Source organism: Synechococcus sp. H55.11, assembly GCF_047462475.1.
In the GTDB taxonomy this organism is placed as follows: domain Bacteria; phylum Cyanobacteriota; class Cyanobacteriia; order Thermostichales; family Thermostichaceae; genus Thermostichus.
This window is the reverse complement of record NZ_JANSJI010000026.1, coordinates 1-42,131: the sequence shown is the minus strand read 5'-3', so window position 1 is coordinate 42,131 and position 42,131 is coordinate 1. Positions and strand designations below refer to the sequence as shown.

General features: G+C 60.6%; 42 protein-coding genes, 1 tRNA gene and 1 other RNA gene. 23 read left to right on the top strand and 21 right to left on the bottom strand.

Annotated features, from left to right (window positions below):
• The first annotated feature begins 106 nt into the window (after positions 1-106).
• A complete protein-coding gene (locus NW853_RS01055) occupies positions 107-1,012 on the top strand; it encodes a hypothetical protein (RefSeq protein ID WP_414347196.1) in 906 nt (301 codons plus the stop codon).
• A 5-nt stretch (positions 1,013-1,017) separates the two neighbouring features.
• Here the strand turns inward: NW853_RS01055 and NW853_RS01050 are convergent, their stop codons facing one another.
• The 4 genes from NW853_RS01050 to obgE form a co-directional block, all read right to left on the bottom strand.
• Complete coding sequence (locus NW853_RS01050) at positions 1,018-1,623, bottom strand: PAP/fibrillin family protein (RefSeq protein ID WP_414347194.1); 606 nt, start codon at positions 1,621-1,623, stop codon at positions 1,018-1,020.
• A 73-nt stretch (positions 1,624-1,696) separates the two neighbouring features.
• Positions 1,697-2,392, bottom strand: a complete 696-nt coding sequence (locus NW853_RS01045) for an L-threonylcarbamoyladenylate synthase (RefSeq protein WP_414333157.1) — start codon at positions 2,390-2,392, stop codon at positions 1,697-1,699.
• A gap of 21 nt (positions 2,393-2,413) precedes the next feature.
• Positions 2,414-2,782 (bottom strand): hypothetical protein, encoded by a 369-nt coding sequence (locus tag NW853_RS01040; protein ID WP_414333159.1) that lies wholly within the window; start codon positions 2,780-2,782, stop codon positions 2,414-2,416.
• Positions 2,783-2,842: 60 nt separating this feature from the next.
• Positions 2,843-3,880, bottom strand: coding sequence for a GTPase ObgE (obgE, locus tag NW853_RS01035; RefSeq protein WP_414347203.1), 1,038 nt, complete (start codon positions 3,878-3,880; stop codon positions 2,843-2,845).
• 217 nt (positions 3,881-4,097) lie between these two features.
• Here obgE and NW853_RS01030 point away from each other — a divergent pair, with 217 nt between their 5' ends.
• Entirely contained in the window at positions 4,098-5,066 is a 969-nt protein-coding gene (locus NW853_RS01030; protein ID WP_414333161.1) for a 30S ribosomal protein S1, read from the top strand.
• A 13-nt stretch (positions 5,067-5,079) separates the two neighbouring features.
• On the opposite strand, the gene NW853_RS01025 is transcribed toward NW853_RS01030, so the two are convergent.
• From NW853_RS01025 to NW853_RS01015, 3 genes are all read right to left on the bottom strand, one after another.
• Positions 5,080-6,633, bottom strand: a complete 1,554-nt coding sequence (locus NW853_RS01025; protein ID WP_414347201.1) for an AAA family ATPase — start codon at positions 6,631-6,633, stop codon at positions 5,080-5,082.
• 163 nt (positions 6,634-6,796) lie between these two features.
• A complete protein-coding gene (locus NW853_RS01020) occupies positions 6,797-7,843 on the bottom strand; it encodes a thiamine phosphate synthase (RefSeq protein WP_414333163.1) in 1,047 nt (348 codons plus the stop codon).
• 48 nt (positions 7,844-7,891) lie between these two features.
• A complete protein-coding gene (locus tag NW853_RS01015; RefSeq protein ID WP_414333165.1) occupies positions 7,892-8,227 on the bottom strand; it encodes a hypothetical protein in 336 nt (111 codons plus the stop codon).
• A 60-nt stretch (positions 8,228-8,287) separates the two neighbouring features.
• Between NW853_RS01015 and NW853_RS01010 the strand changes: the two genes are divergently transcribed.
• The 7 genes from NW853_RS01010 to NW853_RS00980 all read left to right on the top strand — a co-directional run bounded on the left by NW853_RS01010 (position 8,288) and on the right by NW853_RS00980 (position 16,417).
• Positions 8,288-9,505, top strand: a complete 1,218-nt coding sequence (locus NW853_RS01010) for a lipid-A-disaccharide synthase-related protein (RefSeq protein WP_414347192.1) — start codon at positions 8,288-8,290, stop codon at positions 9,503-9,505.
• A gap of 92 nt (positions 9,506-9,597) precedes the next feature.
• Complete coding sequence (locus NW853_RS01005) at positions 9,598-11,433, top strand: NAD(P)H-quinone oxidoreductase subunit F (protein ID WP_414347190.1); 1,836 nt, start codon at positions 9,598-9,600, stop codon at positions 11,431-11,433.
• 13 nt (positions 11,434-11,446) lie between these two features.
• The gene (locus NW853_RS01000; protein WP_414347188.1) at positions 11,447-12,964 is read left to right on the top strand and encodes an NADH-quinone oxidoreductase subunit M; all 1,518 of its coding nucleotides are present in this window, start codon (positions 11,447-11,449) and stop codon (positions 12,962-12,964) included.
• Between the two features lie 54 nt (positions 12,965-13,018).
• A complete protein-coding gene (locus NW853_RS00995) occupies positions 13,019-14,185 on the top strand; it encodes a CO2 hydration protein (protein WP_414347186.1) in 1,167 nt (388 codons plus the stop codon).
• 157 nt (positions 14,186-14,342) lie between these two features.
• Positions 14,343-14,414, top strand: a tRNA-Cys gene (locus NW853_RS00990).
• Between the two features lie 30 nt (positions 14,415-14,444).
• On the top strand, positions 14,445-15,605 hold the full coding sequence (locus tag NW853_RS00985; protein ID WP_414347185.1) for a pyridoxal-phosphate-dependent aminotransferase family protein: 1,161 nt from the start codon (positions 14,445-14,447) through the stop codon (positions 15,603-15,605).
• Between the two features lie 143 nt (positions 15,606-15,748).
• Positions 15,749-16,417 carry a PHP domain-containing protein gene (locus tag NW853_RS00980; protein ID WP_414347183.1) on the top strand — a complete coding sequence of 223 codons (669 nt, stop codon included), beginning with the start codon at positions 15,749-15,751 and terminating at the stop codon, positions 16,415-16,417.
• A 26-nt stretch (positions 16,418-16,443) separates the two neighbouring features.
• On the opposite strand, the gene NW853_RS00975 is transcribed toward NW853_RS00980, so the two are convergent.
• On the bottom strand, positions 16,444-17,493 hold the full coding sequence (locus NW853_RS00975) for a potassium channel family protein (RefSeq protein WP_414347181.1): 1,050 nt from the start codon (positions 17,491-17,493) through the stop codon (positions 16,444-16,446).
• An 89-nt stretch (positions 17,494-17,582) separates the two neighbouring features.
• On the opposite strand from NW853_RS00975, the gene NW853_RS00970 reads away from it, so the two are divergent.
• Positions 17,583-17,795 carry a DUF2997 domain-containing protein gene (locus tag NW853_RS00970; protein ID WP_414333176.1) on the top strand — a complete coding sequence of 71 codons (213 nt, stop codon included), beginning with the start codon at positions 17,583-17,585 and terminating at the stop codon, positions 17,793-17,795.
• A 39-nt stretch (positions 17,796-17,834) separates the two neighbouring features.
• On the opposite strand, the gene NW853_RS00965 is transcribed toward NW853_RS00970, so the two are convergent.
• Together NW853_RS00965 and petE are read right to left on the bottom strand one after the other, a co-directional pair.
• Complete coding sequence (locus NW853_RS00965) at positions 17,835-18,065, bottom strand: hypothetical protein (RefSeq protein WP_414333177.1); 231 nt, start codon at positions 18,063-18,065, stop codon at positions 17,835-17,837.
• Positions 18,066-18,264: 199 nt separating this feature from the next.
• On the bottom strand, positions 18,265-18,657 hold the full coding sequence (petE, locus tag NW853_RS00960) for a plastocyanin (RefSeq protein WP_414333219.1): 393 nt from the start codon (positions 18,655-18,657) through the stop codon (positions 18,265-18,267).
• A gap of 1,589 nt (positions 18,658-20,246) precedes the next feature.
• On the opposite strand from petE, the gene NW853_RS00955 reads away from it, so the two are divergent.
• The 12 genes from NW853_RS00955 to NW853_RS00900 all read left to right on the top strand — a co-directional run bounded on the left by NW853_RS00955 (position 20,247) and on the right by NW853_RS00900 (position 28,308).
• Entirely contained in the window at positions 20,247-20,651 is a 405-nt protein-coding gene (locus NW853_RS00955) for a hypothetical protein (RefSeq protein ID WP_414333179.1), read from the top strand.
• Between the two features lie 94 nt (positions 20,652-20,745).
• Complete coding sequence (gene ndhO / locus NW853_RS00950; RefSeq protein WP_414333180.1) at positions 20,746-20,964, top strand: NAD(P)H-quinone oxidoreductase subunit O; 219 nt, start codon at positions 20,746-20,748, stop codon at positions 20,962-20,964.
• A 49-nt stretch (positions 20,965-21,013) separates the two neighbouring features.
• Positions 21,014-21,859, top strand: coding sequence for a cell division protein FtsQ/DivIB (locus NW853_RS00945; RefSeq protein ID WP_414333181.1), 846 nt, complete (start codon positions 21,014-21,016; stop codon positions 21,857-21,859).
• Between the two features lie 7 nt (positions 21,860-21,866).
• Positions 21,867-22,592 carry an energy-coupling factor ABC transporter ATP-binding protein gene (locus NW853_RS00940; RefSeq protein ID WP_414333183.1) on the top strand — a complete coding sequence of 242 codons (726 nt, stop codon included), beginning with the start codon at positions 21,867-21,869 and terminating at the stop codon, positions 22,590-22,592.
• Between the two features lie 528 nt (positions 22,593-23,120).
• Complete coding sequence (locus tag NW853_RS00935) at positions 23,121-23,429, top strand: carbon dioxide-concentrating mechanism protein CcmK (RefSeq protein ID WP_011430450.1); 309 nt, start codon at positions 23,121-23,123, stop codon at positions 23,427-23,429.
• A gap of 74 nt (positions 23,430-23,503) precedes the next feature.
• Positions 23,504-23,845, top strand: a complete 342-nt coding sequence (locus tag NW853_RS00930; protein WP_011433395.1) for a carbon dioxide-concentrating mechanism protein CcmK — start codon at positions 23,504-23,506, stop codon at positions 23,843-23,845.
• Positions 23,845-24,144, top strand: a complete 300-nt coding sequence (locus tag NW853_RS00925; protein ID WP_414333186.1) for a EutN/CcmL family microcompartment protein — start codon at positions 23,845-23,847, stop codon at positions 24,142-24,144. Before NW853_RS00930 ends, NW853_RS00925 begins: the two co-directional genes overlap by 1 nt.
• Positions 24,145-24,207: 63 nt before the next feature.
• The gene (locus NW853_RS00920; protein ID WP_414347179.1) at positions 24,208-26,190 is read left to right on the top strand and encodes a ribulose bisphosphate carboxylase small subunit; all 1,983 of its coding nucleotides are present in this window, start codon (positions 24,208-24,210) and stop codon (positions 26,188-26,190) included.
• Between the two features lie 63 nt (positions 26,191-26,253).
• Positions 26,254-26,895, top strand: coding sequence for a hypothetical protein (locus tag NW853_RS00915; protein WP_414333190.1), 642 nt, complete (start codon positions 26,254-26,256; stop codon positions 26,893-26,895).
• Positions 26,896-26,927: 32 nt separating this feature from the next.
• Positions 26,928-27,644: a carbon dioxide-concentrating mechanism protein CcmK gene (locus tag NW853_RS00910; protein WP_414333192.1), complete on the top strand. Its 717-nt coding sequence runs from the start codon at positions 26,928-26,930 to the stop codon at positions 27,642-27,644.
• A gap of 72 nt (positions 27,645-27,716) precedes the next feature.
• Positions 27,717-27,814, top strand: an RNA gene (gene ffs, locus NW853_RS00905) — signal recognition particle sRNA small type.
• Positions 27,815-27,894: 80 nt separating this feature from the next.
• The gene (locus NW853_RS00900; protein WP_414347178.1) at positions 27,895-28,308 is read left to right on the top strand and encodes a hypothetical protein; all 414 of its coding nucleotides are present in this window, start codon (positions 27,895-27,897) and stop codon (positions 28,306-28,308) included.
• A gap of 19 nt (positions 28,309-28,327) precedes the next feature.
• On the opposite strand, the gene serS is transcribed toward NW853_RS00900, so the two are convergent.
• The 4 genes from serS to NW853_RS00880 form a co-directional block, all read right to left on the bottom strand.
• A complete protein-coding gene (serS, locus tag NW853_RS00895; protein WP_414333195.1) occupies positions 28,328-29,650 on the bottom strand; it encodes a serine--tRNA ligase in 1,323 nt (440 codons plus the stop codon).
• Between the two features lie 34 nt (positions 29,651-29,684).
• Positions 29,685-30,677, bottom strand: coding sequence for a ketol-acid reductoisomerase (ilvC, locus tag NW853_RS00890; protein WP_414333196.1), 993 nt, complete (start codon positions 30,675-30,677; stop codon positions 29,685-29,687).
• Positions 30,678-30,767: 90 nt separating this feature from the next.
• A complete protein-coding gene (locus NW853_RS00885) occupies positions 30,768-32,225 on the bottom strand; it encodes a glycosyltransferase (RefSeq protein ID WP_414333198.1) in 1,458 nt (485 codons plus the stop codon).
• A gap of 186 nt (positions 32,226-32,411) precedes the next feature.
• On the bottom strand, positions 32,412-32,873 hold the full coding sequence (locus tag NW853_RS00880) for a YlqD family protein (protein ID WP_414333200.1): 462 nt from the start codon (positions 32,871-32,873) through the stop codon (positions 32,412-32,414).
• A 270-nt stretch (positions 32,874-33,143) separates the two neighbouring features.
• Between NW853_RS00880 and hemC the strand changes: the two genes are divergently transcribed.
• Positions 33,144-34,130: a hydroxymethylbilane synthase gene (gene hemC / locus NW853_RS00875; RefSeq protein ID WP_414333202.1), complete on the top strand. Its 987-nt coding sequence runs from the start codon at positions 33,144-33,146 to the stop codon at positions 34,128-34,130.
• Positions 34,131-34,142: 12 nt separating this feature from the next.
• On the opposite strand, the gene NW853_RS00870 is transcribed toward hemC, so the two are convergent.
• From NW853_RS00870 to NW853_RS00840, 7 genes are all read right to left on the bottom strand, one after another.
• Positions 34,143-35,576: a DUF2157 domain-containing protein gene (locus NW853_RS00870; protein WP_414347177.1), complete on the bottom strand. Its 1,434-nt coding sequence runs from the start codon at positions 35,574-35,576 to the stop codon at positions 34,143-34,145.
• 7 nt (positions 35,577-35,583) lie between these two features.
• Positions 35,584-36,381: a phosphoribosylaminoimidazolesuccinocarboxamide synthase gene (purC, locus tag NW853_RS00865; RefSeq protein WP_414347175.1), complete on the bottom strand. Its 798-nt coding sequence runs from the start codon at positions 36,379-36,381 to the stop codon at positions 35,584-35,586.
• Positions 36,382-36,390: 9 nt separating this feature from the next.
• Entirely contained in the window at positions 36,391-37,827 is a 1,437-nt protein-coding gene (locus NW853_RS00860; protein WP_414347173.1) for a sugar transferase, read from the bottom strand.
• Positions 37,828-37,982: 155 nt separating this feature from the next.
• Positions 37,983-38,732: a class I SAM-dependent methyltransferase gene (locus NW853_RS00855; protein ID WP_414347171.1), complete on the bottom strand. Its 750-nt coding sequence runs from the start codon at positions 38,730-38,732 to the stop codon at positions 37,983-37,985.
• Positions 38,733-38,890: 158 nt separating this feature from the next.
• Positions 38,891-39,691, bottom strand: a complete 801-nt coding sequence (gene thyX / locus NW853_RS00850) for an FAD-dependent thymidylate synthase (protein ID WP_414347198.1) — start codon at positions 39,689-39,691, stop codon at positions 38,891-38,893.
• 45 nt (positions 39,692-39,736) lie between these two features.
• Complete coding sequence (locus NW853_RS00845; protein ID WP_414333210.1) at positions 39,737-40,519, bottom strand: DUF4397 domain-containing protein; 783 nt, start codon at positions 40,517-40,519, stop codon at positions 39,737-39,739.
• A 185-nt stretch (positions 40,520-40,704) separates the two neighbouring features.
• Positions 40,705-41,973 carry a bifunctional sterol desaturase/short chain dehydrogenase gene (locus NW853_RS00840; protein WP_414333212.1) on the bottom strand — a complete coding sequence of 423 codons (1,269 nt, stop codon included), beginning with the start codon at positions 41,971-41,973 and terminating at the stop codon, positions 40,705-40,707.
• Positions 41,974-42,131: the final 158 nt, after the last annotated feature.

The window sequence follows — 42,131 nt, the reverse complement described above, 5'->3', positions numbered from 1 at the left end:
AGAGACAGAGGTTGCCGGTGGGATAAACTGAGATGCAGACAGGTGATTTTTGAACCTGACCTCTGCCCTGGTTCTCCCGCTCTGGTGGTTCTGATAAACAAAAACGATGATGTCCTCCCGCTCCTCTTGGGTCCCAGGTGCCGCTGCCGCGGGGAGCGGGATCTTTGTCTTCGCATTGGTGGTGGGCCTGCTGGATCAGATCCTGCCGACCCTGCCCAAGGTTTCCCTGTCCTTGGCCGGGATCCCTGGCCTGGTAGCGGCAATTGGGGCCTCCTACGGGGTTTGGCGGCTGGTTCAGATGGGTCTGCAGTCGCATTCCTGGCCTGACTTTCGAGCCTCGCTGCTGGCGGCTGTGTCCCCCTTCGATCCCGCCGATCACGGTGGCAGGCCGCGGCGACCTGAGGTGGATCCGCGTCCTCTGCAAGTGGCTGAGGAGATCCGCCAAACCCAGCTCCGCCACCAAAAGATCCTCGACCGCATCAAGCAGCAGGTGAAAGCCGAAATCCAAACCTGCGAACGCGCCCAAGCGCAACTGCGCAGCGAGCAGCAGCGGTGCCGAGTTCTGCAGGCCCAAGCCCAACAGTTGCAACGGCATCTGCAAAATCTCCAAACATCACCCCCGCCCTCTTCCCCAAACTCCAAACCGGCCAAACCCACACCAGGGCGGGAACTGCACCAAAAGCTCCGCCAGCTTCAATCGCAAGTTACCGCCCTAAAAATAGAGCTGGAACGCCAAGGGATCCAACTGCAGCAGTCGGAAGCCGAGCGGGCCCAGCTCCAGCAGCAGCAGCAAAAGCTCAAGCGCCTCCTGCAGCGCACAAAATGCGAGAATCGGCAGTTGCGCTCTCAACATGACCAATGGGCTCGGCAACTGGAGCAAACTCAACAGGAGCTGCAGGTTTTACGGCAGTCCTACCGTGCCTTGCAGGTTCTCCAAGAAATAGGCGCTACCTTAGCCCAGAAGCCACTCCCTGAGATCCCAGAAAAGGAGCCTTCTGGAACCTCCAGCTAGCAGCCTCAACTCACCCGCTTGAGCACGAACACACTCCCCTCGCTGCCCCGACCCATCCGTAAGTCTTCATCCAAATAGGTAATGTCCAGCCAGCCTGTTGGCTCGCGGCGGCGAAGGTCGATCTGGACAGCCGGGATCCGCTCTGGAGCCCGTTCAAGCAAATGGAGAAAACTCTCGATCTCGTAGCTCATCAACGCTTGGGAGCCGAGCACAAAGCGCTCGAAAATGACCCTGACCCGGCGTTCCGACTCCGGGTAGAAGCGGGCCGCCACCGCCAAAACTCCCCGTGGCAGCCAACCGGATCCCTGGATCTCCGCCACGTTGAAGACCCGTCCAGCTTTGGCCCGAATGCACTGGTAGATCTCGCCGGTGGTCAGAAAGGGCAACTTGGCCAGCCGCAGCAGGTCTGTGCTGGTGGTAAATAGGGTGAGCCAGTTCCCCTCCAACTTTTCAGGGGCAGAGGTTGGCCTGGGGGTGGGGTTGAGCACTTCCAGGGCAGCAATGTGAGACAAGATTTGGGCTTTCTGGTCAGGGGAAACCTTCCGGCCTCGGTCGGCCACCTCCAGCAGGCGCAACAGGGCCAGTTTTTGCTCAGCCAAAGACCCAGGCATGGGCTTACCGCAGCAGCACGACCCTATTTTAGGAGTTGGTGGCAGCCGAGTAGGGAAAGGGGGATCCCGGCCCTCAGCCAGTCAGCTCTTCCACCCGCCTGAGCTCTGCCACCTGCTCGTACCCCAGGCCTGCCCGCACCAACAGGGGCTCCGGCCCCGTGAGATCGATGACCGTCGAGACCTGGGCCCGATAGGGAGCCTCGTCATCCAGCACCAGATCCACCTGTTTCTCCAACTGTCGCATTTCTTCGGCGGTAAAGATTCCCCCCTCTTCCCAATCCCCAACAGAGTCAAAACCCACCTCCAAAGAGCCGACGGGATCCCCGCCCAGCTTGGCCGAGGTGGAGACGATGGGGTTGCCTAACTCGGCCAACAGCGCCTGACAGATGGCCGAATCGGGCACGCGGATGCCAGTGGTTTTCCGCTTGGGATCCATCACCAACCGGGGCACCAGCTTGGTGGCCGGCAACAGAAACGTAAACGGGCCTGGGATCAGCCGCCGCATCAGTCGATAGGCGGGATCGCTCACCTGGGCGTACTGGGCAATTTGGGAAAGCGAAGGGCACAAAAAGGTGAGGGGCTTGTCGTTGGAAAGCCGCTTGAGACGCCTTACCCGCTCTACCGCTTGCTTGTGGGTCACATCGCAGCCAATGGCATAGACCGTATCAGTGGGGTAGAGCATGACCGCCCCTTCCCGCAGAGCGGCTGCAATCCGTTGGATGGAGCGGGCCTGGGGATGCTGCGGATGGAGCTTAAAATACTCGGCCATTCGGGAGAAAAAAGCAAAATCTCAAGATTCGGGGCAGCTAGGGCTTTCCGCCACTTCCACAACCCCTGCAGAACGGGGAGTGGGCGGCACCGGCAGGGATCCCTGCGGCCAGTCCTTCAGTTGTTGCATCAGGGCTTGGATATGCAGACGTGGCAGGTAGGGCCAGTCGCCCGCCTCCTCTAGATCCTGCAGCACCCGATACAGAGCTTGACGGGTGTTGGGCAAAGCCTCCCGAAAGGCACCCTCCAGGATTGCGCGGTGCATCTCCTCCAGCAGCCGCAGGAGCAGCAACAGCTCCACACACGCTCCTGCCCTCGCCTGGGCTGCCTGTTCAACAGCCAACATGATCTGACGCAAATCCGGTGGCAGATCCTCCGCCGAGATATACATAGCCACTTATCTCTGGAGCTTGGCAAGGCATGGGCTCTCCCATTCTAGGATGCTTCCGCCTCAGGACTGGATGGATTTTGCCCCCACGAGATCCAGCTCCGCAGGGGATCCCCGACCCAGGCACTGCCACACCCGCTGCAAGAGCGGATCCAGCCCCTGCCTGGCAATCGCAGAAATGGCCACCACCGAAGTGCCGGCGGCAGCCGATAGCCTCTGGGTGCACTCGGCAACCTGCTGAGGATCCAGAACGTCGATCTTGTTCAAAACCAAAATTTGCGGCTTATCGATCAACCCGTGGCCGTAGGCGCGCAGCTCCTGCTGAATGGTCTGATAATCTCTGACGGGATCCGCCGCTGTGCCATCCACCAAATGGATCAGCACCCTGGTGCGCTCCACATGGCGCAAAAACTCGTGGCCCAGCCCCACCCCCAAGTGGGCCCCCTCGATCAGCCCCGGAATATCGGCAAACACCACCCCATCTCCGGAAGGATGAGGCACTACCCCCAAATTGGGCTGCAGGGTGGTGAAGGGGTAGTCGGCAATCTTAGGCCGGGCAGAAGAGACCACCGAAATCAGGGTGGACTTGCCCGCATTGGGCAGGCCGACAATGCCTACCTCGGCAATCAACTTCAGCTCCAGGCGCAGGCGCACCCGCTCTCCGGGTTCGCCCTTGGTAAATCGGCGGGGGGCACGATTGTGGTTGCTTAAAAAATGGGCGTTGCCCAGGCCGCCTCTGCCCCCGCGGGCCACCAACACTCGATCCCCCTCACACACTAGATCCCCCAGCAGCTCGCCGGTTTGAGCGTTGAACACCATCGTGCCACAGGGCACCCGCACCAGCCGATCCGCACCACCAGCCCCGCTGCGATGGTTGGGCCCCCCTTTGGCCCCATGTTCTGCCTTGATCACCGGCTGAAAGCGAAAATCCAGCAAGGTCTGCAGGCCGGGATCTGCTACCAGGATCACCGAGCCGCCCCGCCCACCATTGCCACCGGATGGCCCCCCAGCCGGCACATACTTTTCGCGGCGGAAGGCCACGATGCCATCTCCGCCATTTCCCCCTTGCACTTCAATTTCGGCTTGGTCAATAAAGTGCAATCGTTCTTCTCCCAAATCTTCTATGCTCTAGCTTGGCAAGATCGCCGGGAAACTTGCCACAAAAGACGCCCCGCTGAGCTACTATGGTATTTCCCCAGCCACATCCGCCGCAGGTGGGAAAGTGGGAGAGTAAACATACTCTCATCTGGGGCTTTGCCAAACTCGACTGGCCTTCTACCCATTGATTCCGCGCAACTGATTCTGTTACTGCACCCCTATGAGTCGATTCACCGCTGCCGATGTAGGTTTTACCACTGAAGACTTTGCCGCTCTCCTGGATAAGTATGACTATCACTTTAGCCCCGGTGAAATTGTGGCGGGTACGGTCTTCTCGGTGGAGCCGCGCGGTGCTTTGATCGATATCGGGGCCAAAACGGCTGCCTTTCTGCCGCTCCAGGAGATGTCGATTAGCCGCCTGGAAGATCCACACGAGATGCTGCAGCCCGGAGAAACCCGCGAATTTTTTATCCTCACCGAAGAGAACGAGGAGGGGCAACTGACCCTCTCTATCCGCCGCATCGAGTACATGCGGGCCTGGGAACGGGTACGACAGCTCCAGAAAGAAGATGCCACCGTCCGCTCAACCATTTTTGCCACCAACCGAGGTGGGGCTCTGGTGCGGATCGAAGGGCTGCGGGGCTTTATTCCCGGATCCCACATCAGCACCCGCAAGCCGAAAGAAGAGCTGGTGGGTGAAGAGCTGCCCCTGAAGTTTCTGGAGGTGGACGAAGACCGCAACCGTTTGGTGCTGAGCCATCGCCGCGCCTTGGTGGAGCGGAAGATGAACAAGCTGGAAGTGGGCGAGGTGGTAGTCGGCACGGTGCGAGGCATCAAGCCCTACGGCGCCTTTATCGATATTGGTGGCGTCTCCGGCCTGCTGCACATTTCCGAGATCTCCCACGATCATGTCGACACGCCCCACAGTGTCTTCAACGTCAACGACGAAGTGAAGGTGATGATCATCGATCTGGATGCGGAGCGGGGGCGGATCTCGCTGTCCACCAAGCAACTGGAGCCCAATCCCGGCGACATGATTCGGGATCCCAAGCTGGTGTACGAGAAAGCCGAGGAAATGGCAGCCAAGTACCGCGAGCAAATGCTGGCTGCCAAGCAAGGACAGGCGGAGAAAGCCCCAGCGGAAGTGGCGGAGGAAGAGCTGGAATACGCAGCGACGGCTGTGGAATAAGGTGGTTTCGGGATCAAGGGCTGGTGGGCAACGGTGAAGCTGGATGCTGGGAAGCAAAGCACTGCTTCATTTCCTGTAGCACCTGGGCATCTTGAGAAGCTGTCCTGGCACCCGCTTGGGCAGCCCAGCACTTGAGGCTTTCGATCTGGTCGCGGGCGATGGCGGCCAGGGGTACAGTTTCCCGGATGGACTGCAGGATGTCTTCTTGGGTGAAATCGCGCCGAGCGCCGCTGCCGCCGCCCCCAAAGGCGTTGTACATCGCATCCACGATCGCCTGCTCGATCTCGGCGCCGCTGAAGTCTTGAGCGGCTGCCGCCAGGGCATCCAGGTCGAACTCCCGCAGGCGGCTGGGGCGCAGCCGCTGCAGGTGCACCCGGAAGATCTCCTTGCGCTCGGCTTGGGTGGGCAGGTTGAGGAAAAAGATCTCGTCAAAGCGGCCCTTGCGCAACAGCTCCGGCGGCAGCAGGGGCACGTTGTTGGCGGTGGCCACGATGAAGACCGGGCTGGTTTTCTCCTGCATCCAGGTAATCAGGCTGCCAAACACCCGGCGGCTGGTGCCCGAATCCCCGTCGGCGCTGCTGGTGATGTTGCCAAAGGCCTTGTCAATTTCGTCGATCCAGAGCACACAGGGGGCCATGGCTTCTGACAGTTGGATCATCTGCCGCACGCGGCTTTCTGATTCCCCCACAATGCCGGCAAAGAGCCGCCCGGCATCCAATCTCAGCAGGGGCAGCCGCCACTCGTTGGCGATGGTTTTGGCGGAGAGGGACTTGCCGGTGCCCTGGATCCCCACCAGCAGCACGCCCTTGGGGTTGGGCAGGCCGTAGCGCCGCGCCTCTTCGGTAAAGGCTTCCTGGCGCACCCGCACCCAGGCCTTGAGGTTGTCCAGCCCGCCCACGCTTTTCAGGGTCTCGCGGGCGGTGAAAAACTCCAGGATGCCCGTCTGGCGGATGGCCTGTTTTTTCTCCTCCAACACCAGGTCGATGTCGGCCTCGTTCACCTCCTGCTTGGCGGCCAAGGCGCGGGCCAAGACGCGGCGGATGCGCTCCCGGCTCAGCCCCTGACAGGCTTTGACCAGTTGCTCGCGGGCCAGGGGGCTGAGCTTGAGTTTTTCCGGGGCCACGTAGAGCTGGATGAGGCGGCTGATCTCTTCGCTGTTGGGCAGGGGAATATCGACGACGGTGATCTCCTCGGCCAGGTCGCTGGGCACCTCCAGAGTGTGGCTGAGCAGGATCAGCATTTTGCGGGTGCGCTTGAGCTCGCGGCTGAGGTTTTTCAGCTCCCGCAGGATGGGGGCATTTTTGTCGCTGCTGGCGTTGCGCAGCACAAAGTGCAGATCCCGCAGCACAAACAGGGTGTCTTCCTGGGGGGCCGAGCGCCACACCCGCCCTAGAGCGGCCATGATGGAGCCGCGGTCTTCGCCGGTATCTTGCCAGCCCCGCACCACGTCCCAGAACAGCAGCCGCCGCGGCGGATCGGTTCTCTTGGCTACTTGCACGAGCACGGCGTCCGCCGGCTCCTCTTCGGGGGAAACCAGGTAGATCAGGGGGTAGCGGGCCCGGATCATCAAGTCCAGCTCCCGCACCAGCTCCCCTTGCACTTCGGTGGCAATCCCGCTCAAGCCGGGATCCCCGCTGCTTTGCCGATTGCGATCGGGGAGCTCTTTGAGATCTTTTGCGGCCTCTGCCATCGGGAGTTAGAAGGGTCTTGAGAAGATTCGGGGTCTATCTTCAGGATAGAGCAGGGATCCCTTGCAGTTCGGCCAACATGGCGCGGGCGGTCTGGGTGGGATCCGCCGCTTCCATCAGGGCCCGCACCACGGCTACGCGGCTGGCGCCTGCCTGGCGCACCTCGGCCAGGTTGTGGAGATCGATGCCGCCGATGGCAAACCAGGGCAGATGGGCCTTTTCGGCGGCCAGGCGCACGTACTCCAGGCCGGCAGGGGGTTTTTCCGCTTTGGTGGGAGTGGCATAGACGGGGCCGACGCCGATATAGTCCACGCCGCTATTGAGGGCTTGGGCCAGCTCTTCAGCGTTGGTGGTCGACAGGCCAATCAGCCGCTGCGCTCCCAGCAGTTGCCGGGCTTGGGCAACCGGCAGATCCGTCTGCCCCAGATGTACCCCATCCGCTTGGCTGACCAAAGCCAAGTCCACCCGGTCGTTGACGATCATCAACGCCTGATAGCGGTCGCACAGTTGCCGCAGCTGCCTGAGATCCCAGAGCATCTCTCTGTCGGGAAGGTTTTTGCGGCGGTACTGCACCAGTGTTACCCCCCCGCGTAGGGACTTTTCCACCACTTCCAGCCAGTGGGGCACCGGGCTGGTAACCAAATAAAGATGGGCTGCCAGGAGACGCTGCCGCAGGGATCCCCCCAGCAGCTCACTTTCCAGAACATAGAGCCGATAGCGCATGTCTTTGGCCAGCTTGGCCAGGCCGGGCGCTACCCAACGACTGGACTCGGCCAACTTGCCGTATTCTTCCAGCACCCGCAGCGCTTCTTGCACACGGCTGCAATTGGCCTGCAACAGGTGGCCGAGATCCCGCCGTTGCTCCTCTTGCGGGTGGGAGATCTGGGTGCCTGGGTCGGCAGGGGTATCGCGGGCCAGCCGCAGCGGGTCGCTGTGCCAGCGGGCCAGGGCTTGGCGCATGGCCTTGCATTCCGCAGAGAGCTTTTCCTCTTCCAGGCCGAAACGAAACCACTCCTCCAGCACCCGTAGCCCTTCGCGAGCGCGGTCGAGGTTGGCATCCAGAATACGGGCGACGGCCTGCGGTTTCATGTTCCCTGCACGCGGGAAGAAGAGGGAAGTTTAAGAGAATCTTGATCTCTACTGTAAATCGGAATGGTTTTTCCGCAGCTGTTCTTGGCTTTCGGCAGAAAGGGGTTGATGCCACAAGGCGTTGAGAAAAGCTTGCTGCAGCGTGTGGCCCCAGGCAAACTCCCGCGGGCCGGCCCCTTCCGGCAGGTAGGCCCAAGCGTAGCACTCACAGGCGGGAAAATAACGGATCTCCCACCAAGTTCCGCCTACGGGCACATCTTTCACTGCCCGTAAGAAAGGGCCACGATGGCGGGTGAGGCGCTCTTCTACGAAATAGGGGCCTTCGAGCTGGAGGGCCTCTACTGCCGCAATGAACTCGGCTCGTTGTCGCTCATTTCGCATCATCTCCCGGCTTCCCCTCTCGGATTGGCTCTATTGTAGGAGGAGATTTCTGGAGGATCCCGCTTGATTCAGCCCAGACCGGGAACCCAATTGCGCCTGGCGCCGCCGGTGCTGTGTCTGAGCAATGGACACGGGGAAGATGAGGTGGGCAGCCGCCTTGCCCTGGCCCTGATCCAACTGGGGATCCCGGTGCAAGCCCTGCCAATTGTGGGAGAAGGGACAGCCTACCAACGCCAAGGGATCCCCCTTCTGCCCGTTGCTCAAGTGATGCCGTCGGGGGGGTTTATCTATCAAGATTGGCGGCAGTTGTGGCGGGATCTGCGGGCCGGCCTGTTGGGGCTGACGGGGCGGCAACTGGCTCTGGTGCGGCGGGCGGCGGCTCAGATGAAGCTGGTGCTGGCGGTGGGAGACATTGTGCCCCTGGCGATGGCCTGGTGGAGCGGGATCCCCTATGTTTTCGTGGGCACGGCCAAGTCGGATTATTACTGGCGGGACGAACGGGGGCCGTACCGCCGCGCTTGGATGGGGCAGCCGGTTTCCGATTACCTGCCCTGGGAACGCTGGCTGATGGCCCACCGGCGCTGCCTGGGTTCTTTTTTGCGGGATGAGCTGACGGCAACCGCTTTGCAAAAACGGGGCCTGAGGGCCTTCTACCTGGGCAACCCGATGATGGACGGCCTGGAGCCGCGCGGGGCATTACCTTTAGATCCGCACCGACCGGCCTTGCTGCTCTTGCCGGGATCCCGTCCGCCGGAAGCCTACCGCAACTGGGCCCTGATGATGCAGGTGGTGGAGCGGATCCCAAGGGAGGTTCAAGTTTATGCTGCCCTCAGCCCCAACCTGGAACCAGACCAGCTTCAGGCTCGGATCCCACCTCAGCGCAGCGATGTACTTCTGGTTTGGGGGAACTTCGGCGCCTGTGCCCACCGGGCCACGGTGGTGCTGGCCATGGCGGGAACGGCCACCGAGCAATGTGTGGGCTTGGGAAAGCCGGTGGTCACTTTGCCGGGCGGGGGGCCACAGTTTACGCTCCGCTTTGCCGAAGCCCAAACCCGTCTGCTGGGATCCGCCGTCCACTTGACCTCGGTGGAGCAGGCCCCCGCTGTGGTTGGCCGGATTCTGGAGCGTCTGGCCGTCGATCCCAACTACACGGCTGAGTTGCAGGCCCACGGACGCCGCCGCATGGGATCTCCAGGCGCTGCCCGGCGGATTGCCGCCCAGGTTCGAGATTGGCTCAAGCCACCCGACCCGGTTTTGGAACCGTCCGAGCCGGGTATATAGTGATCTCAAATCCTTAACCAGAGAACGAGTTAAAAATCCTGACTGATCTCCGTTGGTTTTCTGTTCGTTGTCATTGTTCAATTTATTGGGTAATGTCAAACCTTTTGGGGTTGGAGAGCAGTTGGTGGATCCCTTGCTACGGGTGGGCGGGAACGGCGCTGGCTCTCCCTTGGGCCAGTGGCTGGATCAAGCGCAGTGGCCCGCGCCCGGCAGCTTACCTCAATATCCTACTGACCTTTGTGGCCCTTGCTCATGGCCTTTGGCTGTTGCGGCAGGTTTGGGGTCGGGATCCCCAGATCCTGAACTACCTCTGGTTTCGGGTGGCCGATCTGGATTTGACCCTGTCTTTGGAGGTTTCGTCTCTGACGCTGGGAACCGTTGTCTGGTTCAGCGGCTTGAGCCTGCTGGCCCAGATCTATGCCTTGGGGTATTTGGATAAGGACTGGGGCCTGGGTCGCTTTGCCGCCCTGATGGGCTTTTTCGAGGGCGGGATGACGGGGATCGCCCTCAGCGATTCGCTGTTTTTCAGCTACGCGCTGCTGGAGATGCTGACGCTTTCCACCTATCTGTTGGTGGGCTTCTGGTACGCCCAGCCGCTGGTGGTCACTGCAGCGCGGGATGCTTTTCTCACCAAACGGGTGGGAGACCTGTTGCTGTTGATGGGGGTGGTGGCGGTTTCCAACTTCTCCGGCTCTTTGACCTTTTCCGGCCTGCGGGATTGGGCGGCTACGACCAGCTTGGATCCGACTTGGGCGGCCTTGATGGGGTTGGCTTTGATTGCAGGGCCGCTGGGCAAGTGCGCCCAGTTCCCGCTACACCTGTGGCTGGATGAGGCCATGGAGGGGCCCAACCCGGCTTCGATCCTGCGCAACTCGGCGGTGGTAGCCTGCGGCGCTTTTGTCTTGATCAAGCTGCAGCCCCTTTTGGCTCTCTCTCCCCTCACCGATGGGGTGCTGGTGGCCATCGGCACGATTACGGCTATAGGGGGATCCCTAGTGGCCTTGGCGCAAATCGACCTCAAGCGCACCTTCTCCTACTCCACCAGTGCCTACCTAGGCTTGGTGTTTGTGGCGGTGGGGACGGGGCAGCCGGATTTGGCCCTGGAGCTGCTGCTCACGCACGGCCTGGCCAAGGCGCTGCTGTTTATGGGGGTGGGATCCCTCATCTACACCACTGCTACCCAGGATCTGACGGAGCTGGGGGGCCTAGGGAGCCGCATGCCGGCTACCCTAGCCGCCTTTGCCGTGGGATCCCTGGGGATGGTGGCCCCACTGGGGTGCTTTTGGACTCTCATTCGCCTGGCGCTGGTGTACAGCGAGCCGGCCCTGATGGGGGTGTTGCTGCTGGTTAACGGGCTGACGGCTTTGAACCTGGCGCGGGTGTTTGGTCTGGTCTTTTTGGGATCCCCGCAGCCCAAGACGCGCCGCGCGCCTGAGGTGGGCTGGCTGATGGCCCTGCCCATGGTTATCCTGACGGTGCAGAACTTGCTCATGCCCTGGCTGCTTTGGCGCTGGGGGCTTTATCCCGCTTGGATCCCGGAGCTGCAGCAGATGGCTGTCTTGCTGGGGACCGCAGGGTTGCTGGGAGGCGGTGTTGGTGCCTGGCTGTACTGGGGAGGCCGGCGGCGGCTGCGCCTGCCCTGGCCGGAGCTGCAGGATCTCTTGGCCCAGGATTTCTACACCGGGCAGCTCTACCAGGCGCTGCTGGTGCAGCCGGTCAGCGCCCTCTCCCGCGGACTGGAATGGCTGGATCGCAACGGGGTGGATGGCCTGGTGAACGGGGTGAGCCTGGCTTTTTGGTTTAGCGGCGAAGCCCTCAAGTACACCCTGTCGGGGCGGATGCAGCTTTACGTGCTGCTCATTGTCATTGGGGTCGTGGTGGTTACCGCTTGGCTGCTGCGTTCGCCCCATTTGGGATTGGCCTATTGAGTGGGAGAAAGCGATGCTCAGCCTTTTGGTCGGGATCCCGTTGTTGGGCAGCATCTTGGTGGGGCTGATCCCCGAGCGAGCGGGGAAGGGCCTGCACCGGACTTTGGCTTTGGGGTTTGGCCTGGCTTTGTTGGGGCTGAGCTTGGGATTGCTGCTGCTTTTGGATCCTCAAGAGCAAGGGATCCAGATGGCCGAACGAGTGGCCTGGATCCCGCAGTTGGGCTTGGTTTATGAGCTGGGGGTGGACGGGATCTCCCTGCCGCTAGTGGTGATGACTGGCTTGCTGGTGTTGATTGCCCTTTGGGCCAGCGGCCAGGTGGAGCGGCCTCGCCTCTACTACAGCTTGGTGTTGCTGCTGGCAGCCGCCATTGCGGGGGCTTTTCTGGCCCAGAACTTGCTGCTATTCTTCCTGTTCTACGAAGTTGAGCTGATCCCGCTTTATCTGCTGATTGCCATCTGGGGCGGGCCGCGGCGCACCTATGCTGCCACCAAGTTTTTGGTCTACACCGCTGTCTCTGGTATTCTGCTGCTGATTGGCTTTTTCGGCCTCAGTTGGCTGAGCGAGGTTCACAGCTTTAGTTACACCGTTCTGCAGGCCCACCCCTTGCCCCTGCTGCAGCAGCTTTTGTTGCTTGTTCCCATCCTGCTGGGGCTGGCCATCAAGATCCCCTTGGTGCCCTTCCACACCTGGCTGCCGGATGCCCACGTGGAGGCTTCCACCCCCATTTCGGTGCTCTTGGCGGGGCTCTTGCTCAAGTTGGGCACCTATGGCCTGGTGCGTTTTGGCCTACAGCTTTTGCCGGCTGCCTGGGAGCAAGCCGGGCCCTGGCTGGCCAGTTGGGCGGTGGCCAATGTGCTGTATGGATCCCTGAACGCCTTGGTGCAGCAAGATATGAAAAAGCTGGTGGCCTACAGCTCCATTGCCCATATGGGCTACATTCTCCTGGCCACGGCGGCGGCCACCCCCCTCTCCTTGGTGGGATCCCTATTCCAGATGGTGAGCCACGGCCTGATTTCCTCGCTGCTGTTTCTGCTGGTGGGTGCCGTCTACGCCAATACCGGCACGCGGGATCTCAGGTTGCTGCGGGGATTGCTCAACCCGGAGCGGGGCTTGCCGCTTATTGGCAGCTTGACGGTGTTGGGGGTGATGGCCAGCGGCGGCACGCCCGGCCTGGTGGGCTTTATTGCCGAGTTCACCCTCTTTCGGGGCAGCTTTCCCGTCTTCCCCCTGCAGACGCTGCTGTGCATGGTGGGGACAGGATTGACGGCGGCCTACTTTCTGCTAATGGTGAACCGTGTCTTTTTCGGGCGCCTCTCGGAGGTGGCCATTGCCATGCAACGACATGCCGCCGGAGAACGCCTGCCTGCTGTAGTTCTAGCAGTGCTGGTGGTGTGGCTCGGCCTCCAGCCTGCCTGGGCAACCCATTGGGTGGAGTCCACCGCCGCTCACTGGGCCAGGCCGGTGGCCCTCAATCTTGCTGAAGCAGGCAGGCCGATCACTGCTTTCGGGCCTGGGTCATCTTCGTTGTGACGATTTGGTGAGATCAACTGGGTTTTTGTTGTTGTCTCAACCGCTGCTTCTCCCATGACTGCTACCCTGGTTCCCGCTCCTTCCTGTTTCTTTCTGGCCGGCTTAGATCCTCTAGAGCAATGGCGACTGGCTCCTATTGTCCAACGCCTAGAGGCAGGGGGAGCCCTTGTGCCGGATTCCCCCAGCAACCGGCTGGAGGTGATCGGCATCCTCCATAGCTACGGCCAGGTGCTGGATGCCTACTCCCAGAATTTAATCTTCATTGCCGACCACCAATTTTTGGAGCTGTTCCCCGCTTTTAAGTACTTTAACGGCGAAATTACGCCGGGCAAATGGCTGCGCTACCTCTGGCACGATCGCATCAACTACGAGTTTGCCGAATACTGCATGAAAGCCATGCTCTGGCATGGGGGGGGCGGTCTGGATCGCTATCTGGATACTCCCGAATTTGTCGAGCGAGCCAAGGTGGCCATTCGGGCCAAGTTCCGCTTCAACCCCCTTCTGCAGGGCCTTAACTTCCTCTGCCCCGACTTTGCGCTGGAACAGGTGCGCATGCTGGCCATGTACAGCGGCCTGGGCCAGTTTTGGCGGGTGATGAGCGATCTCTTCCTGACCCTGGCCAAGCGTCACGAGAGCGAACCCCAGCTCACCCTTGCCGACGTGGTGGCCCACATCCAGCAGGGGTTGGTGGCAGCCGCCAACAAGCCCATCACCTACGCTCCCTGCATCTGGGGCCACCGCTACGAGATCATCCCCCTGTCGGCGGGGCTGACCTTCTTGCCCGACACGGCCCTGCCCTACGTGGAAGCCGTGTTTTTCCGCTCTTTCCCCTTCATGGGCACAGTCTCCTACAACGCCCAGGCGCACCAGATCCCGGTCGAGCAGGCGGACTTCGCCTATGGAGCCCTCTATGCCGATCCGCTGCCGGTGGGGAGCGCCGGGATCCCACCCACCCTCTTGATTCAGGATATGATGCGCCACCTGCCTGAGTCTTTGCGGGAGCACTACCGCCGCCAGCCGCGCGGGGAAGATGACCTCAGGGTGAAAATCTGCCTCAGCTTCCAAAAGGCCATGTTCTGCGTTACCACTGCCGCCCTGCGGGCCCTTGCCCCCTTTCCTCTGGAAACCCAGGATCCAGAGCAGCAGTCGGCTAACCGCGAGTTCCTTGCCCCTTGGCTGCAACGCCTGCTGGGATCCCGTCTGTTAAGTGTGCAAGACTAATGTTGGTTCTGTCGTTTTTCCAGGGACGCTTGGAGCGATATCTGGCTCGCCAGAAGAGCAGGGGCTGCTTTGTAACATCCTACGTCTGTAGCTCCCGCGCAGCGGTGGCTAGGGGATCCCATTTTCGGATACAATGTCTTGTCTGATTGAGGAGTAGGGTGGCGTAGCCAAGTGGTAAGGCAGAGGTCTGCAAAACCTCTATGCGCCAGTTCGAATCTGGCCGCCACCTCTTAAACCTGACCTCCCTGGCGGGACACGCATGAAAGACAAGTTGATGTTGATGATCCCCGGCCCCACTCCCGTTCCCGAGAGTGCGCTGCTGGCCATGGCGCGGGGGCCTATCGAGCACCGCAGCAAAGAGTTCACCGCCATCCTGGAAGAGGTGACGGAGGGGCTGCGTTGGCTGCACCAGACTACTTCCGATGTGTTTGTCTTTGCCTCCAGCGGCACCGGGGCCATGGAAGCCGGGATCCTCAACACCCTCAGCCCAGGGGAACGGGTTTTGGTGGGGGTCAACGGCAAGTTTGGCGAGCGCTGGGCCGAGATGTCGGAGCAATTTGGCCTGCAGTGCGAGCGGATAGAAACCCCCTGGGGCGTGCCCTATCCCGTCGAGGTCTTCCAAGAAAAGCTGGCCGCCGACCGGGAGAAGACCATCAAGGCGGTCATTCTCACCCATTCGGAAACCTCTAGCGGCGTGGCCAACGACGTGCAGGCCATTGCGGCTGCCGCCTGCGAGCATGGGGAAGCGCTGGTGATTGTGGATGCGGTCACCAGTTTGGGGGCGATGCCAGTGCCCATGGACGAGTGGGGCTTGGATGTGGTGGCCTCTGGATCCCAGAAGGGCTACATGATCCCGCCGGGGCTGGGGTTTGTGGCCGTCAGCCCGCGGGCCATGGCTGCTGCCGAGCGCTCTCGCTTTCCCAAGTACTACTGGAGCTTCAAGCTGGCCCAAAAAGCCCTACGCCAGGGCACCACTCCCTTTACCCCGGCAGTAAATCTGTTTTACGCCTTGCAAGTTACCCTGCGCCTGATGCGGGCGGAAGGGTTGGAGGCCATCTACCGTCGCCACGACCGCTTGGCCCAGGCCACCCGCGCCGGTGTCAAGGCGCTGGGGCTGAGGCTTTTGGTCAACCCAGAGTCGGCGGCCAGCCCCTCGGTAACAGCCGTGCTGGCTCCCGAAGGGATCAACGCCGACACTATCCGCAGCACCCTGAAGAAGCATTTCGACATTGCCCTTGCCGCCGGCCAAGACCACCTCAAGGGCAAGATCTTTCGCATCGGCCACCTGGGCTTTGTGAGCGACCGAGACATTCTCACCACGCTGGCTGCTCTCGAGTCAACCCTGCACACACTGGGCTACAGCGACTTCTCTCCTGGAGCAGCCCTCAAGGCTGCTGAAGAGATCTTGACCAACCCTTAGGGATCCCTGGCCACTACTGTAGTTCTCCACACCTGGCACCCCTCCTGCACCCCGGCTAGAATGGGTGGACATCCTTAACAAAACATAAAACTTCGGAGCTTAGCTTCTCTGGAGCAGCGCCTGTTGGGGAGGCAAGGGTAGCCATGCTGGTTGGTTTGCAATGGGATCCCTGTAGAGTGGCTTCTGCGGTGGAGCTGCGACGGGTGCTGCAAGGGATCGGCCCTCTTTCTTGTCCCTTGCAGTACAACTTTCATCTGCACACCTGCTGCTCCGATGGGCGCATGGATCCGGCAGACTTGGCAGAGCAGGCGCGCCGGCACGGCCTCAAGGGCCTGGCCATCACCGATCACCACACCCTGAAGGGCTACGAACAGGCCCGCGCCCACCTGGATCGCGCCGAGGATCCCATTCTGTGGCCGGGGATCGAGATTACAGCCAACCTGCTGGGCTGCGAGGTGCATATTCTCGGCTACGGGTTTGATCCTGCCGACCCTGTTTTGGATCCCTACATCCAAGGGGAGCAAGTTCCCGGCCTGGCCGCTGCTGAGGCCATCAGGGCTATTCAAGCAGCAGGCGGCCTGGCGGTGTTGGCCCATCCTTTTCGCTACGGGTTGCCTGCGGAAGAGCTGGTTCCGGCAGCCGTGGAGTTGGGCCTAGATGGCCTTGAGGTCTACTACGCCTACAAAAACCCCGAAATTTGGGCTCCTAGCCCAGAAGAGACGGCGATCGGGGAAAAGCTGGCCGAGACCTACGGACTTTTGAAAACCTGCGGCACCGACTCCCACGGCCCCAGCATCCTCAGGCGAATCTAGCTAGGCTATCCCTGATGAGAAACCCTCTAGAGACGGGGATAGAGCAACTGGCCCAGGCGGCGCAACTGCTCGGCCGTGCCCATACACAGCAATAGATCCCCCGGCTGCAGCAGGGTGTCTCCACTGGGGCCACCGATTAGCTGGCCATCTGCCCGCCGAATCGCCACCACCAAAGCGCCAGAGCGGGTTCGCAAATTGGCTTTCCCCAAGGTTTGGCCGACATAGGGGCATTCTTGGGCCGCCAGTTCGTACTCCTCCAGGTAAAAAGTGCGATCCCGACCCGACAGGATCCCATCGACAAAGTCCACCACGCGGGGGCGCAAGGCAGCCGCCGCCATCCGCTTGCCGCCTGTGATATAGGGAGAAATGGCGTGGGCAACGCCCGCTCGCTGCAGCTTTTGCAAAGCCTCTTCCGTGTTGGCGCGGGCAATGGTGCGGATGCGAGGGTTCAAGGTGCGGGCCGACAGCACCACATAGAGGTTTTCGGCATCGCTGGAGAGGGCGGCGATCAACCCCTCGGCCTGCTGCACCCGCGCCGCCAACAAGGTGGCATCCAGGGTGCTGTCCCCATGAAGAGCGACGTATCCCAGCTCTTGCGCCACCTGAATTGCCTCAGCAGATTGATCGATCACCAAAAACGGCACTCCCTCTGCCTGAAACTCTTGCGCCACCTGCCGCCCAATGCGTCCAAAACCGCAAACGATGTAGTGGTTGTTCAGCGCTTCCATCTGTTTCTTCCACTTCCGCTGCCGGATCCCTTCCTGAAAATGCCCTTGGATGAGGGCCTCCGTAAAGCGATTCACCATGAACCCAATGCTCAGAACCCCCATCAGGATCAAGGCCACCGTGAACAAACGCCCCCGCTCCCCCAGCGGCCTCACCTCCATGAAGCCCACCGAGGTCAAGGTGATAACGGTCATGTAAAAAGCTTCCACCCAAGGCCACTGCTCCACCCCGTGGTACCAGAGGGTGCCGATCAGGACAACGCCCAGCAGCGCCCCCACACCCAATCCCAGATCGCGACGGATGCCGGGATCCCTTTTGGCAGGGGGAAAAGGGTGACGAGCAGAAGCCATACGGCCCAGCCAGATCGAGTCGGGGAAAAAGTGGGAACTACAATGGGTAGGAGAAAGTTAGTTGTTGAGCAGCAGCGAGTGGAGTGCCGATGCCTGAGTACATCAAGGTGGAATATCGGATCGACAAAAACGGACAGGTTACCGAGACCGTACTGAACGGATCTGGCTCCAGTTGTACTCTAGCCACGGCAGAGCTAGAAGCAGCCCTTGGAACTGTGCAAGAACGAAAGCTGTTGCCGGAGTTTCATCAGCCAGCAGAAGCCGAGATAGAATCGCAAGTCTCTTTACCGCAAACCTGCTGACTCCGTCTCCTTGCCCCCAGTTTTCCCCTATCTACCTGCCTACTTTCGCTTCTTGCCCCCCCTGCCAGCAGCGCCGCTGGACCGCGCCGCCCCAACTGCCGACTGAAACAGCCAAACCGCCAACGGAGCAGCAACAACCAAGATGATACTGGTGGGGCCGACGCCAAAATCCGGCTCGCCAGAAGCCAGCTCGAAAATCGAGCCAACAGCAGCAATGGCGCTGAGGCAGGAAACGGCCAAGAGCAGGTAACCTTTAACGCTGGTGGTCATACAGAACTCGTTTGTGGACTATTTTTGTGGACTGTAGCTGCGCAGCAGCAAGGCAAGCCGGTCGAATGCGTGTCCATTCGCCAAAAAGCCCTCCCACTCCTGAGAGGGCTGTCTTTACATGCTAAAAGCAGGGATCCCTGGCCAGCAAGGCCAAATCAAAATGCGGATCCCTGAGGCTTCTGGGGGCTAGGGTGCCGATCTAGCCGTTTACGATGATCTTGCCGACCATTCCGGCCCCACGGTGGGGCGTGCAGTAGTAGGTGTACTCACCCGGAGGGACATCCACAAAGGCCGATTCTACTGCTTGGTTGGGAGCGGTGAGCAGGGCTTTGTGGGAGAGCTTGGCCGCCAAAGCGGCATCCCCACCGGGCACCTTGTCAAAGACGACGTTGTGGGGATAGACCTTGTTGTTCACCCACCGAACGGTATCCCCTTGGTTGATGGTCAGAGAGGGCGGATCGTAGACCAACTGGGCTTTGTCGGATCCCATCTTGACGGTGTAGGTTTCGGCAGCCGCAGGGCTGGACAAGAACGCTACAGCCACCACCCCAACCACAAGGCTGAGCAGGATGAGCTGCAAACGCTTCACCAGGTTGAAAACTAGAAACATGGATTCCTCTCAAAACGTGACAGCAGTTATCCCAAACTCTGCAGTTTAGTTGCCACTTTCCAAGTTTTGACGTACCTACCCCAACTCTAGCTTGCTTCCGCAAGCGATAGCCGGAGGACTCTTGGAGCTTCAGCGACCGTCGCTGGCAAGCCAGCCCTACACGATCTCCACATCGATCTTGGAGTCGGGCGTTCGGCTTTGCTGGCGCGCGGCGCTTTGCCCCACCGCGACTTTGGGTTGGAAAGCTGGAAACTTAGCTTTTGTTTCCAACTTTAGTTTGGCACAAAGCCGCTATGAACGGTGGGGTTTTAGACCCAGGTTCTTTGATAACTAGGCTCATCGCAAAGTAGAGCATGCCCAACCGGGGGGCAGCAACGTTACCTCCTTGACAGGGAGCGGCAGCAGACCGAACCCGTGAACAGCACAACCCTTCCACAGGTGGATGCCGCGTTGGGTCAGTTGCTTTCCCCGCCGGCGTGGGTTGGGTGCAGGTTCAACAAACGGTTGTTGGGCCGGGGACATCGTGGCCCTGGCTGGCACGGGCGGCGGCTCAAATGGTGGGATTGGGCGGGTTGGGAAGTGCCCCAAGATCTGGGGAAGGGAAACTCCAGATCCCATCTTTAGGCCCCGCAAAGAGCAAGTTTTCCAGGTTGCGCTCACGCCTACTCGAAAACCCTTGGAGATAGAGATTCTTTCTCCGTGGGATCCCTGAAAGCCCAAGGCTACTTTGCTCGATGCAATCAGTGGGGCTGCCGATGCAAAAGAAGGCCAGACCGTCATAGCCTTAAAGAGCAGGTTGTTGAATGCTGCTGGTTATATCCCTTCGATATTCTTTGCTGGCCCTCTTAAGATCATCTGAAAGCAGTCGGTTACTGAGTCCTCACCCAATCGCGAGCTTGTTGAGATGAATGTACAGCGTTCACCCATAGTTAGCTCAGCCAAGAGCCACCTTATAAAAAGCCTAGAATCGACCGAGCAGCGGCTTAACATTCAAATCTTGGCTCGCTGTATCGGCACTGCCTTGAACCTGGGCGCTCCCCTTAGGGTTGAGGTGCACTACACTCCACAAGCACATGAATAAGCTCTGAATAAGTTTTGCTCAACCCAGTTGTTTCTCTGCTTTGTTGGCTTGCTGAGGGTGGCTTGGCGAGGAAACTCAAACTGCTCGGAGTGGCCACTTGGCCGAGAAAACCGTCTGCCCAGGCAAGCATAACGCTCTAAGTTAGCTTAACATCAATGAAGTAGACAGGCTAAAACCCCTCTGCTTCAGCGAGGGGATACAGCCAACCCAAGGGGCTTTAGCCCCTAGCAAGGTCGAATTAGCAACAATGCTTGGACTAGATCCAAGCAGAGTTGGTAGGGGGCTTTTGACTGCTCCCACCCACCTTAATCCGTGGGTGACAGCTCAAAGGGCAAGCAAAGCGATGTGGCTTCAGCCTGTTGCCTAGCGTCCTTTGGGAATCCTCTCTCTTTCAAGGAGGGGAGAAGTCAAGACTGGGCTTGGCCTTACCCGGCCAACTCAGTGCCCAGGGATCCGGATCAACTTCCTTCGCGTTGCAGGCAAAACAACCATGGTAGGCATCTTCAAGCGCTTGTTTGGCTCTCGTGGCCAAGCAGATTCCCCACCCTCAACGAAAACTGTTGCCAAGCCAACCCCCAAGAAAGAGAAGAACGACAATACCTTTTTTCTCGATCCAGACGAGGCCAAAACCCTTGGCAACATCGAGTACATGCGCACCCCCAGGATTGTGAAGCACACCTTCCAGGATTTCGGCAGCAAGGAGAAGGTGGAGGTGGTGGAGCAGGTCTCCTCTCTTGGCAAAGTTAAGCTGTCTACAGAGCCAGCCAAAACTCCTGAAGCCGCTTCTGAGCAGGGATCCGCGACTTCGAGCAGCAGCGAAGCCGGCCCGCGGCGCCAGGGCGGATCAGACATGGATCTGTTCCGCAACATGGCCCGCAGCCTGAAACGAAAATAGGCGAATTCAGATTGATCCCGGTCAAAGCCAATTTGCGGCAGCGACAGGCGTGATACAACTGCTATCGAATCCACACTGAACTGGAGAAGGAGCAATGGCGATTAAGCGAGGCACCCTGGTGCGGGCCATCCGCGAGAAACTGGAGGGCAGCCTAGAAGCCCAGGCAAGCGATTCTTTGATCCCCAACTACGTTTTCGAGACCGCCGGAGAAGTGGTGGATATCAAAGATGACTACCTGCAGATTAAGTTTGGGTCTGTTCCCACTCCTACCATTTGGCTGCGGGCGGATCAGGTTCAGGAGATTGCAGGTTGAATAGAAGCAGGGAATGCTCCACACCCTGTAATGGGGTGAAGAGGGTTCAATGGCACTTTTGGCTGCTCCTACCCGTGAGCAACTTTTGCAGCGCAGGCGACTTTTGCGTCGGCAGCGGCGCAGCCAATTCTGGCAGGGATCCTGGCGCTTGACCAGTTCGATGGCCGTCTTGACGCTGCTGGTGCTGGGCCTGCGGCAGCCCTACTGGCAAATTCGTCGTCCGGAACAAATTCAGGTCGAAGGTGCCCACTGGGTCGATTCCACCTGGATCCGGGCGCAATTGCCCCTGCGGTATCCCCTCAACATTTGGCAGGTGCAGCCGGCTGTTTTGGAGAGAGCCCTGCTGGGATCCCCGGCCCGGCCTTCTCCCATCGAAAGCGTCCAGGTGCGGCGGCGGCTGCTGCCGGTGGGGGTGATCGTCCAAGTGCGGGAACGGCAACCGGTTGCACGCGCGCGATGGGGCGACCGGATGGGCTGGGTGGATCGGCAGGGCAACTGGCTGCCTCCCGATCCGTTTCGGCCCCCTGGCCCCAGCGGATCTCACTCTTCTTGGCCGGAGCTGGAGTTGCTGGGGTGGGAGAACCAGGCCCCGGAGCAATGGGCGCGGTTGCTCCAGGCCCTGCAGCAGTCGGAAATTGAGATCCAGGCAGTGGATTGGCAGTCTGGAGAGGGGATTACCCTCCATACCGAGCTGGGCAAGGTCTACCTGGGGCCGATTTCCGACCGCTTGCCTTTGCAAATTCAGACCCTTAACCAAATGCGGGATCTGCGCCGCTACTGCGAGTGTACACCCGACGACATTCTCCAGATCGACCTGACCAGCCCCAGCGTGCCCACCCTGCAGCTCACCCCTGCCGCCACCCAGGAGCGCTGGAAACACCTGCAGAGGCCCTAGCCTTGCCATGAACCCGGTGCCGGCGGTGGAGGTCAACCAATTGTGGATAGCTTATCCCGGCCATCCGCCGGTGCTGCAAGGGCTGGATCTGCGGGTCGAGGTTGGGCAGCATCTGGGGGTGATCGGCCCCAATGGCGCCGGCAAAACCACTCTGTTCCTCACCCTCTGTGGCCTGTTGCCCCTCTGCTCTGGCCAGGTGAGCTTGTTTGGCCAGCCGCTGCAGCCCGGCCAGTTTCGCCCCGAGGTGGGCTTGGTGTTTCAAGATCCCAATGACCAATTGTTTGCCCCATCGGTGGCCGAAGATGTGGCCTTTGGGCCGCGCAACCTGGGACGTTCTGAGGCGGAGATCGCGACTGCAGTTGAGGCCGCCCTGCAGATGACCGGCACCCTGCACCTGGCCGCTCGCCCACCCCATCATCTCTCCGGTGGGGAAAAGCGCATGGTCGCCATTGCCGGGATCCTGGCGATGCAACCCCGGTTGGTGCTCTACGACGAGCCAACGGCCAACCTCGATTTGCGAGCTCGGCGACGGTTGATGACCTTTTTGCAACAGGCTGCCCACACTTTTCTGCTGGCTTCCCACGATCTGGAGCTGATCCTGGCGGTGTGCGATCAGGTGATTCTCCTAGATCAAGGCCGCATCTGGGCCCAGGGATCCCCGGCCCACCTGATGAGCCAAGCCGACCTCATGGAAGCCCATGGCTTGGAAGTGCCCCCCTCGCTGCGCCGATAACGGCAAAAATTGAACAGATGTCAAGAATTATTTTTGAATTGATAACAATTTTGCCTCTCTTAATCAAAAGCTATCGCGCTAATTAAAAATATTGATTTTCGTCCAGGATTAAATGGGGATATCATTTTGTTAAGTCGGGGGATCCCTTCTCTGGGCCGTCCTCATCGATTTTGTATGATCGATTTTGTGCAAGAAAGATGGGGACTTAGCTTAGAGTTGGCAGCTTTGCCCGCCGGAGTGACAGTTGCGGTTAACGCTGATGGCTCCTACGACCTTTTCTGGCTTCAGTCTGATTGGGTCTGAGGTCGGCGGCTGGGCAGGGCCTTCCCTGTGGGGAGGTCTGTGTCGGCGGGGGTAGGTGTTCTGGGAAAAGCTGTCCATCGAGGTTTGGGCAGAGGATCTCTCAGATGAGTCCGAGGGAGAGTGCAGGATCGAACCCAATAAGCCAAATCAATTTGCAGATCGATTGGCCTTATTGCCGGGTTCGGCAACGTTCAGGAACTGAGTGTTCAAAAGTGGAGAGTTGATATGCCTATTGCAGTTGGAATGATCGAAACCCGCGGGTTCCCGGCAGTGGTGGAAGCTGCCGACGCTATGGTCAAAGCAGCCCGCGTTACCCTGGTGGGTTATGAAAAAATCGGCAGCGGTCGGGTCACCGTGATCGTGCGGGGGGATGTCTCGGAGGTGCAGGCCTCGGTGGCTGCCGGTTTGGAGTCTGCCAAGCGGGTGAGTGGCGGTGAGATTCTCTCCCACCACATCATCGCCCGGCCCCACGAGAACCTGGAGTTTGTGCTGCCCATCCGCTACACCGAGGCGGTGGAGCAGTTCCGCACCTAGTTCCTCTGAAGAGGATTCAGAAGCTGCCCCCGATCCCTAGAGTTCGCACCCCATTTTCAGCGTAAGGAGTACCTATGGCTATTGCAGTTGGAATGATCGAAACCCTGGGCTTCCCGGCAGTGGTGGAAGCTGCCGACGCCATGGTCAAAGCAGCCCGCGTTACCCTGGTGGGCTACGAAAAAATCAGCAGCGGTCGGGTCACCGTGATCGTGCGGGGGGATGTCTCTGAGGTGCAAGCTTCGGTGGCTGCCGGCATTGACTCGGTGAAGCGGGTAAACGGCGGCCAGTTGTTGTCTTGGCACATTATCGCCCGTCCTCACGAAAACCTCGAGTACGTGTTGCCCATTCGCTACACCGAGGATGTGGCCCAGTTCCGCGAAGGGGTGAATGCCATCCGTCCCTTCACCCGTCCCTGATGCGTATCGCCATTGTGCGGGGCACCGTCACCAGCACCCAAAAGGATCCCAGCCTGACGGGCGTGAAGTTTTTGTTGGTGCAGTATGTCGATCTCGAGGGTCAGCCGCAGCCCGACTATGCAGTGGCTGCCGATCCGGTGGGGGCGGGCACCGACGAGTGGGTGCTGATCAGCCAAGGCAGCGCCGCTCGCCAGCCGCAGGGAAACCAGACCCGCCCGCTGGATGCGGTGGTGATGGCGATCATCGATACCGTCAGCGTTGGCGGTCGCTCCCTCTACAACAAGCGCGATCAACGCTAGCTGGGATCCCTTAGCTCTCTTGCTGCCCTTGTCCGCCCTACTGTGTTCTAGAGGCTCACGGTTATGCCTGCTCACACCTATGCTGCACCGCCAACGCCTTGGTCTCGCCGACTGGCGGAGCCCCAGATCGATCCCACCGCCTACGTGCATTCTTTTTCCAACCTCATTGGGGATGTGCGGGTGGAAGCGGAGGTGCTGATCGCTCCGGGAACTTCCATTCGTGCTGACGAGGGATCCCCCTTCCACATTGGCGCCAGATCCAACATTCAGGATGGGGTGGTCATCCACGGTCTGGAACAGGGGCGGGTGATAGGAGAAGACGGCCAGCCCTACTCGGTTTGGATCGGCAGAAACACCTCTATTGCCCACATGGCTTTGATCCACGGGCCGGCCTACGTGGGCAACGATTGCTTTATCGGCTTCCGCTCCACGGTGTTCAATGCTCGGGTGGGGGATGGCTGCATCATCATGTTGCATTGTCTGATCCAGGATGTGGAGATCCCCCCCGGCAAGTATGTGCCTTCTGGATCCATCATCACCACGCAGGCGGAGGCCGACCGGCTGCCGGACGTCCAAGATAGCGACGCCAAGTTTGCCCAGCACGTGATCGGCATCAACCAAGCCCTGCGGGAGGGCTACCAGTGCAGCGAAAACCTCGTCTGTATCGCCCCCATTCGCAACGAACTGCAGTCGCGCGCTTCTAACTCAACGGCTACGGAGACAGCACCCATGACCCATTCCTCCCATCGCGCCAATGGCCGGAACGGCGGCGGATCGGCTCTCAAGCCGGAGGTGGTGGAGCAAATTCGCGCCCTGTTGGCCCAAGGCTATCGCGTGGGCCTGGAATATGCCGATGAGCGTCGCTTCCGCACCTCCTCCTGGCAAAGCGGCAGCCCAATTGCCAGCACCCACGAGGCGGAGGTGGTGCAATCGCTGGGGGCCATCTTGGCGGAGCACCAAGGCGAATATGTGCGCCTGCTGGGGATCGATCCCAAGGCCAAACGGCGGGTGCTGGAGCAGATCATCCAAACCCCTGCTGGGCCGGCGCTGGTCTCTGGGATCCCCGGCCGCGTCTCGGCAGCTGCTGCCCCAGGTTCTGGTACATCTGGCTTTCGCTCTGACGCAGGGCTGGAGGAGGAGATCCGGACGCTCTTGGCGCAGGGGTATCGCGTCGGCCTGGAGGTGGCCGATGTCCGCCGCTACCGCACCTCTTCCTGGCAGACTTTGGGCAATTGGAGCGGCTCGGCCCAAGAGATCCTGGCCGCTGTACAGGCGGCCCTGGCCGAACATAGGGGAGAGTATGTGCGCCTGCTGGGGATCGATCCCAAGGCCAAACAGCGGGTGCTGGAGAAGGTGATTCAAACCCCGCAAGGCCAGGTGAGCGGCAGTCCTGCAGGCGGGGGCGCGATGACAGATACAGTTCCTACGGCAGGTGGCAGTGCTGGCCTGGATCTGGAGGTGCAGGAGGAGGTGCACCGGCTGCTGGCCCAGGGCTATCGCATCGGCTACGAGTATGCCGACGAGCGTCGCTTCAAAACCTCTTCCTGGCAGAGCGGGCCGGCCATTCGTGCCACCCGCGGGCCGGAGGTGTTGGCCAAGCTGACGGCTGCCCTGGCCGAACATAGGGGAGAGTATGTGCGCCTGCTGGGGATCGATCCCAAGGCCAAACGGCGGGTCTACGAGCGCATCATCCAAACCCCTGGCGGCAGGTCGGCGACGGCTTCCGCCCCCGCAACTCAAGGATCCGCTGCTCCCGGTGCTTCTTTTTCTCCCACCCCTGGCACCCGCCTCAGCAGCGAAGTGGTGGCTCAGGTGCAGCAATTGCTCAGCCAAGGCTACCGCATCGGCACCGAACATGCGGACAAGCGCCGTTTTCGCACGTCTTCTTGGCAAAGCTGCAGCCCCATCGAGGCCACCCAGGTGCCCCAGGTGGTGGCGGCTCTGGAAGCCTGCCTGGAGGAACATCGCGGCGAATACGTTCGCCTGCTGGGGATCGATCCCAAGGCCAAACGGCGGGTGCTGGAGCAGATCATCCAAACTCCTTGAGGGATCTCCATTTTTCTTGACCTCTGTTGGCTCAAGCCCAACCCCCCAGCGATGAGGAGCACCTTGGCCTCGACTTTGCCCGACTCCATGACGCTCCGCGCCTTGCCCGGCCAGAACGACGAAACTCGCTATCTTGTCAGTGGTGAGGTGCAGGTGGAGGCGGGGGCAGGCATTGGGGCAGGGGTGCTGCTGCGGGCCAACCCCGGCTGTCGGATCCAGATTGGGCGAGGCGTCTGTATCGGCATGGGATCTGTTCTGCACGCCTGTGGGGGATCCCTCATCGTGGAGGCGGGAGCAACCTTGGGAATGGGGGTGCTGGTGATCGGGCAGGGCACCATCGGCAAAAATGCCTGCATTGGCTCGGAAACCACGCTGCTCAATTGTTCGGTGCTCAGCCAAGCGGTGATCCCTCCCGGCTCCCTGCTTGGGGATCCCACCTATGGTTTCGCTCTCCAGGACGGCAAGCCCACCCAGGCAGAGCCCTCGCCAGCAACAGGGGAAATGGCTCCAGCAACGCGGCCTGAGCCGGTTCCTCCCAGTTCTCCGGTGGCCAACGTCGAAAAGCAAACCCAAGAAAAATCCGGCTCCCCCAAGACCAAGACGCGCAAGCTCAACGGGATCCCCGGCCATTCGGAATTGGATCGCCTCTTGGGCAAGATCTATCCCTATCGGCAGGTGCTTTCCTCTGGGGATGGCCGGCTCTGACGGCTAAACTGGCATGAGTGGTTAGGAGGCCGATGTCAACCTCTCTGGGCCTGATTCAGACGCGCAGCTTTCCGGTCATTGTGCGCATTGCCGACGCCATGACCAAATCGGCAGGCGTGACCCTGATCGGCTTCGAGAAGATCTCAGGAGGCTACTGTACGGCGATTGTGCGGGGGGGAATTGCCGACGTGCGCATTGCCATTGAGGAGGGAATTGAGCTGGCCCGCCAGTTCGAGCAAGAGGAGATCTCCAGTTTGGTGATCCCGCGCCCTCTGCCCAACTTAGAAGCGGTGCTGCCGATTAGCAGCAAGCTGTCTCAACTGGCCCAAAACCGCGGCTACAGCCGCCTCAGCAACTTGGCCGTGGGCCTGTTGGAAACCCGCGGCTTCCCGGCCATGGTGGGGGCTGCCGACACGATGCTGAAAACGGCGGATGTCCAGTTGGCGGCCTACGAGACCATTGGAGACGGCCTCTGTACGGCCATCATTCGAGGCACGGTGGCCAACGTGGCCATTGCCATCGATGCGGGTATGTACGAGGCGGAACGTATCGGCGAGCTGAACGCGGTGGCCGTGATCCCGCGCCCCCTCGACGAGTTGGAGCAGGCGCTGCCGGTGGCCAGTTGTTTTGTGGCCCAGCCCGTTACCCTGCCGGTAACCCTTCCTCAAGTTCAGGAACAGGAAGTGCGGCGCAGCGATGCGGCTGTGGAGCGGATCCCGGTTTACCTGGAGCCGCCTGAAACTCCCTAGCCCCGCCGACCGATCCATCCTCACCCAAGAAAGCCGAGCAAGGCAGAGGGGAAAAGTGCTAGGCTAATCAAAGACCTGGGTCCGTGCAGCTCCGACGCCCAAACCGTGTCAGGATCGGAAGATAGCAGCACCACGGGATGCTCAGAGCAGGCGCGTCAACCCGGGTCGCCCCTTGCTTCTCCATGTTTCTTTCTGCTGGGTCATTCTCGGTCAAGCTTTTCTTCCTTTTGTCCTGGCAGCCCACCACGCTATGTCCGAGACAGATAATCCCCTCGCCAATTGGGCACAGAAGGCTTTCTACTTCGGCATGGGTTTGGCCGCTGTGGCGGCAGACAACGCCGCAAAGGTGGCCGGCAAGGCGGGTAGCCGTCTGCTGGAGCTGCGCAAGCAGGCACAAGCTTTGGTGGACGAACTGGTGGAGCGGGGGGCGATGACTGCTGAAGAGGCGCGGGCCTACATGGATGCCATTGCTGCCAATGCCAATCGCAAGGGGGAGGAAAGGCAAACTGCCGGCCCCCGCAGGATTAACATCGATGACATCAGCGATGCCGAGGTGGCGGCAAGCACTGCCATCGAACTTTCGGAAGCAGCCCGTCTGCGCCAGAAAATTGCCGAATTGCAGGCAGAACTAGACCGCATCAAGAAGGAAGCCAGAAACTCCTGAGTTCGCCATCCCGACTTTGCTAGTGAGGCCAACCGGAGGGAGCAGCCTGGAGGATCCCATCTTGCGAGAGAAAGCGAGAGCTGAGAAAGGGGCGCAGCGCCTGGGGAATGCGAATCGAGCCATCCGGCTGTTGGTGATTTTCCAACAGGGCAGCTAGGGAGCGCCCCACCGCCAAGCCGGAGCCGTTCAGAGTGTGGACGAAGTAGGTGCCTTTTTGCCCGGCCTCTTTGTAGCGCAGGTTGGCGCGGCGCGCCTGAAAGTCCCAGCAGTTGGAGCAACTGGAGATCTCGCGGTACTGATTTTGGGAGGGGAACCACACCTCCAGATCAAAACATCGGGCCGCTGAAAATCCCAGATCGCCGGTACACAGCTCCACCACCCGGTAGGGCAGTTCCAACATCTGCAAGATGGCCTCGGCATCTTGCACCAGCTTTTCGTGTTCGGCTTCCGATTGATCTGGGCGAGTGACCTTGACCAACTCCACTTTTTGAAACTGGTGCAGCCGGATCAGGCCCTTGGTGTCGCGGCCATAGCTGCCGGCCTCGCGGCGAAAACAAGGGGTGTAAGCACAGAAGTAGAGAGGGAGGGCTTCCGCAGGGATCACCTCATCCCGGTACAGGTTGGTGAGGGGTACCTCCGCCGTCGGGATCAGCCACAAGTCATCGTCGGCGCAGCGAAAGCTCTCCTCGGCAAACTTGGGCAACTGCCCCGTCCCCTGCAAAGCGGCGCTGTTGACCAACAAGGGCGGGATCACCTCGGTGTAGCCGGCGGCAAGGTGGCGCTCCAGCATCATGGCGATCAAGGCCCGCTCCAGAGCCGCCCCCGCCCCCACCATGGCTACAAAGCGACTCTGGGCCACCTTGACGGCGCGGCCAATCTCCAAGAGACCCAGGTTCTCGGCAATTTCGTCGTGGGGAAGGACGGGATGGGCGGGTTTCAGCTCATCTCCCCAGCGGCGCACCTCCACGTTGTCGGCCTCATCTCGGCCCACCGGCACGCTGGGCAGGGGCAGGTTGGGCAGGGTGAGCAGCCGGGCGCGCATCTCCTCCTCCAGCTCCCGTTCTTGCTGCTCCAGTTGGGCGATCTCGGCCTTGAGATCTGCCCCCTGCTGCCGCAGAGCCGCCACTGCGGAACCTTGGGGATCCGCTCCCTGACGGATGAGCTCGCCGACTTTCTTGCCGAGGCTGTTGCTTTCTGCCTGCAAGGATCCGCGGCGAGTCTCCAACTGGCGCCGCTCCCGATCCAACTGTAGGATCCCGTCCAGATCGACCGTCGCCCCGCGCTTGTCCAGGGCTTGGCGTACCTGTTCTGGGCGATCCCGCAGCAGCTTCAGATCCAGCACAGAGATTGCCTACCCTCGGCTCCAGATACCCAACCTATTTCTTCAGCCAGCTGAACATGGCCCGCAGCTCCTTGCCCACCTGCTCGAGGGGGTGTTCCGCCTCGCGGCGGCGCATCGCCGTAAACCCTGGCTTGCCGGCCTGGTTTTCCAAGACAAACTCGCGGGCAAATTGACCGCTTTGGATCTCGGCGAGGATCCGTTTCATTTCGGCGCGGGTTTGCTCCGTGATGATGCGGGGGCCACGGGTGTAGTCGCCGTACTCTGCCGTGTTGGAGATGCTGTGGCGCATCTTTTCCAGGCCACCTTCGACGATGAGATCCACGATTAGCTTAACTTCGTGCAGGCACTCGAAGTAGGCCAGTTCCGGTTGGTAGCCCGCTTCCACCAGGGTCTCAAACCCCGCCTTGATCAGAGCCGTGAGGCCGCCACAGAGCACCACCTGCTCCCCAAAGAGATCCGTTTCCGTCTCTTCCCGAAAGCTGGTCTCCAAAATACCGGCCCGCGTGCCGCCGATCCCTTTGGCGTAGGCCATGGCCCGCTCCCGCGCCATCCCGGAGGCATCCTGATGGACGGCAAACAGGCAGGGCACCCCTTGACCTTCTTGGTAGGTGCGCCGCACCAAGTGTCCAGGGCCTTTGGGGGCGACCATGATGACATCCACATCTGCCGGCGGCTGGATCTGCCCAAAGTGGATGTTGAAGCCGTGGGCAAAGAGGAGCACGTTCCCCGGCTGCAAATGCGGGCGGATCTCGCTCTGGAAAACGGCCTTTTGCACCTCATCGGGCAGCAGGATCATCACCCAGTCGGCGGCAGCCGCAGCATCTGCTACGGTCTTGACCGTCAACCCGTCCTGCTCCGCTTTGGGCCAAGAGGGGCTGCCGGGATAGAGGCCGACGAGGACGTTGACACCACTGTCGCGCAGGTTGAGGGCGTGGGCATGGCCTTGGCTGCCATAGCCGATGATGGCAACGGTTTTGTCGGCCAGAAGCTCCAGGTTGGCGTCGGGGTCGTAGTAGAGGCGAGCCATGGTCGAGCAGGGGTACTGGGTGTCTTGTGAGCAGGTGCTTGACTAGGATAGCAGGAACCAAGGGATCCCTGAACACTCCAGTTGCCCAGATCAGACTCCGTGATGAACGGTTTTCACCCACCTCAGGCGCTTGGGCTGCACACACATGCGAGCGGTTGTGGCGATCATCACCGGCAGCCAGTGGAGCATGTAGACCAAGCCAAGGGCAGTGTGCCACCAAAGCTGCCGTCCGCGCAAGCCTTCCACGTGACGCAGCCCCCGGTAAAAGGCCACCGTCAGGCAGCCCATCACCAGGGCGTTCAAAGGCAGCAGCACAGAAGAGTGGCCTGTCAACAGCACCCAGAGGGTATCGGGAACCAAGGCCATCGGCAGCAGATACTGAGAAATAAAAAAGGCCCAGAGATCCACCGTTTTGGCCATGCCCATGCGGCGACCGAGGATCCCCGGCCAGTAGTCGAGATAGCGCTGATAGCCTCCTTCCGCCCAGCGGCAGCGCTGATGCCAGAGACTTTTCCAGGAGGTGACTCCTTCTTCAACAATGGCCGGCTCCGTCAAGAAGGCAATATCTACGCCCGCCAGGTGCAGCTTAAAGGTGAGATCCAGATCATCGGTGAGTGTGGCCTCGTTCCAACCACCGCACTTTTCCAAGACATCTCGCCGCACCAATTGGCCGTTGCCGCGTAGCTCGCCAATACCTCTTACGGCCACCCGCTGCTGCTGCAAGTAGGCATCGGAGGCCATTTCCGCCACCTGGCCCAGCGTCCAGAAGTTGACGTTGGGGTTGCCCAGGGCCTTGCGCACCTGAACGGCGCCCACTGCCCGTCTGCTGAAACGGCTGCGCAAGCGGGATGGAGTCCTTCCCACTTGAACAAACAAGGGCAGAGTGCGGACAAGAAAATCGGAGGGCACCACAGCATCGGCATCGCAGACCAGGATGATCTCTCCTTGGGTCAGGGGCAATACCTCGTTGAGGGCACCAGATTTGCCTCCTCCTTGCCCCGGCTGCCGCCGGTAGACCCGTAGGTGCGGGATCTGCTTCTGGGCTTCCCGCAGAACGTCAGGGGTGGCATCGCTGCTGTTGTCGTCGATGGCCCACAGCTCCAGATGGCTGGTGGGGTAGCGGAGCTGGGTCAAGCTGTGCAACAGCCGCGGGAGCACTGCGCTTTCGTTTTTGGCCGGGATCAAAACGGCCACGCGGGGCAGGGCCAGCCCACTCAACTCCGCATCCGGCTGCCTCGGTGGGACGGAGCCCTTATCCGTTGATCCAGGATCCCGGCAGGTCACGTCGCCAGAAGGAAGTCGCAGGGGGGGCGGGGAGGCTGCCGGCTGCAGACGAAATAACCGACTGATGTGGATCACCATGAACGTGGCCAACCCCATGGTGATCCAGCGAGCTGTCGGCAGCACATGCATTAGGCTGACGACTCCCCACACCATGGCCAGAACCAGCAGAGCCTTGAGGCGGCGGCGTTGGGCCGAGGTCAGCAGCCAGTCGGGAAGATGCAGATCCTCAAGGGGCTCCGGCTCTGACCAGACGAACTCAGACACAGGAATCCTCCCACGGGCGCCAATGTTAACCACCCCCGCCAACCTATCGGGACTTTATTCCGAAGGCTGTTAAGAGGCTGTTACTTATTGTCACCTATTGTGCCGGCGAAACAGAGTTCTTGAGTTTCTGCAGGCGAGAAAAGTTGGGGATCCCTAGCTCCGGTTCTCCGGCAAGAGGCGAGGAGCCTAGGGGTTGCCGCGAATCTCCTTGATCACCCCATCTTCCAGGAGGATCTCGACCTGCATTTTCTGGATCAGGTTGTCTCCTTTTTGGACGCGGAAGAAGCTCTCCACGTTGCCCTGCAGCACTTCTTGGTTGAGCTCCAGGGTGGTCAGTTGGTTGATCTGTTGCAACAGTTGATTTTTCTGATCCAAGAGCCGGATCTTCTGCTCATTCACGCGGCTTTTCACCGCTTCCACCTGTTGGAGGACTTGGGGGCTGTTGGGGTTAGAGCTCTGTTTTTCCAGTTCGGCAATGGCCCGCTTGCCCTGAAACTCCAGTTGTTGCATCTGAGCATCGGTGGCTTCGATCTGCCGCTCCAATTGCTCCTGCATTTCCTTTTTCCAAAGGGGGGTGACCACCACCTTGATGGGGATGTTGCGCTTAAGCAGTAGCTGAGTGCCGTTGCTGACGTTGTTTTCTTCCATAGAACCTATCCAGGCAGACGACCAACCAAACTGGGATTGTAGAAATCTCCCCTAAAAGCTCTGGGTTTGGGGAAGAGGAGCTCAACAGAACGAATTTTCCCCCGCCGAGCCGGAGAATCCATCTATTTATCCTACTGGCTGGGATCCCCGCAGTAAAGTCTCGGCTGGGGGGAAATGGCGGTTTTGGTTAAGGATCTTGAAGGCCGCTGCCCTGCGGCGGCGCAGATTCGGCTAGCGTGAAAGACGGTGTTCTCGGATTTTGCAGCAGCCATGAGCGAACTGGCCTCAACTCCCTGGCAACCCTCGGCTGGGGCTGCCCGGCCGGTGCGGATCGCCTCCCGCAAAAGCGAGCTGGCCTTGGCCCAGACCCACTGGGTCATGGAGCAGTTGCAGGCCCACCATCCGGGGTTGCCCCTAGAGCTGCACACCCTTTCCACCCAGGGAGACATCATCCTGGATGTGGCGCTGGCCAAAATCGGCGATAAGGGCCTATTTACCAAGGAGTTGGAGGTTAGCCTGCTCAACGGCAGCAGCGACCTGGCGGTGCACAGCCTCAAGGATTTGCCCACCCGCTTGCCAGAAGGCTTGGTGTTGGGGGCCATCACCCGGCGGGAGGATCCTCTGGACGCTTTGGTGGTGCGGGAGGAGCTGCGCGGCTACCACCTGGCCACCCTACCAGCAGGGACGGTGATCGGCACTTCCTCTTTGCGGCGACTGGCCCAACTGCGCCACGCCTTTCCCCACCTGCAGTTTAAGGACGTGCGGGGCAACCTCAACACTCGCTTGGCCAAGCTGGATCGGGGGGAGTACGACGGCCTGATCTTGGCGGTGGCCGGGCTAAAGCGCCTGGGCCAAGCACAGCGGATCCACGAGGTGCTAGATCCCAGCGTGTCCTTGTACGCCGTTGGCCAGGGATCCCTCGGCATCGAGTGCCGGCAGGGGGACGAGCGGATCCTGGAGCTCATTCAACCCTTGGCCGATGGGGAGGCCACAGCCCGCTGTTTGGCCGAGCGAGCTTTCTTGCGGGCGCTGGAGGGAGGGTGTCAGGTGCCCATCGGCGTCCACAGCCAAGTCCAGGGGGAAGAGCTGCACCTAACCGGCATGGTGGCCGACCTAGAGGGGCGACGGCTGATCCGCGATACCCAAACGGGATCCACTGCCGCTCCGGAAGCGGTGGGAATCTCCCTGGCGGAAAAGCTGAAGCAACAGGGGGCCGACGAAATCCTGCAGGCCATTTTTGCCCAGGCTCGCCGCTAGACTGCCTGGTTTTCAGGGTCGCGGAGCCGGCGGTAGGGATCGGTTTAGCCGCTGCTCAACCTTCAGCCCCACCCAGATCACGCCGATCCCGCAGGCCACCAACACCGCCGACTTGGCCAAGAGGCCGGTCTCGTACTCGAAAAAGCGGGTCAGCACCACCAGGGTTAGGCCCAATAGCCCCTGCCAGAAGCGCCCCCGCAGCCCCTGCTGCAACCCTTCCCAGCAGAGGATCGCCGACAATCCCACCAGCAGCAGGGTCAGGATCCAGGGGGCCAAGAAGGCCAGGGCCACTCTTGAGGTCAAGTTCCTAGAAACAGCATTGCTGATCACCAGCAAAAGGGCCAGGGTAATCAGGGAGAGGAAAACGACGGCATCCTTGAGCCAGGCGGAAATGGGCTGGGATCTCTTGGCCTGCCACCCCTGCCACCAGCCCCAGCCGGCCAGTAGCAGCAACCCTGCCGCCGACAAGCTTGCCCAGGGATCCACAGCTTGGAACAGAGGTGAGGGGTCGGGATCCCAGTCCCAGGGGTCACGGAAGCTCCAGACGTAGAGCAAGAAACCCAGCCCCAGCAAAGCCAGGCCCTCCGCCGTCGGGATCAGATCCAAGCCTTGCTCCTGCTCGCCATCCTGGCCATTTTCTCCGGTCAAAATCCGGCTTAGCCGGTAACCATGGCGTTGGTGCCAAAAGCCCAGCCCCCAGACAACGGCAAGGCCAAGCAGCAGCCAGAGGGTCAAGCCTTCTCCAGAGCTGTCCCAGCGCTCTGCCAACCTTTGTAGCGCCAGGCCGAAGTCCACCAAAGCCAGGGCAAAGATCCAGCGGGAGCGGCACCCGTAGGCAAGGGGCAGCAAGAGACCAAGGGCCAGCCAGGGGTAGAGAGGGTCGAGAGCAGTGCCCCCTTCCCAGACGGCAGTCACCCCCGCCAGGGCGAACAAAAGGCAGGCCAAGACGCCACTGGGGGTGTGGAACAAGCTGTAGGCCACGGCCAAGCTGCCCAGCCCCCAGCCCAAGAACAAGCCCGCCAGGGATCCCCCCATTTGGAACCACTGGGCCATCAGAGCAATGGCGGCTCCCAGGGCCAGCTCCCCGGCAATCAATAGGGCGCTGCCCAAGCGCGGGGATCCCTGCTGCCAGAGCCGCAAGCCGGCCACCTGCAGTCCCACCGTGAGGGCCAGGGATCCCAAGGCTCTGGCCGAGCGGGGAATGGCGTCCCAGTTGGCAGCCACGAAGGAGATCACCCCCAAGCCCACCAGCACGGCGCCCAACAGCAGCAGCAACAGGGTAAAGCGGCTGGCGGCTGTTCGCGGCAAGCTATCGAGTTGGTAGTACTCCCACAGGCGATCCCGCTGCGCCGGCTGAATCAGCCCCTGCTCCACCCAGGTGTCCAACAGGTCGGCCAATTGGCGGCGGAAGCGGTCGTCGGGGCCAGAGGAGCGGGGAGAAGTCATGGCACCCTCACCCCCTGCCCCTCTCCCAGCCCTCACCCCCGGCCCCTCTCCCAGAGGGAGAGGGGAGATTGGGATCGGTAGCCTGGAGCACTCGCTGCAGCACCTCTTGGTAGCCGGCTGCCGGATCGCCGAGATCAAAGCGAAAGAGGTCTTTATCCAGCACCCGCGGCTCAGTCCCTTCTAGATCCCACAGGCGGCAGGTGTCGGGGCTGATCTCGTCCGCCAGCCAGATCTCCCCTTGCTCGTCCAGGCCAAACTCCAGCTTAAAGTCCACCAGCTCCAGCCGGCAGCGCCGCCAGAAGTGGCGAAGGTGAGTGTTGACCGCCAAGGCCAGGGATCCCAGCTTCTCCACTTGCTCTGGCGTGGCCAGGTGCAACAGGCGGATGTGGTCGGGGGTTACCAAGGGATCCCCCAAGGCGTCGTTTTTGTAGTAAAACTCCACCAGCGGCGGCTCGATGGGCAGGCCCTGCTCCAGGCCTAGGCGCCGGCAGAGGCTGCCGGCCGTGCGGTTGCGCACCACCACTTCCAAGGGCAGGATCCGCAGGGCGCGCACCTGCATCTCTCGGGGGCCGGTCTGGGCCAAAAAGTGGTTGCGGATGCCCTGCTGCGCCAGGTAGGCAAACACCCGGCTGGAGACGGTGCAGTTGACCTCCCCTTTGCCGGCGATGGATCCCCGCTTTTGGGCGTTGAAGGCCGTGGCGTCGTCTTTGTATTGGCAGAGGTAAACCTGGGGATCGGCGGTGCGGTAGACCCGCTTGGCCTTGCCCTCGTAGAGGAGCTCTGGGGACGTGGGCGAGGATGGCATGGGCAACCCCTAATAGCCGGTCAGCCGTCCGCGGATCCCTTGCCAAAGGGTAATGGCGAGGATGCGCAGATCCAGCCACAGAGACCAGTTTTGCACATAGTAGAGATCATACTGGGTGCGGCGGGCAATGCTGGTGTCTCCCCGCAGGCCGTGGATCTGAGCCCAGCCGGTGAGGCCACTTTTCACCAAATGCCGATCCGGATACTTGGGGATCTCCTGGCTAAATTGCTCCACGAAGTAGGGCCGCTCCGGGCGGGGGCCCACCAGGCTCATTTCCCCCTTCAAGACGTTCCAAAGCTGGGGCAGCTCGTCCAGGTTGGTGCGGCGCAAAAAGGCTCCTATCTTGGTTCGGCGCGGATCCCCGGGGCGCGTCCAGCCCGGCTGGCCGGCTGCCTCGGCATCCACCCGCATGGTGCGGAACTTGGCAATCCAAAAGCGGCGCCCATCCAAGCTCACCCGCTCCTGCCAATACAAGATGGGGCCGGGGCTGCTGCAGGCCACCAGCAGGGCGATGACCAAAAATAAGGGGCTGAGCAACACCAGGCCCAGGGAGGCCCCTAGGATGTCTACCGCTCGCTTGAGGAAACGGTTGTGGGCGTAGCGCAGAGGGGGCTGGCGCAGCGTCAGCAGCGGGATCCCGTCCAGGGACTGGAGGCTGAAGTTCACCGTCAAAAAACCGAGGATATCTGGCACCAGCCGCACCTGCACCGACAGGGCCTGCAAGCTGAGCAACAGAGGTGCATTGGCCAGCTCCGGCTGCCCAAACCACACCTCTTCGATCTCGGGGTGAGCCTGCACATAGGCCACCAGGTGGCTGGGCTCCAGCCGCTCCAGCTTCTGCAAAGGCTCTGGTTCTGGCGCCGAGGGATCCCCGGCCACGGCCCAAGCCTTAATCTCAAACCCCAAGGCTGGGCAGCGCTCCAGCCGCTCCAGCACCTCAGCCAAGAGCAGGCCGGATCCCACCCAGATGACCCGTCGCCGCCCCTGGCCGTGGGCATACAGCCAACCCATGCCCAGCCGCAGCAGCGCCCGCATCCCCGTCAAGCCGAGCAGGGCCAGCAGGCTGGCATAGCCCACCACCAAGCGCGACAGCGAGACGGAGCGCACGAAAAAGGCCCCCGCCAACACCAAGCCAAAGGTCACCCCCAGCCCCAGCAGCAAACTGGCCCATTCCTCAAAGCGAGATAGGCGCTTCGATTCGCCGTATCCTCCCAAGCCGGCCTGAACGCCCCAATAGCTAAGGGCAGTCAGCAACCCCAGGCCAGCATAAACATCCCAGGGCAAAAGCTGGTGGGGGCGCAAGCTGCGCAGCCAGTAGCCTGCCCCAAAAGCCAGCCAAATACAGAGCCCATCCCCCAAACAAGCCAAGGGCACCCATAGGCGATGCGGATCCAAGCTCAGGGTGTAGCCGCGAAAGAAACCCGTCCCGCCAGCGCGATTGGCCAAGAGCTATCTCCTCCAGCAGTTAAGACTGGAAACAATCCTACAGAAAAGGTTATCCATTTGAGGATGCAAGGACTCCGTCTCGCTAGCGCGAACGGCAAAATCGATGTTGACTGAAAAAACTGGTAATAACGGCGAGAAGTTGAGGATTAAGAGGCTCAGTTTCTCAGAGGAGCAATTTTCTTAAGGCTGGCTACCGCCAATAAAGACAGGCCAAAGGGTAGGGAGAACTTAGAAATTAAATAGGCTTCCGCAGCAAAAATCTCGGTTAAAAGCCAATTGATCCAAGGCGAGGGCATGTTTAGATCCTGCTTCTCCTTGAGGCGAAGGCTCTTTTGGGCTAGGCGGATCCCTGCTGCTAATGGAAAGAGAAAGCTGTTGAAAAAGGTAAAGGTATGAATTTGCAGGCCGGCACTCTTGAGTAAAGAGAGAAGTTGTGCTGCTGTGTAGCGTCTCTTGTGGTGATTGAGCTCGTCATGGGCGCTCCACAGCCAGGGGTAGGCCGGTACCGTGATCACCATGTAGCCGGATGGCTTTAACCTCTGGATGAGAGCTTCCAGAGCTGCTTTGTCTTCCTCCAAATGTTCTAAAACGTCCAGTAGGGCAATAAGGTCAAATTGCTGGGAACCAAAAGGGATCCGATGCGGCAATTCACCTTCTTCCACAATCCCGATGCCGCGGGCCCGGGCCAAAGGCAATGCTATTTCGCTTCTTTCCATGGCCCAGACTTGGCCAAATTGAGACAACATTTCTAGGTTGCCGCCACTGCCACAGCCGGCTTCCAAGATACAAGCCGCGGGCGGAAGAGGGATCCCGGCAATAACCTGCCTGAGAATGCGGCGGCGGCCCACAAACCACCAATGTCGATTCTCTAGGCCTGCCATTTGTTCATAAGCTTTGGGATCCATACAATAGTCGTTCCAAATATTGGGAAACAGCTTGTTAGTTGATCCCTTGCTCCCCTCTCCCACGAGGGGAGAGGGGTTGGGGGTGAGGGTCGAAAGATGACCTTATCCTATACTTTTCCGGTGTTAGAGAACTCCGTCCCGCTTACGCGATTTAGGTTTCAAGGAGAAAGCCTGGCCTTGCCCCAGCGATTTTTGCGGTACCAGGCGGCCACGTGGGGGCACCAGGCCTCAAAGTGGGGCCAAATCAGTTCACACAGATACTGAATTTCTCGCTGGGCATCTTCTTTAGCTCGTAAATCCAGAAAATGCATCAAGCTGCGGCAATTAAAAGAGACTACAAAATGTTGGCGGATCCCGTAGCCGATGATGTTACGAGCATCTTCATAAGGCAATCCGCACTCTTCGACCAGGCGATAATAGGCAATGGCCTGACTGCGATACTGCTCAAGAATGATGTTCAGGGCCTCGGGAGAGATGGGCTTGAAGCCTTGGCGGGTTTTGGCCTTGCCTTCTTTGACGCTGGCAGGAACGTAAAACAGAGTTTCCAACTCTTGCAAAGATAACGAGGGCTCCGCGCCGGTTTTGTCGGCAAGAGCAGCGGTTTCGTTGGTGCTCCGAGGCGCAGACAAGAGTCTTTTGCCCAAATCGGCAATTTGCCGGCCTGTATATCGAAAAGATTGAACGTCGAAAGAAACTCCCACTCGATGAGTACGGGCCTGTTGCATGACAGCATGGGGAAAATAGCCCACCCCAAACGTGATCTGAGGGTGCTCAAGAGGCCCATAGTGGCCACGATTGCCCTCCAGCAGATGCCGCACCACGGCCTCTCCATACTTTTCCGGGATCCGGCCCTCTGGGGTAACAAAATCGGGGCTGTAATCTTGGTGCATCGCCTGCCAGATCACCCGTTCGGGATCTGGAGTTTGGCTAAGCACCACCACTTGAAATAAGGCATCCACTGTCAGAAAGCCGTACCCTTTCCCCAAAGTATAGAGGGAAGACACCTAGAGAAGGCGGCGGGCCCGCGTCTCCTCTGCCAGCACCATGTTCAAGCCCGGATTGCTGCGCATCAGCCCCGCCACGTAAAGGGTATAGACTTTCCCCGCCTCTAACTGGAGGTCAAACCGTTGCAAGGGAATGCTCCGGCTGGGAGCCGACTGCACACCTGGCGCGGGGGCTGAAGGAGCTATGGCCACCTGAATTTGGGTAAAGCCGGGGCGCATGGCTTGAAAGGTGGATACTTGTCCGAAGGCCAACTGGGGCAGCAGCACCCGCCCTTGCTCCCCTTGCCATTGCAGGGCCGGCGCATCAGGGGCGGCGTGGACAAACCGCACCAGGGCTTGATCAAACGGCGGATGGATGTTGTCTTCCAATACCAGGGCTGTCATGCGATTTGGCTCGTTGGCAGCCACCACCGAGAACACTCCCCCGCCCCTGAGGTTAGCCACAGTTCTGGCCGCAACCGTTCGCGCTAGCGGAACGGAGTCCTGAGAACTTGCGGGCTGGCCGGGGTTCTCAGGTGTTGAAAACAAAACAATGTCGTACTCGCCCGCCGGCATGCGCACGTACTCGCTCACCGCGCCGTAGGCTATGCTCCGAGCAGCCCTTACCCCTCCCACTTCCAAGTCGATCCGAGGGGCATTGGGGGCCACATGCACCAAGCGCACCTGGACCTCAGAAACTCCCGCAGATGCCGAAGGCATCGGGATGGCACAGCCGGACAAAAGCCCCGGCATTAAAGCCCCACCCACCACGCAGAGGACTGCGCTCACCCACTGTCGCACCATAGTTTATGCTCACTCCCACTCCTCACACCCAACGCTCAGTAGGGATCGAGCAGAAGGGCCCTCTCGCTCCCCAAAAGTTCGGTTCGGCGCAAGGGATCCCCTCCACTGACGCCAAAGAACCTGCTCTTGTCTTACCCCAGTTTTGCGCCTGATGCCATAGAGCCGGGCAGGATTTGCCGGCCCCCCTAAATCAAAGGGATCCCGGCGACAGGATCAAGAAGAACTGGGCGAGAAGAGCGGCGGCTGAACAAGCGGAAATAGGTGCTGACGGCCAACTCTTTCAGCGGGAAAAGCAGGTAGGTGAGGGGGTTGATGGTAACGATGATGTTGCGGCAATCGCGTTTGGCCTGGGCCAGGATCTGGGCGGCCACCCAATCTCCCGACATAACTCCAATGGGATTGAGCTGGCTCTTGAAGGGACCGAGGATGAGTTTGCGCACCACGCAGGGAGCGTCCAGGCGGCGCAGGGTAACCAAATCTCCTAGGGCCCGCTTGGAGAGCTCGTAGAGGGGGCTGAAGGCAGGGCTGACCTCGGCTTCTGAGGTGTTCACCCAAACCTCTTTGGTGGCCATCTCTGGGTTGTTGCGAACTGTCTGGAAGAACAGCTCCATCAGCCGCCAAGCCGAGAAAGTGTTGACGGCGTAGGACTGGCGGACAGACTCGGGATCCCGCTCCCCATGCACGTTGAGGCCGTGGTTGATCACCAAGATATCGACCCGCTCCAGGAGTTCGGCCAGGGATCCCTCCTGCCCCACCTGCCAGCGAACGGTCTCCACCGGCTGGGGCTGGCCGTCCACTTCGATGGCAACCGAATCCGCATGGGAGCTGAGGGCGATGACTTTGGCGCCGTAGCGGTGACAGTGCTGCAAGAGGGCCCGGCCCAGGGTGCCGGAGGCGCCGGTGATGGCCACACGCTTGCCTTTCAGGGAGAGACTGGTGCCCATAATCCGATCCACCAAGGTCAAGGTGCCGCAAAAGTAGGCGTTGGTATCGTCGAAGTGGTGCCGCCAGTGGTAGGCGCGGTTCACATGCCACTGGCTGGGGGGAGCGGGGAAAGGCCCCGGCTGGTGGGTGATATCCGTCTGCAGAGCCAGCCCATAGCCCCGCAACATGCCGGCCACCCAGAAACTGGCCGAATAGAGCACTCCCACTACTGCTGCCAGGCCGTAGAAGAGGGATCCCTGGCCCAACAGCACCACCCAGGGGATCCCGGCTAGAACCATCGTCGCTGCCTCGGGGACATCGTGGTGCCACTGGGATTCTCGGTATAACTTGGGGTCTACCACGCTGAGATCGGGGCGGAACAGGCGGTGGTGCAGGGTGTGCTTGGGCATCAGCCAGGGCCAGAGGTGGGCCAGCCAATGGCGCACATCTCGCACGATCTCCGCCCAAAGGACGGAAGCCAAGGCAATGGCTCCCACCGCTAGCCACTGAGTTACGCTGCTAACATCCATAGGGCTTTGCCGACAGTAGCCGAACCATCCTGGGCTCGCCGTCGCCTCTTGGCATCGACCTCACACAGTTGGCGACCCTCAAAAATCATCGCAAAGATCGTTGATAAAGACCATCCTAGACCGCGAGCAAGACGGCCAACGGCAGCCTTTGGGATCCC

Coding starts and splice junctions, on each gene's coding strand:
- NW853_RS01055 (WP_414347196.1), top strand. CDS start 107: ATGATGTCCTCCCGCTCCTCTTGGGTCCCAGGTGCCGCTGCCGCGGGG.
- NW853_RS01050 (WP_414347194.1), bottom strand. CDS start 1,623: ATGCCTGGGTCTTTGGCTGAGCAAAAACTGGCCCTGTTGCGCCTGCTG.
- NW853_RS01045 (WP_414333157.1), bottom strand. CDS start 2,392: ATGGCCGAGTATTTTAAGCTCCATCCGCAGCATCCCCAGGCCCGCTCC.
- NW853_RS01040 (WP_414333159.1), bottom strand. CDS start 2,782: ATGTATATCTCGGCGGAGGATCTGCCACCGGATTTGCGTCAGATCATG.
- NW853_RS01030 (WP_414333161.1), top strand. CDS start 4,098: ATGAGTCGATTCACCGCTGCCGATGTAGGTTTTACCACTGAAGACTTT.
- NW853_RS01025 (WP_414347201.1), bottom strand. CDS start 6,633: ATGATCCGGGCCCGCTACCCCCTGATCTACCTGGTTTCCCCCGAAGAG.
- NW853_RS01020 (WP_414333163.1), bottom strand. CDS start 7,843: ATGAAACCGCAGGCCGTCGCCCGTATTCTGGATGCCAACCTCGACCGC.
- NW853_RS01015 (WP_414333165.1), bottom strand. CDS start 8,227: ATGATGCGAAATGAGCGACAACGAGCCGAGTTCATTGCGGCAGTAGAG.
- NW853_RS01005 (WP_414347190.1), top strand. CDS start 9,598: ATGTCAAACCTTTTGGGGTTGGAGAGCAGTTGGTGGATCCCTTGCTAC.
- NW853_RS01000 (WP_414347188.1), top strand. CDS start 11,447: ATGCTCAGCCTTTTGGTCGGGATCCCGTTGTTGGGCAGCATCTTGGTG.
- NW853_RS00995 (WP_414347186.1), top strand. CDS start 13,019: ATGACTGCTACCCTGGTTCCCGCTCCTTCCTGTTTCTTTCTGGCCGGC.
- NW853_RS00985 (WP_414347185.1), top strand. CDS start 14,445: ATGAAAGACAAGTTGATGTTGATGATCCCCGGCCCCACTCCCGTTCCC.
- NW853_RS00980 (WP_414347183.1), top strand. CDS start 15,749: ATGCTGGTTGGTTTGCAATGGGATCCCTGTAGAGTGGCTTCTGCGGTG.
- NW853_RS00975 (WP_414347181.1), bottom strand. CDS start 17,493: ATGGCTTCTGCTCGTCACCCTTTTCCCCCTGCCAAAAGGGATCCCGGC.
- NW853_RS00970 (WP_414333176.1), top strand. CDS start 17,583: ATGCCTGAGTACATCAAGGTGGAATATCGGATCGACAAAAACGGACAG.
- NW853_RS00965 (WP_414333177.1), bottom strand. CDS start 18,065: ATGACCACCAGCGTTAAAGGTTACCTGCTCTTGGCCGTTTCCTGCCTC.
- NW853_RS00955 (WP_414333179.1), top strand. CDS start 20,247: ATGGTAGGCATCTTCAAGCGCTTGTTTGGCTCTCGTGGCCAAGCAGAT.
- ndhO (WP_414333180.1), top strand. CDS start 20,746: ATGGCGATTAAGCGAGGCACCCTGGTGCGGGCCATCCGCGAGAAACTG.
- NW853_RS00945 (WP_414333181.1), top strand. CDS start 21,014: ATGGCACTTTTGGCTGCTCCTACCCGTGAGCAACTTTTGCAGCGCAGG.
- NW853_RS00940 (WP_414333183.1), top strand. CDS start 21,867: ATGAACCCGGTGCCGGCGGTGGAGGTCAACCAATTGTGGATAGCTTAT.
- NW853_RS00935 (WP_011430450.1), top strand. CDS start 23,121: ATGCCTATTGCAGTTGGAATGATCGAAACCCGCGGGTTCCCGGCAGTG.
- NW853_RS00930 (WP_011433395.1), top strand. CDS start 23,504: ATGGCTATTGCAGTTGGAATGATCGAAACCCTGGGCTTCCCGGCAGTG.
- NW853_RS00925 (WP_414333186.1), top strand. CDS start 23,845: ATGCGTATCGCCATTGTGCGGGGCACCGTCACCAGCACCCAAAAGGAT.
- NW853_RS00920 (WP_414347179.1), top strand. CDS start 24,208: ATGCCTGCTCACACCTATGCTGCACCGCCAACGCCTTGGTCTCGCCGA.
- NW853_RS00910 (WP_414333192.1), top strand. CDS start 26,928: ATGTCAACCTCTCTGGGCCTGATTCAGACGCGCAGCTTTCCGGTCATT.
- NW853_RS00900 (WP_414347178.1), top strand. CDS start 27,895: ATGTCCGAGACAGATAATCCCCTCGCCAATTGGGCACAGAAGGCTTTC.
- ilvC (WP_414333196.1), bottom strand. CDS start 30,677: ATGGCTCGCCTCTACTACGACCCCGACGCCAACCTGGAGCTTCTGGCC.
- NW853_RS00880 (WP_414333200.1), bottom strand. CDS start 32,873: ATGGAAGAAAACAACGTCAGCAACGGCACTCAGCTACTGCTTAAGCGC.
- hemC (WP_414333202.1), top strand. CDS start 33,144: ATGAGCGAACTGGCCTCAACTCCCTGGCAACCCTCGGCTGGGGCTGCC.
- NW853_RS00870 (WP_414347177.1), bottom strand. CDS start 35,576: ATGACTTCTCCCCGCTCCTCTGGCCCCGACGACCGCTTCCGCCGCCAA.
- purC (WP_414347175.1), bottom strand. CDS start 36,381: ATGCCATCCTCGCCCACGTCCCCAGAGCTCCTCTACGAGGGCAAGGCC.
- NW853_RS00855 (WP_414347171.1), bottom strand. CDS start 38,732: ATGGATCCCAAAGCTTATGAACAAATGGCAGGCCTAGAGAATCGACAT.
- NW853_RS00845 (WP_414333210.1), bottom strand. CDS start 40,519: ATGGTGCGACAGTGGGTGAGCGCAGTCCTCTGCGTGGTGGGTGGGGCT.
- NW853_RS00840 (WP_414333212.1), bottom strand. CDS start 41,973: ATGGATGTTAGCAGCGTAACTCAGTGGCTAGCGGTGGGAGCCATTGCC.